48 protein-coding genes, 3 tRNA genes, 1 other RNA gene and 3 pseudogenes (2 of these 55 only partly in view) are annotated in these 57,671 nt (G+C 68.2%); 18 read left to right on the top strand and 37 right to left on the bottom strand.

The genetic code is table 11. The annotated features are described in order from the left end of the window. From Q9R22_RS05920 to Q9R22_RS05950, 7 genes and pseudogenes are all read right to left on the bottom strand, one after another. Positions 1–626 (bottom strand): annotated as a pseudogene (locus Q9R22_RS05920) (3-methyladenine DNA glycosylase) (its annotated part extends 271 nt beyond the left edge of the window); the annotation flags it as partial. Next, positions 619–1,140: a MarR family winged helix-turn-helix transcriptional regulator gene (locus Q9R22_RS05925; protein WP_082943329.1), complete on the bottom strand. Its 522-nt coding sequence runs from the start codon at positions 1,138–1,140 to the stop codon at positions 619–621. The gene Q9R22_RS05925 and the pseudogene Q9R22_RS05920, both read right to left, overlap by 8 nt. Before the next feature lie 14 nt (positions 1,141–1,154). After that, on the bottom strand, positions 1,155–2,441 hold the full coding sequence (locus Q9R22_RS05930; RefSeq protein WP_131332235.1) for an aspartate kinase: 1,287 nt from the start codon (positions 2,439–2,441) through the stop codon (positions 1,155–1,157). Between the two features lie 143 nt (positions 2,442–2,584). Next, positions 2,585–3,190: a recombination mediator RecR gene (recR, locus tag Q9R22_RS05935; RefSeq protein ID WP_064846538.1), complete on the bottom strand. Its 606-nt coding sequence runs from the start codon at positions 3,188–3,190 to the stop codon at positions 2,585–2,587. A gap of 48 nt (positions 3,191–3,238) precedes the next feature. Further along, positions 3,239–6,877, bottom strand: a complete 3,639-nt coding sequence (locus Q9R22_RS05940) for a DNA polymerase III subunit gamma and tau (protein WP_311254122.1) — start codon at positions 6,875–6,877, stop codon at positions 3,239–3,241. Between the two features lie 64 nt (positions 6,878–6,941). Then, an RNA gene (ffs, locus tag Q9R22_RS05945) (signal recognition particle sRNA small type) lies at positions 6,942–7,038 on the bottom strand. 12 nt (positions 7,039–7,050) lie between these two features. Further along, positions 7,051–8,115, bottom strand: a complete 1,065-nt coding sequence (locus tag Q9R22_RS05950; protein WP_131332237.1) for a LacI family DNA-binding transcriptional regulator — start codon at positions 8,113–8,115, stop codon at positions 7,051–7,053. A gap of 372 nt (positions 8,116–8,487) precedes the next feature. Here Q9R22_RS05950 and Q9R22_RS05955 point away from each other — a divergent pair, with 372 nt between their 5' ends. From Q9R22_RS05955 to Q9R22_RS05975, 5 genes are all read left to right on the top strand, one after another. Then, a complete protein-coding gene (locus tag Q9R22_RS05955; RefSeq protein WP_131332238.1) occupies positions 8,488–9,654 on the top strand; it encodes an ABC transporter ATP-binding protein in 1,167 nt (388 codons plus the stop codon). 62 nt (positions 9,655–9,716) lie between these two features. After that, positions 9,717–10,949 (top strand): maltose ABC transporter substrate-binding protein, encoded by a 1,233-nt coding sequence (locus Q9R22_RS05960; protein ID WP_035960781.1) that lies wholly within the window; start codon positions 9,717–9,719, stop codon positions 10,947–10,949. A 110-nt stretch (positions 10,950–11,059) separates the two neighbouring features. Continuing rightward, entirely contained in the window at positions 11,060–12,577 is a 1,518-nt protein-coding gene (locus Q9R22_RS05965) for an ABC transporter permease subunit (RefSeq protein WP_241180611.1), read from the top strand. A 100-nt stretch (positions 12,578–12,677) separates the two neighbouring features. Then, positions 12,678–13,493, top strand: coding sequence for an ABC transporter permease subunit (locus tag Q9R22_RS05970; protein WP_165489765.1), 816 nt, complete (start codon positions 12,678–12,680; stop codon positions 13,491–13,493). Positions 13,494–13,623: 130 nt separating this feature from the next. Continuing rightward, positions 13,624–13,708, top strand: a tRNA-Ser gene (locus Q9R22_RS05975). Between the two features lie 110 nt (positions 13,709–13,818). Here the strand turns inward: Q9R22_RS05975 and Q9R22_RS05980 are convergent. From Q9R22_RS05980 to Q9R22_RS05990, 3 genes are all read right to left on the bottom strand, one after another. After that, positions 13,819–14,490 carry a helix-turn-helix domain-containing protein gene (locus Q9R22_RS05980; RefSeq protein ID WP_131332239.1) on the bottom strand — a complete coding sequence of 224 codons (672 nt, stop codon included), beginning with the start codon at positions 14,488–14,490 and terminating at the stop codon, positions 13,819–13,821. Between the two features lie 310 nt (positions 14,491–14,800). Continuing rightward, entirely contained in the window at positions 14,801–15,193 is a 393-nt protein-coding gene (locus Q9R22_RS05985; RefSeq protein ID WP_131332240.1) for a hypothetical protein, read from the bottom strand. Positions 15,194–15,364: 171 nt separating this feature from the next. After that, positions 15,365–15,559: a hypothetical protein gene (locus tag Q9R22_RS05990; RefSeq protein ID WP_131332241.1), complete on the bottom strand. Its 195-nt coding sequence runs from the start codon at positions 15,557–15,559 to the stop codon at positions 15,365–15,367. A gap of 11 nt (positions 15,560–15,570) precedes the next feature. Between Q9R22_RS05990 and Q9R22_RS05995 the strand changes: the two genes are divergently transcribed. After that, the gene (locus Q9R22_RS05995) at positions 15,571–15,801 is read left to right on the top strand and encodes a hypothetical protein (RefSeq protein ID WP_131332242.1); all 231 of its coding nucleotides are present in this window, start codon (positions 15,571–15,573) and stop codon (positions 15,799–15,801) included. Between the two features lie 2 nt (positions 15,802–15,803). Here Q9R22_RS05995 and Q9R22_RS06000 read toward each other — a convergent pair whose 3' ends face one another. The 5 genes from Q9R22_RS06000 to Q9R22_RS06020 all read right to left on the bottom strand — a co-directional run bounded on the left by Q9R22_RS06000 (position 15,804) and on the right by Q9R22_RS06020 (position 21,400). After that, positions 15,804–17,765, bottom strand: coding sequence for an ExeM/NucH family extracellular endonuclease (locus Q9R22_RS06000; RefSeq protein ID WP_131332243.1), 1,962 nt, complete (start codon positions 17,763–17,765; stop codon positions 15,804–15,806). Between the two features lie 163 nt (positions 17,766–17,928). Beyond that, positions 17,929–19,182: an endonuclease/exonuclease/phosphatase family protein gene (locus tag Q9R22_RS06005; RefSeq protein ID WP_207387872.1), complete on the bottom strand. Its 1,254-nt coding sequence runs from the start codon at positions 19,180–19,182 to the stop codon at positions 17,929–17,931. Positions 19,183–19,308: 126 nt separating this feature from the next. Further along, entirely contained in the window at positions 19,309–19,602 is a 294-nt protein-coding gene (locus tag Q9R22_RS06010) for a type II toxin-antitoxin system VapB family antitoxin (RefSeq protein WP_131332244.1), read from the bottom strand. A 153-nt stretch (positions 19,603–19,755) separates the two neighbouring features. Continuing rightward, complete coding sequence (locus Q9R22_RS06015; RefSeq protein WP_064846550.1) at positions 19,756–20,421, bottom strand: TetR/AcrR family transcriptional regulator; 666 nt, start codon at positions 20,419–20,421, stop codon at positions 19,756–19,758. 151 nt (positions 20,422–20,572) lie between these two features. Continuing rightward, positions 20,573–21,400, bottom strand: a complete 828-nt coding sequence (locus Q9R22_RS06020) for a hydroxymethylpyrimidine/phosphomethylpyrimidine kinase (RefSeq protein ID WP_131332245.1) — start codon at positions 21,398–21,400, stop codon at positions 20,573–20,575. A gap of 121 nt (positions 21,401–21,521) precedes the next feature. Between Q9R22_RS06020 and Q9R22_RS06025 the strand changes: the two genes are divergently transcribed. After that, on the top strand, positions 21,522–22,268 hold the full coding sequence (locus Q9R22_RS06025; RefSeq protein WP_370520568.1) for a queuosine precursor transporter: 747 nt from the start codon (positions 21,522–21,524) through the stop codon (positions 22,266–22,268). A 64-nt stretch (positions 22,269–22,332) separates the two neighbouring features. On the opposite strand, the gene Q9R22_RS06030 is transcribed toward Q9R22_RS06025, so the two are convergent. Further along, positions 22,333–23,193 (bottom strand): MBL fold metallo-hydrolase, encoded by an 861-nt coding sequence (locus Q9R22_RS06030; protein WP_131332246.1) that lies wholly within the window; start codon positions 23,191–23,193, stop codon positions 22,333–22,335. Further along, a complete protein-coding gene (tgt, locus tag Q9R22_RS06035) occupies positions 23,190–24,500 on the bottom strand; it encodes a tRNA guanosine(34) transglycosylase Tgt (RefSeq protein ID WP_131332247.1) in 1,311 nt (436 codons plus the stop codon). Before tgt ends, Q9R22_RS06030 begins: the two co-directional genes overlap by 4 nt. 57 nt (positions 24,501–24,557) lie before the next feature. Here tgt and Q9R22_RS06040 point away from each other — a divergent pair, with 57 nt between their 5' ends. Next, positions 24,558–25,040 (top strand): hypothetical protein, encoded by a 483-nt coding sequence (locus Q9R22_RS06040; protein WP_131332248.1) that lies wholly within the window; start codon positions 24,558–24,560, stop codon positions 25,038–25,040. 26 nt (positions 25,041–25,066) lie between these two features. On the opposite strand, the gene Q9R22_RS06045 is transcribed toward Q9R22_RS06040, so the two are convergent. Together Q9R22_RS06045 and Q9R22_RS06050 are read right to left on the bottom strand one after the other, a co-directional pair. Beyond that, positions 25,067–25,609 carry an NUDIX hydrolase family protein gene (locus tag Q9R22_RS06045; RefSeq protein ID WP_131332249.1) on the bottom strand — a complete coding sequence of 181 codons (543 nt, stop codon included), beginning with the start codon at positions 25,607–25,609 and terminating at the stop codon, positions 25,067–25,069. Between the two features lie 62 nt (positions 25,610–25,671). After that, positions 25,672–26,850, bottom strand: a complete 1,179-nt coding sequence (locus Q9R22_RS06050) for a glycoside hydrolase family 76 protein (RefSeq protein ID WP_131332250.1) — start codon at positions 26,848–26,850, stop codon at positions 25,672–25,674. 192 nt (positions 26,851–27,042) lie between these two features. Between Q9R22_RS06050 and Q9R22_RS06055 the strand changes: the two genes are divergently transcribed. Both Q9R22_RS06055 and Q9R22_RS13310 read left to right on the top strand, forming a co-directional pair. Further along, a complete protein-coding gene (locus Q9R22_RS06055) occupies positions 27,043–27,360 on the top strand; it encodes a hypothetical protein (protein ID WP_131332251.1) in 318 nt (105 codons plus the stop codon). An 876-nt stretch (positions 27,361–28,236) separates the two neighbouring features. Next, positions 28,237–28,440, top strand: a pseudogene (locus Q9R22_RS13310) (HEPN domain-containing protein); the annotation flags it as partial. A 228-nt stretch (positions 28,441–28,668) separates the two neighbouring features. Here Q9R22_RS13310 and idi read toward each other — a convergent pair. After that, complete coding sequence (idi, locus tag Q9R22_RS06060) at positions 28,669–29,211, bottom strand: isopentenyl-diphosphate Delta-isomerase (RefSeq protein WP_311254123.1); 543 nt, start codon at positions 29,209–29,211, stop codon at positions 28,669–28,671. A 75-nt stretch (positions 29,212–29,286) separates the two neighbouring features. Between idi and Q9R22_RS06065 the strand changes: the two genes are divergently transcribed. Together Q9R22_RS06065 and Q9R22_RS06070 are read left to right on the top strand one after the other, a co-directional pair. Next, a complete protein-coding gene (locus tag Q9R22_RS06065; protein ID WP_242670567.1) occupies positions 29,287–30,273 on the top strand; it encodes a pseudouridine synthase in 987 nt (328 codons plus the stop codon). A 274-nt stretch (positions 30,274–30,547) separates the two neighbouring features. After that, positions 30,548–31,567 (top strand): CAP domain-containing protein, encoded by a 1,020-nt coding sequence (locus tag Q9R22_RS06070; RefSeq protein ID WP_131332252.1) that lies wholly within the window; start codon positions 30,548–30,550, stop codon positions 31,565–31,567. Positions 31,568–31,677: 110 nt separating this feature from the next. On the opposite strand, the gene Q9R22_RS06075 is transcribed toward Q9R22_RS06070, so the two are convergent. From Q9R22_RS06075 to Q9R22_RS06120, 10 genes and pseudogenes are all read right to left on the bottom strand, one after another. Further along, positions 31,678–32,784 (bottom strand): DNA-formamidopyrimidine glycosylase family protein, encoded by a 1,107-nt coding sequence (locus Q9R22_RS06075; protein WP_131332253.1) that lies wholly within the window; start codon positions 32,782–32,784, stop codon positions 31,678–31,680. Between the two features lie 220 nt (positions 32,785–33,004). Continuing rightward, on the bottom strand, positions 33,005–33,208 hold the full coding sequence (locus Q9R22_RS06080) for a hypothetical protein (RefSeq protein ID WP_064846562.1): 204 nt from the start codon (positions 33,206–33,208) through the stop codon (positions 33,005–33,007). 24 nt (positions 33,209–33,232) lie between these two features. Next, on the bottom strand, positions 33,233–38,233 hold the full coding sequence (locus Q9R22_RS06085) for a DEAD/DEAH box helicase (protein WP_311254124.1): 5,001 nt from the start codon (positions 38,231–38,233) through the stop codon (positions 33,233–33,235). Then, entirely contained in the window at positions 38,223–39,062 is an 840-nt protein-coding gene (locus Q9R22_RS06090; RefSeq protein WP_131332255.1) for a DUF4232 domain-containing protein, read from the bottom strand. The genes Q9R22_RS06085 and Q9R22_RS06090 overlap by 11 nt, the downstream gene beginning before the upstream one ends. 12 nt (positions 39,063–39,074) lie before the next feature. Continuing rightward, the gene (locus tag Q9R22_RS06095; RefSeq protein ID WP_131332256.1) at positions 39,075–41,951 is read right to left on the bottom strand and encodes an FAD-binding and (Fe-S)-binding domain-containing protein; all 2,877 of its coding nucleotides are present in this window, start codon (positions 41,949–41,951) and stop codon (positions 39,075–39,077) included. A 124-nt stretch (positions 41,952–42,075) separates the two neighbouring features. Next, positions 42,076–42,402 carry a 2Fe-2S iron-sulfur cluster-binding protein gene (locus Q9R22_RS06100; RefSeq protein WP_064845186.1) on the bottom strand — a complete coding sequence of 109 codons (327 nt, stop codon included), beginning with the start codon at positions 42,400–42,402 and terminating at the stop codon, positions 42,076–42,078. A 200-nt stretch (positions 42,403–42,602) separates the two neighbouring features. Continuing rightward, a complete protein-coding gene (locus Q9R22_RS06105; RefSeq protein WP_131332257.1) occupies positions 42,603–43,424 on the bottom strand; it encodes a thioesterase family protein in 822 nt (273 codons plus the stop codon). Positions 43,425–43,755: 331 nt separating this feature from the next. Next, complete coding sequence (locus Q9R22_RS06110; RefSeq protein ID WP_131332258.1) at positions 43,756–44,838, bottom strand: acyl-CoA desaturase; 1,083 nt, start codon at positions 44,836–44,838, stop codon at positions 43,756–43,758. A gap of 44 nt (positions 44,839–44,882) precedes the next feature. Beyond that, positions 44,883–45,017: pseudogene (locus Q9R22_RS06115) on the bottom strand (2Fe-2S iron-sulfur cluster-binding protein); the annotation flags it as partial. Continuing rightward, positions 45,014–45,619, bottom strand: coding sequence for a hypothetical protein (locus Q9R22_RS06120; RefSeq protein ID WP_242670568.1), 606 nt, complete (start codon positions 45,617–45,619; stop codon positions 45,014–45,016). The gene Q9R22_RS06120 and the pseudogene Q9R22_RS06115, both read right to left, overlap by 4 nt. A 512-nt stretch (positions 45,620–46,131) precedes the next feature. Here Q9R22_RS06120 and Q9R22_RS06125 point away from each other — a divergent pair. Further along, on the top strand, positions 46,132–47,736 hold the full coding sequence (locus Q9R22_RS06125) for a fatty acyl-CoA synthetase (RefSeq protein ID WP_131332259.1): 1,605 nt from the start codon (positions 46,132–46,134) through the stop codon (positions 47,734–47,736). Positions 47,737–47,750: 14 nt separating this feature from the next. After that, a complete protein-coding gene (locus tag Q9R22_RS06130) occupies positions 47,751–48,524 on the top strand; it encodes an enoyl-CoA hydratase/isomerase family protein (protein ID WP_305143007.1) in 774 nt (257 codons plus the stop codon). A gap of 67 nt (positions 48,525–48,591) precedes the next feature. On the opposite strand, the gene Q9R22_RS06135 is transcribed toward Q9R22_RS06130, so the two are convergent. From Q9R22_RS06135 to Q9R22_RS06155, 5 genes are all read right to left on the bottom strand, one after another. Then, positions 48,592–48,681, bottom strand: a tRNA-Ser gene (locus Q9R22_RS06135). 63 nt (positions 48,682–48,744) lie between these two features. Next, positions 48,745–49,227 carry a tRNA adenosine(34) deaminase TadA gene (gene tadA, locus Q9R22_RS06140; RefSeq protein ID WP_370520569.1) on the bottom strand — a complete coding sequence of 161 codons (483 nt, stop codon included), beginning with the start codon at positions 49,225–49,227 and terminating at the stop codon, positions 48,745–48,747. Between the two features lie 6 nt (positions 49,228–49,233). Continuing rightward, a complete protein-coding gene (locus Q9R22_RS06145; protein WP_131332260.1) occupies positions 49,234–49,902 on the bottom strand; it encodes a hypothetical protein in 669 nt (222 codons plus the stop codon). Between the two features lie 54 nt (positions 49,903–49,956). Further along, positions 49,957–51,240 (bottom strand): ABC transporter permease, encoded by a 1,284-nt coding sequence (locus Q9R22_RS06150; protein ID WP_098055112.1) that lies wholly within the window; start codon positions 51,238–51,240, stop codon positions 49,957–49,959. Next, positions 51,237–52,166 (bottom strand): ABC transporter ATP-binding protein, encoded by a 930-nt coding sequence (locus tag Q9R22_RS06155; protein ID WP_131332261.1) that lies wholly within the window; start codon positions 52,164–52,166, stop codon positions 51,237–51,239. Before Q9R22_RS06155 ends, Q9R22_RS06150 begins: the two co-directional genes overlap by 4 nt. A 156-nt stretch (positions 52,167–52,322) precedes the next feature. Here Q9R22_RS06155 and upp point away from each other — a divergent pair, with 156 nt between their 5' ends. The 3 genes from upp (at position 52,323) to Q9R22_RS06170 (ending at position 54,607) form a co-directional block, all read left to right on the top strand. Continuing rightward, positions 52,323–52,958 carry a uracil phosphoribosyltransferase gene (gene upp, locus Q9R22_RS06160; protein WP_064845136.1) on the top strand — a complete coding sequence of 212 codons (636 nt, stop codon included), beginning with the start codon at positions 52,323–52,325 and terminating at the stop codon, positions 52,956–52,958. 233 nt (positions 52,959–53,191) lie between these two features. Further along, positions 53,192–53,992, top strand: coding sequence for a winged helix-turn-helix domain-containing protein (locus tag Q9R22_RS06165; protein ID WP_085106103.1), 801 nt, complete (start codon positions 53,192–53,194; stop codon positions 53,990–53,992). A gap of 93 nt (positions 53,993–54,085) precedes the next feature. Continuing rightward, positions 54,086–54,607: a histidine phosphatase family protein gene (locus Q9R22_RS06170; protein WP_131332262.1), complete on the top strand. Its 522-nt coding sequence runs from the start codon at positions 54,086–54,088 to the stop codon at positions 54,605–54,607. Positions 54,608–54,687: 80 nt separating this feature from the next. Here the strand turns inward: Q9R22_RS06170 and Q9R22_RS06175 are convergent, their stop codons facing one another. Beyond that, complete coding sequence (locus Q9R22_RS06175; RefSeq protein WP_131332263.1) at positions 54,688–55,863, bottom strand: DUF1524 domain-containing protein; 1,176 nt, start codon at positions 55,861–55,863, stop codon at positions 54,688–54,690. Positions 55,864–55,959: 96 nt separating this feature from the next. Then, positions 55,960–56,032 (bottom strand) — tRNA-Arg (locus tag Q9R22_RS06180). 315 nt (positions 56,033–56,347) lie between these two features. Between Q9R22_RS06180 and Q9R22_RS06185 the strand changes: the two genes are divergently transcribed. Continuing rightward, positions 56,348–57,671 carry the 5' portion of a phosphoenolpyruvate carboxykinase (GTP) gene (locus Q9R22_RS06185; RefSeq protein ID WP_311254125.1) on the top strand. Its footprint extends 542 nt past the window's final position, so 1,324 of the gene's 1,866 nt are visible here — the first part of the coding sequence; its start codon is at positions 56,348–56,350; the stop codon falls past the right edge of the window.

The raw sequence follows: 57,671 nt of genomic DNA on the forward strand, positions 1-57,671 counted from the left end.
AGGCACCCCGGCTGTTCCATGCGGCGCTGTGACTCGCGCGTGGGCTGCAGCTCGTTGCGTTCCACGGCCTGGGGCTGGAAGAAACGGAACGCGTCGAAGTGCGAGCAGCGGATCCGGTGGGCCTCCACCACGTCGTCCGTCCCGGACGCCCCCAACCGCAACGGCGCGTCCTCGTGGCGCACACCGTTGCTCTGCGCGCGGTAGGCCATGGCCCACTCATGCAGCCCGAAGCAATCGAACGTCCCGCTCCTGGCCAAGGTGTTCGCGAGGATCTCGCGGGTGAACCGCACCGCGGTGCCCCGCTCGGCCACGAATTCCTCCACCGCGACGACGACGCCGCTCACGCCCTCCCCCACGCCCGCCGCCTCGAGCTCCGCGGTCGTCGCGGGACGGTAGTGCTTCCAGCCCTCGCGCTCCGAGGCCTCCAAGAGGATGATGCCGGGCCCAGGGTGCCACCGCGTGAACTGGGCCGGGGACAGCGTGTAGTACGTGAACAGGAAGTCCTCCACGGGATGCTTTTCCCCGCGGGATCGCCGGTCCAGGAACGGCCGGGTGTGGGGCGCCACCCGCTCCGCGTGCGAGTGCGCCCGGCGTGACCACTCCTCCCGGGTCAGCGCCTCATGCACTCTCGGCGTCCTGGGTGTTGTCGATCAACCGCTGCATTCCGCGGTTCAGCAACCGGACCTGTTGAGGGGACAACCGCAACCGGCGCATCATCTCCGGTTGCACGGCCTGCGCCCCGTCCTGCAGACGCGCGCCCTCCTCCGTGAGAGTCACGGCAAGGGCCCGCTCGTTGTGCGGATCGCGTTCCCGCGTGAGGTAACCGCGGGCCTCCAAGCGTTTGAGCAGGGGCGAGAGCGTTGCCGAATCTTGCATGAGCTGCTCGCCCAGGTCCTTCACCGTGCGCGGGTTGGCATCCCACAGCGCGAGCATCACGAGGTACTGGGGCAGCGTCAGTCCCAGGGGCTCCAGCACGGGGCGGTAGCTGTGCGCGACCCTGCGTGACGCCACGGACAACGAGAAGCACAGCTGGTCCGCCAGGGACAGCGGATCCTCGACGGCGGATTCGTCCGAACCACCCAGGAAGTCGATGATCTCGGCGAGCCGGGGATCCTCGGACGGGTCCGAATCAGAACTCATGGATGAAGCCGGGGTCAGCGTCCCGTACCCCCGTACACCGTGGCGGTCTCGTCCGAGTCCAGACCGAACGCCGTGTGCACGGCCCGGACGGCCTCGTCGAGCTTGGCGATGGACGTGATGATCGAGATCCGGACCTCGGACGTGGAGATCATGTCCACGTTGATGTCGCTCTCCGCGAGCGCCTCGAAGAACGTGAACGCCACGCCGGTGTTGGTCTTCATACCGGCGCCCACGAGGGAGAGCTTGCCCACCTCGTCGTCGTAGTCCAGGCTCGCATAGCCGATCTTCTCTTCGGCGGCACGCAGCAGGTTCATGGCCAGGTCACCCTGGGACTCGGCCAGGGTGAAGGACACATCGGTGAGCGGGTTCTCGCCGGTGGAGACGTTCTGGACGATCATGTCCACGTCCACCTTGGAGTCGGCCAGCAACCGGAAGATCCGCGCGGCGATCCCGGGGCGGTCGGGGACCCCCACGATGGTGATCTTGGCCTGGCTGCGATCATGAGCGATACCGGCGATCAGCGGCTGTTCCAAGGGGATCTCCTTCTGCGGCGTGAGGTTCTCGTGCGGGCTGGGGATGACCATGGTGCCCTCGTTGTGACTGAAAGACGAACGGACGTGCAACGGCACGTTGAAGCGGCGGGCGTACTCCACGCAGCGCAGGTGCAGGATCTTGGCGCCGTTGGCGGCGAGCTCGAGCATCTCCTCGGAGGAGACCCGGTCCAGTTTCTGGGCGGTGGGGACGATGCGGGGGTCCGCGGTGTAGACGCCGTCCACGTCCGAGTAGATTTCACACACGTCCGCGTCCAGGGCGGCGGCGAGCGCCACGGCGGTGGTGTCCGAACCGCCGCGGCCCAGCGTGGTGATGTCCCTGGAGGAGCGGTTGACGCCCTGGAACCCGGCAATGATCGCGACGTTGCCGTGGTCGAGCGCCTCACGTACTCGGAGGGGGCTGACCTCCACGAGCTTGGCCGCACCGTGGGCGCCGTCCGTGATCATTCCGGCCTGGGATCCGGTGAAGGACTGCGCGGGAACGCCGAGGTCGGAGATGGCCATGGCCAACAGGGCCATGGAGATGCGTTCCCCGGAGGTCAACAGCATGTCCAACTCGCGAGCCGGTGGTTTGCGGGCCACCTCACCGGCGAGGTCCAGGAGGTCGTCCGTGGTGTCACCCATCGCGGAGACGACCACGACCACCTGGTGGCCGGCGTTCCTGGTCTCGGCTACTCGCCGGGCGACCCGGCGGACACCGTCGGCATCGGCGACCGATGAACCGCCGAACTTCTGGACAATGAGGCTCATACATTCCTCTCACAGGCAGGCACCCGGCCCGAACGCACGGGCGGTCTCGCGGGATCAGTGATCCATGCTATCCGCTCACCCGCAGCCGCACGGAGTCGAGCGAGCATTCGTGGACACAAAGAGGGACGCGAATGTTACGGGCCTCAGCGGGCCTCGGAGACCACCGTGCGTCCCTCGAAGGCCCTGCCCAGCGTGACTTCGTCGGCGTATTCGAGGTCACCGCCCACGGGCAGCCCCGAGGCCAGCCGGGTGACCCGGATACCCAGCGTTTTCAACATCCTGGTGAGGTACGTGGAGGTGGCCTCGCCCTCCAGGTTGGGGTCCATGGCCAGCACGATCTCCTGAACTGTCTCGTCCGACAACCGGGTCATCAGCTCGCGGATGCGCAGCTGATCCGGTCCCACACCCTGCAGCGGCGAGATCGCGCCGCCCAGCACGTGGTACAACCCCCGGTAGCTGCGGGTGCGTTCGATGGCCATGACGTCCTTTGACTCCTCCACCACGCAGATCACGCTGCGGTCCCGGCGGGCGTCCCGGCAGATCGCACACTCCTCCTGCTCTGTGACGTTGCCGCAGATCACGCAGAACGACACCGAGGTCTTCACCGTGGTGATGGCCTCCACGAGCTGCTGGACCTCGTCCTTGTCCGCGTCCAACAGGTGGAAGGCGATGCGCTGCGCGGACTTGGGGCCGATACCCGGCAACCTCCCCAGCTCATCGATGAGGTCCTGGACCGGTCCTTCGTACACCGTGCTCCTTCATTGTCGTGTTCGTGATCAGCTGGGCGATGGGCCCGGTCACAGATCCGTTCCGTGGGCGTGCTCGTCGATGAGTATGCCGCCCAGGATGCGCTCGATGGCCGCCCGCCCGTACAGGGACGAGTCCTCGAGGGATTCGTCGTCCGCGCCCGGGACGAAGTTCTCGTCCTCCATGCCGGGGCTGCGCGAGGTCGGGGGCGCGATGTCGGTGGAGCGCCGTTCCGCCGCGGCAATCGCTTCCGCGTGGCGCTCTCGCCAGCTCGGGCGGTTCCCACCGGGGCGGGTGTCGCCGTTCTCGCGAGGGACGACGCCGCCGGGGCGGGTGTTCCCGCGCCCGTCGTGGTCGGGACCGGGGCCCGCCGGGTTGTCGCCGCCGGGGCCGTTCCCGCCCTGGGCCCTACGATCCCTCGCGGGCGACGGCGCTCGGGGCACGGGTTCGTCGTACATGTCCGCCGGGGGGTCATCCTCCGGTGGGGGCGGCGGTTCCTCTGGGCTCCAGTACTCCGGGCCGCGATCTCGCGGCTGCGGGGCACGGAAGGAAGGAGCACCGGATGCGGGGTCCTCGGGCACGGAGCCGTCGCGCACGGAACCATCCCGCATGGAACCGTCACGCATGGACAGATCGGGCCCGCCGGAAGCGGCCCCGGGATCGTGGGACTCGAACGCCGCGGAGTCATCGGAAGCGGGAACATCAGACCCGGGGCCATCCGACGCGGGGACACCAGGGGTCCACGAGGTCGCGCCGACGTCCGCGGAGTCACTGGCACTGCCCAAGCCCTCACGAGACGGAACCGAGGTGGAATCGCCGGTGCCAGCGCGGTCGTCCGCCGGGGAATCCGTCGCTCGGTGGGCATCGTCCCTGGAGGAGTCGCCCACGGAGCTATCGGACGTGTCCGGATTCTGGTCCGAATCATCACGCGTGGGCGCCGCATCGGCGGTTTTCGACGTGGAATCCCCGCCGCTCGGTGCGGCGAAACCCGGTTGGGGAATGGAGGCCACGGACCACGAGGTGACGGGTTCGTCGTCGTCCGGGGCGGATGCGGGCGCCGAGTGCGACGAGGAAGCGGGCACGGAGGACCGGTCAGTGCCGGACGTGGAACGAGAGGCGGAATCGGGCATGGACCGCGACTCGCGTTCCGGTGTCGGTTCACGGTCGGGCGCGGGAGGATTGCCCCGACGACGATTGACCCCGAAGCCCTCCGGCTCGCGGAAATAGTCCGGTTGGTCGGAGGATCCGGCCCGGCTCGAGGCGTTCAGCCTGGTATCCCGCCCGGTGGGTCCGTCGCCGCGAGATGCACCGGTGTCTCGCCGTGAGCCGGGTCCGTACCCGGCATCAGCGCCGTCATGCGAGTCCGAGCCCTGACGGGGTCCGGGGCCGTACTGTTGGCCGTGCTCCGAGGAGGAATCGTCGCGTTGATAACTCCGGTCCTGCTGCGATCCGCGATCCTGTCGGGATCCCTGAGCATTCTGGGGCCCGCCGCCCCGGGGCGCGGGGCGATCTCCCCGGTAACCCTGTCCACCGCCGGCGTCCCGCCCGGGACCGGGCCCGGTGCCACGGCCCGCGTTCGACGGCGGACCACCCGCACCCGGGGTGTCCTGCCGGCCGCGCGTGTCACCGGGGCGCACTGCTTCCACTGCACAATCCAGCCCCACCACGCTCTGGATGGCATTACGGACGTCCGCCTCGAAGCGGGGGAAGTTCAGGAGGTCGCCGTCGTTCTCGAACGCGATCCGTAGAGTGCGGTTCTCGAACGAGATGGGCGTTCCTCGCACGGTGATGGCCCAGGCCACGCGGCGGATCTCCGCGAGCGCGGACACGATCTCGGGCCACGAGGAACGCAGCAGTTCCAGTTCACCGCTGGTGACATCGCTCGGGGCGGCCTGCTCCTCGGACGCCTGCGGGGCTTGCGGCTGGTGGTCATCGTGTGGCGCGACGTCACGGCGAGGCTCCCCCTGCGCGTACTGGCGGGATGCGGCGTCGTCAGGCCGCTGGGACCCGTACTGGTTCGACGTCTCCCGTTGCTGCATGCGTGCCGAGACATCGGCCCCCGCGTCCTGTGCCGCGGGGGAGCGGGTGTCGGTCGTGCCGTCCGCGGGCGGGTGCTGGGCATCGGGGCCGCGCTCGTCTTCCGGAACGGGGTCCGCAGCGGCGGGGTGGCTGCTGCCCTCGGGCTGTTCGGAATAGTCCTGCGGGTCCGTGGGTTCCTGGACGTCCGGGGTCTCCTCTGCGGGGCGACCCGTTGCGGAACCGTCCGCGCCGTCCGCGGCAGACCCGTCCGGGCGCACGGGCTGCGACGGGGCAACGGAGTCCGTTGCGGCGTCGTCGAGCGCGGGGGGCATCGGGGAAGGTACCCCGGCGGATTCCGGTGCGGGGGCGTCGTGCGACGCGGGTGCCGGCGCGGCGGTGCCGGATTGTTCCGGAGATCTGGGCTCCTGGCTTCCGCGTGCGGTCGGTTCCACCGCGGGGGACGACGACGCGGCGTCGTGCGCCGTCGTACGAATTCCGGTGCCCCGAGGAATGCTCAGGCGGCGTTCCAAACGGTCCACCCGGGACGTGATGCCCCGCGTTGTGTGGTCCGCCGAGGGCAGTAGGATGCGGGCGCACAGCAGTTCCAGGTGCAACTGCGGGGAGGTGGCCCCGGTCATCTCGTTGAGGGCCTCGTTGGTGATGTCCGCGGAGCGGGAGAGCTCGGCCGCGCCCAGCTGGGTGGCCTGGTTCCGCAACCGGTTGATCTGGTCCGTGGGCATCCCGTGCAGGATGTTCGCGGCGGAATCGGGGACCGCGTTGACCACCACCAGGTCGCGGAAGCGTTCGAGCAGGTCCTCCACGAAACGGCGGGGGTCCTGCCCGGTTTGGATGACGCGGTCCACGGACGCGAAGACCGTGGCGGCGTCGCCGGCGGCGAAGGCGTCCACGACGTCGTCGAGCAGGGCCGCGTGCGTGTAGCCCAGCAGGGCGACCGCGAGATCGTAGGTGATGCCGCCGTCGTCGGAGCCGGCCATGAGCTGATCCAGGACGGAGAGCGAATCACGCACCGAGCCGCCGCCGGCGCGCACCACGAGGGACAGGACGCCCGGTTCGGTGGTGACGCCCTCCTCCTGGCACAGCTGCTCGAGGTAGCGCATGAGCGGTTCCGGGGGAACGAGGCGGAAGGGGTAGTGGTGCGTGCGGGAGCGGATGGTGGTGAGCACCTTGGAGGGCTCGGTGGTGGCGAAGATGAACTTCACGTGCTCCGGCGGTTCCTCCACGATCTTCAGCAGGGCGTTGAAGCCCTCCCGCGTGACCATGTGGGCCTCGTCGATGATGAAGATCTTGTAGCGGTCCCGGACGGGGGCGAACGTGGCGCGTTCCCGCAGGTCACGGGCATGATCCACGCCGCCGTGGGAGGCCGCGTCCATCTCGATGACGTCCAGTGAGCCGGCACCGTCCCGGGCCAGATCCTGGCAGGACTCGCAGTGACCGCACGGTGTGGCCGTGGGCCCTTCCGCGCAGTTGAGGCAGCGGGCCAGGATGCGCGCGGACGTGGTCTTACCGCAGCCGCGCGGACCGGAGAAGAGATAGGCGTGATTGACCCTGTTCTTGCGCAGCGCGGTCATCAGGGGCTCGGTCACGTGTTCCTGACCGATGACATCCTGAAAGGTCTCCGGGCGATAGCGACGGTACAGGGCGGTAGTCACGTATGAAACCTTAGCCGGGGACTCGGACGCGCACAGCGCACTCGCGGAGGTGGGGAGCCGGGTACGAAAAGACCCCCCGTGCACCCGCCAGAGCCCATATACCCTTGCTACCTTCCGGTCCTGGGGGAGTTTTACGAGATGGCGCCACACGAGGGGCTGCCCCATACTTTAGCTCAAGCCGGCGAGGAGTTCGAACCGAGCGGTGCCGTCGAGGATCGTGCGATGAAGTGGGCCCGATGCAGTTCGTGGCCGGCGGTGACCGGTTCCCCGGCTAACTGGCGCAGGAGCAGCTGCGCGGCGCGGGTGCCCTGATGGTGGGCTTGCTGGTCGATGGTGGTCAGCCCGAAGGCCTCACCAAGGGGATGGGCGTCGATGCCGATCACGGACAGATCCCGGGGGATCTCGAGGCCCAGGTCCCTCGCTGCGAGAATGGCACCGGCCGCCATTTCGTCCGTCGCGGCGAATACGGCGGTGGGCCGTTGCTCTGGCTCGGCGAGCAGATTCTTAACCTGCTGATAGGCGCCCAGGAACGTGAAGTCCGAGACGAGTTGGTCCCTCTCGTGGATCGGCAGTCCCGCAGTTGACATCGCTTGTTCGAAACCGCGGCGTCGATCACTGGACATGGGGAAGGAACGGCCGGCCTCGGGGGGCCCTCCGATGAAGGCGATACGGCAATGTCCCAACTGGATCAGGTGATTGGTCGCGCGCAGTCCCGCATTCAGATCGTCCACGCTGATCGTGGGGGCACCCTCGAGGGAGCCCCCGATTCCTACCAGCGGAATGCCGGCGGAGAACAACTGTTCGGTCTCTCCGGGTGTCAATCGCAGCGAGACCACGGCGGCCGCGTCCAGCCGTTTGCGGAGCAGGAAATCGGTGAGCACGCTCTCGCGGAAGTTCTCGCCCTGCAAGTTGTACAGGGCGGCGTCGTACCCGGCTGCTGTCAGTGTGCTCGCGATGCCGTCGAGGACCGTGGCGAAGAACCAGCGATCCACGTAGGGCAGGACGACGCCGATGTTCCGGCTGCGCCCGCTCGCGAGACTCGATGCGTGGTAGGACGCCACGAACCCGAGTTCTTTGGCTGCGGCCTCGATGCGGCGTTTCGTCCCCGGGGAGACGGGCCCCCGGCCCGTGAGCGCGCGTGAGACGGTGGCCGTGGACATCCCCACCTTGGAGGCCACGTCCTTCAAGCGGGGTGGCCCCTGCGGCCGACGCGTTGCCGACAGTTCTCGGGCGATCATGGGCGTGCCTCCGCATCAAGGGGTGGGTACCAGCGTGATCCCGCACAGAACACGTGGCGGGGCGGTGGATGAGCTGCGATGCGGGCCGCCACCGCCGCATGCGCCAATTATGGCCCGAAACCTTCCACGGCGGACCGGCCTCCGGCCAACTCGTGCTCCCTCTCCTCTGCGGGTCTCACCCCATTTCTGGAAACGCTTGCTCCTTCCTTCCGACATGTCAACGCCACAAAGTGCCGATCCTGCCTCCCACTGATGGAATCGCTTACATTAGTAAGGTCCATCACTATCGCATGGTGGTGGTGGCGCCCGGCAGTCTCCTCGTGACATGTCGGAATTTCCCCGTGACGGGGACTCTGAAAGGAAGCTCAGCCCATGGCCGCCGTGACCTTCGACCACATCACCTGTCAGTACCCGGGAGCCGAGCGCCCCTCCGTGACCGATCTGAACCTCGACATCGCCGACGGGGAGTTCCTGGTCCTGGTCGGCCCTTCCGGGTGTGGCAAATCGACGACCCTGCGAATGCTGGCCGGACTCGAGGAGGTCACGGACGGCACGATCCTGATCGGCGACCGTGATGTCACGGATGTCCCGTCCCGTGATCGGGACATCGCCATGGTCTTCCAGAACTACGCCCTCTATCCACACATGACGGTGGCGGAGAACATGGGCTTCGCGCTCAAGATCGCCAAGGTCAATCCCGAGGAACGGCGTCGGCGGGTCGAAGAGGCCGCGAAGATCTTGGACCTGACGCAGTATCTCGATCGCAAACCGAAAGCCCTCTCCGGCGGCCAGCGGCAGCGCGTCGCCATGGGACGCGCGATCGTCCGTTCACCGCAGGTGTTTCTCATGGACGAGCCACTGTCCAACTTGGATGCCAAGCTGCGTGTCCAGACGCGGACCCAGATCGCGTCCCTGACCCGTCGGCTGGGTGTGACCACGGTGTACGTGACCCACGATCAGGTGGAGGCCATGACCATGGGTGACCGGGTGGCTGTGCTCAAGGACGGGGTGCTCATGCAAGTGGACACCCCTCGCAACCTGTACGACCGACCGAACAGCGAATTCGTGGCGGGCTTCATCGGGTCCCCGGCCATGAACCTGTTCCGAGCCCCGGTTTCCGCCGGTCATGTGGAGTTGGGCACGCTTTCTCTGCAGTTGTCCTCCGCCCAGCAGGAGGCGGTGACCGATCATCAGGTCACCGTCGGAATCCGCCCGGAGGACCTGTCACCCGCAGCGGAAGGGACGGGGGTCCCGATCACGGTGGAGGTCGTTGAGGAACTCGGCGCCGATGCATACGTGTACGGCCAACTCGCCCCGCTGACAGCCGCCACGTCGGTGGTACGGGTGGATCCGTCCGCACACGCCGCGGACCACTCCATCGATTCCGAGGAGGAAGGGGCCGATGGGGGCGCCAGCCCCATCGTGGTTCGGACGGACGGCCGCACGCCGCCGAGCGCCGGGAGCACCCTGTGGGTCGCTCCCGATCCCGAGCGCATCCACCTTTTCGATGCCGCGACCGGAAACCGGTTGCCCTCGTGAGCCCCGTGCGACCCGGTGGGCGTGCCGGACGACGGACCCGAACGAGAGATGAGGACAAGCCCATGAGACGCACGCGGTGGGCAGCCGCTCTGGCTGGTTGCGCTCTGCTACTGGCCGGGTGTTCGAGCGTACCCACAACAGGGGTGGCGGGGCTGGGCGGAGGGCCGGGGGAGGTCACCATCCAGGCCGGTGACGACGAGATCCCCGCGCTGCGTGAGATCGCGCAGGAATACACGGCCGACACGGGTGTGAACGTCCGGTTCATCGAGCGCGAGATCAACGCCCAGGCCATCTCGAACTTCATCTCCCAGAGCCCCACGGGTCAAGCTCCGGACATCATCGTGTCACCGCACGACAACCTCGGACAGTTGGCGGCCAACGGGGTGGTCGCCCCCGTGGAGCTGGGGGACCGGGGTGAGGAATTCACGAAGAACGCGCGGGACGCCGTCGTCTACAACGGAGTCAGCTACGGGGTGCCCTACGCCGTGGAAAGCGTGGCCCTGGTGCGCAACAATGCCTTGACCACTGATGATCCCGCGACCTTCGACGAACTGCGCGCCGAGGGCCATCGGCTCATGGACGAACGCGGCATCAAATACCCCTTCACGGTGAGCCAGTCACCCGATGCCGGGGATCCCTATCACCTCTACCCCCTTCAGACCTCGTTCGGTGTGGAAGTGTTCCAGCGGGGCGCGGACGGTGAGTACTCGAACGAGCTGGCCATGGGTGGACAAAATGGTCACGAGTTCGCCCGCTACCTGGCGGAGCTGGGGCGCAGCGGTGACCTCAGGACGTCCATGACACCGGACATCGCAAAAGAATCCTTCATCTCCGGGCAATCCGCCTTCCACATCGCGGGCCCGTGGGAGCTCGGCGACATCGAAGCCGCGGGTATGGACGTGACCGTTCTTCCCGTCCCGTCCGCGGGTGGGAAGGAAGCACGCCCGTTCGCCGGAGTCCAGGCGTTCTTCGTCAATGCGAACGCGGCGAATCCCGTGGCCGCGCAGGACTTCGCGACCAACTACCTGACACGCTCGGAATCACAGACTGCGCTCTACAAGAGCACGGGGCGGCCACCGGCCAGCAAAGTGGCCATTGACGGTATGCAGGGTGACCCGCTGCGTTCCGCCTACGCAGAGAACGCCACCAAGGCACTGCCCATGCCCGCCATCCCCGCGATGGGCGCAGTGTGGTCCTTCTGGGGAACCACCGAGAACGGAATCGTCAACGGCAACGGGGACCCGATCGAGCTGTGGGATCGCATGATCGCCAATATCGAAGGACAGATCCAATGAGCACGACCCCCGCCCGTCCAGTGATCTCTCCGACGGAGAGGGACTCAGCAGGTGACGGCCGGCCGGAGTCACCTCCGAGCATCCGGCATTCCCACTCGCGCGGCTTCGGCATGGGGTTCGTGATCAAGCTCGTGCTCATGGCCCTGATCAACGCCTTCGGGCTGTTCGGCATCCTGTCCGCATGGGCGGCCGAGAGCTGGGGCATCCTGGTGTTCCTGCTCCTGGCCCTGATCGCGGCGGACCTCGTGTACTTCCTACCGACCCGCAGGATGCTCCCGGCTAAGTACCTCTATCCCGGGCTGATCTTCCTACTGGTCTTCCAGATCTTCGTGGTCCTCTATACCGCGGCCACCGCGTTCACCAATTACGGTGATGGTCACAATTCCACGAAACAAGCGGCCGTCAATCAGCTGACCCGTACGTACGAACAGCGGGTGGCGGGTGGTCAGGAATATCCGGTCTCGGTGCTCAATGCGGACGGTGACCTGGCTTTGGCGACCGTGCAGGACGGCCGGGTTCTCGTCGGCTCCGCACACCAGGCGCTCAGCCCGGTCGAGGGTGCGACCGTGACGAACGGTGCCATCGATGCGGTCCCCGGTTACGACATCCTCGATTACGGGCAGGTCACCGCGGCGCACGAAGCGGTCATGGACCTGCGAGTCCCGGTCTCCGATGATCCGGCCGACGGTGCGCTGCGCACCGATGACGGCCGCACTGCCTATCCCTACACGCCCACGCTGGTCTACGACGAGCAGGCCAATGCCATGGTCTCGGACGACGGGACCGTGTACGCGGATAACGGGCAGGGGGCCTTCGTCGGCCCGGCGGGAGAAGAGCTGCGTCCCGGGTGGCGGGTTTTCGTGGGGCTGGACAACTTCGCGGCCATTTTCGATCCCGGGATCCTCGGTGGGCCGTTCGTCTCCGTCACCCTCTGGACCTTCGCTTTCGCGATCCTCTCGGTGGCCCTGACGTTTTTCCTCGGTCTGCTTCTGGCCATGCTGTTCAACGACAAGAACCTCAAGTTCCGTAACGTCTACCGGGCCATCATCTTCCTGCCTTACGCGTTTCCCGCATTCCTCTCCATCCTGATCTGGGCGGGGTTACTAAACGCTGATTTCGGTTACATCAACCAGGTGCTGCTGGGCGGGACGAACATCCCTTGGTTGGACAATCCGTGGCTGGCCAAGGTCTCGCTGTTGCTGGTGAACCTGTGGTTGGGGTTCCCCTACATGTTTTTGGTAACTACCGGCGCGCTCCAGTCCATCCCGTCGGAACTCTATGAATCCGCGGACATGGACGGTGCGGGAGCCGTCCAGAAGTTCCGCTCGATCACTCTGCCGATGCTCATGGTGGCTGTGGGGCCCCTTCTGATCGCTTCCTTCGCCATGAACTTCAACAATTTCAACGTCATCTATCTGCTCACCGGCGGCGGGCCCCAGGACTTAGAATCCACGACGGGAGTGGGGGCCACGGACATCCTGATCTCGTTCGTCTACAAGATCGCCTTCGCCGGCGGTGCCAACGACTACGGAGTTGCCTCCGCGCTGTCGATCCTCATCTTCATCATGGTGGCGGTGGTCTCGGCACTGACCTTCCGCCGCAGCAGGGCACTCGAGGAGATCAACTGACATGTCCACATCACGAGTCTCGAACGTCGCCTCCAGGAAGCCAGGGTCCCGGTCACGGCTCAGTGTCGGACAACGGTTCGCCCGTGGGGGATGGAAACACGTGGCCGCAGTCATCGCGTGCGTCTTCGCCCTGTTCCCCCTGGTCTACGCGCTATCGGCCTCGTTGTCGCCCACGGGGTCCTTGTTGGGATCCAATGACCTCTTCGCGGAGATCACCGGCGCCAACTACCGAAACCTTCTTAACGATCCACAGAACCCGTTCTTGACATGGTTCGGAAACTCCATGTTGATCTCGTCCATCACGGCTGTGGGCACGGTTCTCATGGGCGCGGCAGCTGCATACGCCTTCTCCCGGTTCAGGTTTAGGTTCCGCACGGGCGGTCTGATGTCCCTGTTGATCATTCAGATGTTCCCGCAGTTGCTGGCCTTCGTGGCAATCTTCTTGTTGCTCTTCAGTATTTCCGAGGTGTATCCGTTCCTGGGGCTCAATTCCCGCATGGGTCTGGTCGCGGTCTACCTGGGGGGCGCGTTGGGGGCGAACACCTTCTTGATGTACGGCTTCTTCAACACCATTCCACGTGACCTGGACGAAGCTGCGACACTGGACGGCGCATCACACTCCCAGATCTACTGGACGATCATCCTTCCCCTGGTCACACCCATCCTCGTGGTCGTGGGCATGCTGTCGTTCATCGCGTCCTTCTCGGACTTCCTGTTGGCTCAAATCGTGTTGCAGGACCCGCAGAAGTACACCTTGGCCGTGGGCTTGTACCAATTCGTCTCCGTACAGTTCGGTGAGAACTGGGGAGTGTTCACCGCAGGCGCCATCCTGTCGGCGATCCCCGTGGTGCTGCTGTTCCTTTTCCTGCAGCGCTACATCGTCTCCGGTCTCACCGGAGGGGCCGTGAAGGGGTAGTTCGGGGGCTCACGACGTCGCTGGGCCCGCCGCGGGCGGCTCACTTATTTCCTCGATTCGCGTCCGCCCGCCCAGTTCCGTTATGCTGATGGCCGCACGTTACCCACGTATGTGGTGCTCGTGCTTGCTTGGAGGATTCGCCTAGCGGCCTATGGCGCACGCCTGGAACGCGTGTTGGGTTAACGCCCTCGGGGGTTCAAATCCCCCATCCTCCGCGCTTATCCTGAGTCGGGTCATCGTTGACAGATGAGTCGGTAGATGGATGACAGAAGGGTCTTGGAACTTTGTGGTTCCAGGGCCCTTTTGTCGTGTCTGGGGTGTGGGTTCAGGTGCGGGGGTTGGGGGCGTTGATAGTTGGTGGTGGGGTTGATGGTGTGTTCATCTGTCCGGTGGTGGCGTTGCTGGTGATGACGTGGTTGTCGTGGATGAGCATCAGCACGGGTTCACCGATGTGGGCGCGTCCGACGCCGAGGTGTCGTAGTTTTCCGGCGTAGCGCAGGCTGACTTTTCCCCAGGGGTCGATCACATCGGCGCGGGTGCGCCATTCGGTGGTGGTCGTGGTCGGGGTGGCTTTGGGTGTGGCGGTGGAGGCGGTAGCCGGGGTGGTGCGTGCGAGGGCTCGGTGGGGACGGGCGATGTTGTACCAGGTGCGGAAACGGTCCAAGAGGTCTTGGAGTTCGGTAGTGGTGGCCGGTAAGGGCGGGCGGTGAGCCAGCGCTTGAGGGTTTGGTGAAGCGCCCTCAGCGGTAAGTTCTCGGCGCAGGTTGATGATCTGGTCCACCAGGGCTTGACGTAAGGCCCCCGGGGTGGCGTGGGGGGCTTTCGAGCGTGGAGTGAGCACGTCCACCCCGTGGGTGTTGTAACGGGTGAGCAGGGTGTAGACCCATTGTCGGGAGACCCCGTAATGGGTAGCAGCTTGGGCCACAGTGAGGTGTTGATCGCGCACGGATCGGACGATGACGAGGTGCCGTGAGGTTTTCCCATCCGTTATCGTCACCGGGCGGTGGTGTCATCAATAACGCGACTCCCCTGTCAACAATCACCCAGTGGGTCCCACAGCGACACTGTCAACGATCTCCTGACGCTAGACACCCCATCCTCCGCGCTGTGATCGACGAAATGCGCCCCGTGTCAGCACGGGGCGCATTTCTCATTCGTGAACGCCGGCGCGTGGGCGCGGGCCCTGCGTCGAACCTCGTGTCGAATTCCTCGTGGAGTAAAAGCAGCCTCACGTGCGCCAGGCTGCTTTTACTCCACTTAATTTTCACCAGCGGAAGGGGTGGGAAGGTGGCCCCCCACCCGAGGCGTCAGCGCTTCGGCGTGAACGACGTGGAGCACTTCCACGTGGTCTTGCCCGAGGTGGCGACGACGTCCACAACTACCTTGCGGTCCAGGGTGGCCCGGCCGATCGAGTAGGTCGTCACGGCGGTGCCCTTGGTCGAGGCGGTGGCGTACTTCTTGGTCGTGGTGGTCTTGTACTTGGCCGTGGTGGTGACGTTGGCGCGTGCGCCCACCTGGGAGACCTTCACGGAGGTCTTGGTGTACTGGCGGGGCTGCGTCACGGACATGCTGGCCTTGCACGGCTTGACCACGGCGGCCTCGGCCGGTGCGGAGGAGCCCACGGCAACGGTGCCGGAGGCGAGGAACAATGCGATGAGCCCGGTCGTGACCGAGCGGCGGATGGAGGTTGCGGCGGACATGCGCGGATCCTTCGTTAAGGGTGAGGAAGCCCGTGGCGGGCGTGTGATGACAGCTCCGCCGGCCTGTGCGGTACTCACCGATCAAGGGGGGTGAGCACATCATAGGAACAGGAATGACCCCTGAGTAATATCTGCCGAATAATTACGATCGCACATGTCTGCGCGGATCCGTCACCGGTTCGCGAGGCCCCGGCAATGGTTGGTCAGCCCGGTCATCTTGCCCTCGACCGCTTGTATGGGGTTGTTGCCGTTCTCGAAGTTGTACAGCACCTGCTTCATGCCGCGCAGGTTACCGCTGAGCTCCTGCGGTGCCGCCGAGCGCGGCCGCGCCACGGCCTCGCGGGCACCCGCGGGATCGTTGCTCACGTTGCCCCGGCATGTTGGTCCGGAACGCGTCGATGTGCTCGCACGTCTCGGCCGCCGTGAGCGAGCCGGTCACCGCGGCCATCCCGCCGATGGGGTCGCTGCTGTCCGCGGAGTTCCCCGATCCACCCGTGGCGGCCGGGGAGTCCCGCGCCTCCGAGGTCGCGGGGGCTGGCAGCATGACGCCGCCCGGCCGCGTTCGTGCGCAACGGGCCGGGCGGCGTCGTCGTCGTACCGGAGGGTAGGGCTACTTCTTGCCCGCCCGGAACCCGGCGATGAACGGGTCGTGGTCGGAGGAGGCGACCTCGTTCGGGACGTAGTAGTCCAGGGCCGTGGTGCGGTACTGGGCGTACTGCAGCAAGGGCGACTGGCCCGAGTTGAGGTTCCACGCGGCCGCGCCGGTCATGCGCTTGGCGAGCGACGGCGAGATCAGCATGTGGTCGAGCGAACCCACCTGGCCCCCGAACACGTACGTGTAGTCGTCCTCGGCGGCCCGTGCGTACCCGGCGCGGTAGAACTCCTGCAGGGGGTCCTCCTGCGCGTACGAGTTGAAGTCGCCGAGCACGGCCACGTCCTGGGAGCCCGCGGCGGCCGTGAGTTCGGGGATCCAGTCGACGACGGCGCTCGCCTGCGCCACGCGCGACGCGTTCCAGGCACCCTGGCCGTCACCGGTGTCCCGGTTGGGACCGGTGCGGGGAGCGGAGCCCTTGGACTTGAAGTGGTTGACCACCACCGTGGTGGGTGCTGCGCCGTGCTTGCCGCTGCCCTTGGTCGCGGTGAACGTGGCCGCGATCGGGGTGCGCGCGTTCTCGAAGGCGCCGCCGGCCACGGCCTCGGAGCCGAGGGCCCGGGCCTGACCCACCTGCTTGACCTCGCGGGGCTGGTAGATGATCGCGTTGGTGATGAAGTCCTGCTCTGCGACCGGCTGCAGCTCGGAATCCGCCACTGGGACGTAGGCCCACTTGGTGTAGCCGGCCGCCTTGTTCAGCGCCTTGACCAGGGAGGCGAGCGCCTCGTCCTTGGGCTCGCCGAGCTTCGCGGAGTTCTCGACCTCCATGAGCCCGACCACGGAGGCATCCACCTTGTTGATCGCCGAGACCGTCTTGGCCTGCTGGCGCTCGAAGTCCGCGCGGTCGTAGGCCCCGCGCGCGTCACAGCCCTGCGCCACGTTGTACGTGCCGTCCGTGGAGTAGTTCCCGCCGCGGCAGCCCTTGTCCTGCCCCACGGTGGTGAAGTAGTTCAGCACGTTGAAGGACGCGATCCGCACCTGTCCACCCACCCCCGGCTTGGGGTCCGCCGAGCCGGAGAACCGGGCCGGTTCCTTGCCCGGGACCACCGGGGCGGTGGGCTGCAGGCGCCACTTGTCGAAGCGGTAGTCCACGATCACCGGGGCGGTGATCCGCGCGGTGTCGCCCACGGCCACGGGGTTCTCGGGGGTCAGGTACGGGACCTGGCGGGGTTCCTGGGTGGGCGAGGCCGCGAAGCCCCGGTTGGTGCCGTCGTCCAACGTGACCGAGATGGCGTCATTGCGCTGTGCCTGGGCGCGCGCCTCGGGGCTGTTCGGGCGTGCCACCTGAGTGGGTTGGGCGGGCAGCTCCTTGCCCGCGGACAGGCCCAGCTCACCGTAGCGGCCCACGCCGTAGGTGTCCGAGACCCGGAACTTCTCCATGGGCAGGTAGAGCATGGACTCGAGGTTCTCGCGGTTCGCGGCGGTGGACGCCCAGTTGTTCGTCACGGGCTTCACTGCGGGGAGCTTGTCGCGCACCGGAGTGACCTCCACGTTGCCCGCGAGCTGGGTCAGGCCCTTGAACTCCCCGGCCACACCCGTGACTTGTACCCGGTCACCCACGGCGACCGTGGACTGGGTCGCGCCCGTGTACACGAACACGGCGTTCGAGGCCCGGGAGGTGTCCACGTGCCCACCGGTTCCGGGGGTCTGGATCACGAATCCGCCCAGGGTCCCCGGATCACCCGGGTACACGGCGGTGACGACGGAGGGCTCGGTGGTGACCGTCTGGCCCTTCAGGGGCGTCTCGTCCCCGGTGCCCTGGATCTGAGCGATCGACACGGTCCCGGTGGAACCGGAAGGCGCGGGGGTGGGCGCGGCCACCGCGGGTGCTGCGGCCAGGCCGGCGCACAGCAGGAGCGCGCCGGAGGACATGGCCGCAATGCGGGTCCGCAGGCTGAACAGGGGTGATGTCACGGGCATGAGGGGTCTCCAGTCGAGGGTTTGTCGGGTGGGGGATCGGGATCGCACGCTCCGGGGCGGGGTTACGCAAACAGAGGCTGCGAAAACAGGGGGTGCGTGACAGGCGGTGACGGAAGCGGGCGGCGCTTCACACGAAGACCCGGGACGCGCCGTCGTGCGGGGATCAGCGCCTGCCCGGGACCTTGACGTCCACCCACACGAGGCGGTGGTCGGAAGTCGGGAACGGGTACTCACCGGTCAGCTCGGAACCGGGCCGGCCCGGAGCGGGCCAGAAGACACGGGCGTCGAGCAGGGGCAGGTTCTTGGACGGCAACGCGTAGTCCACCCGCAGGTTCCCGGGGGCGGGATCGTCCGAGAAGTCCGCGGTGTCGAGTGCCGGGCGCGTCACGTGCGTCCGGTTGGCGCCGCCCTGGCGCGCGCTCGCCACCACGGCGCCCGTGGACGTGGGCTGCGGATCGCGCACCCGGGAGTTGTCGAGCAGTTGCCGCGCGGCACCCGGGAAGGAATCGCCGTCGTTCGGGTCCGAGTTGTAGTCGCCCACGATCACGAAGCGTTCGCCGCGGGGCAGGCCGCCGCGCCGCCCGGCGTCGTCGTAGATGTAGCGTGCCGACTTGTTGCCCGTGACGTAATCGGCCCAGAACCGGATCTCGTCGTTGTTCCGGCGCCCGTTACGGTCCTCGGGGCCGTCGAAGCTGGGCGGCGTGGGGTGCGCGGCCAGCACGTGCACGGTCTTGTGGCCCACTCGCACGGGGACGTCCCAGTGGGACTTGGAGGACAGCCGCAGCTGCGCGGCCTGCTCCGGCGTGTAGTAGTCGGTGGGCAGGCGGTTGCCGGGCATGTCCTGCCACCGGAAGTGCTGGAACGTGCGGACCCGATCCCGGGCGATCGGGTATTTGGAGTAGATCACCATGCCGTACTGGCCCGGGAACAGCCCGAAGCCCCAGGCGTCGTCCGGTCCGTCCACCGTGCCGTCCTGGTTGAGGTCCAGACCGGACGGCACGCCCGTGTTCACCGGCGCCACGTAGTGGTAGGGGTAGTCCACGGGCGCGTGGCCGTTCTGGCTCACCGCCAGGTAGTTGTCGCGGAACGCCCGCGCGGCGCGTCCGCCCGGGACGTAGTCGAACTCGTTGAGCAGCACGATGTCCGGGTCGTTGATCTGGATGATCTCGGCGATGTTCCGGGCCTGCTGGTTGTCCTGTGTGGACAGGTCCCGCAGCAATTGCCCCTGCTCGCCCCGGTTCAGGGACGCGTTGTACGTGGCCACGCGCAGTCCGTGCTTGTCCCGGCTTTCGTGTCCTTTGGACGACGACGCCGCTCGCGGGCCTTCCCCCGCCGCGGCCGGTGCCACGGTGGTCACGGCGAGGACTCCGGCCAGTGCCGCGGCCGAGACAACAGCGGTACGAGAACGCAGACGCATGGCAAACCTCCAGGTCAGAACGAGATGACCCGAGGGTAGGGAGGCCGAACGACCAGGTCGTGGCGGGAAAGTGAAGATTTGGTGATCCGTGCTACTTACGCCGGGAAGGCTCGTGCGGCGGCGCGGTCAGAGCTCCAGGACCCGCGCGTGGATCACGGAACGATGGTGGAGGGCCGTGCGCAGGGCCCGGTGCACACCGTCCTCGAGGTAAAAGGTTCCCCGCCAGGACACCACGTGGGGGAAGAGGTCCCCGTAGAAGGTGCAGTCCGAGTCCAGGAGGGTGGCCAGGTTCAGGGTGGAGGTCGTGGTCACCAGATCCCCCAGGCGGACCTGCTGCGGGGCCACCTTGGACCAGTCGGAGGGCGTGACCAGACCGTGGTCCGGATAGGGGCGATCGTCTCCCACGGCCTTGAAAATCATGGATTCACCCTAAAGCCGTACGCCCCGGTCCGCAGAACCGGGGCGTACGTGGCGAGTAGGTGTCGTCGGCCGGGCTGAAGGCTCCCCGTGCTGCAGCAGGCGGCAGGCGTCTGGACAAGTCGACCGGACCCGACGGAGGGGCCGGGCTCGGGATCAGGAGACCGCGCTCAGCGCGGGCGGCTGCGAGGGCAGGCGCACGGGGCGGGAGTCGGCGTCGAACTGGGCGCCCAGACCCCGCTGGATGAACCGGACCGTGGCCAGGGTGCGTTCGCGCTGGGCGCGCTCGCTCTGCACCGACTTGCTGCGATCCGCGGTGGAGGTGAGGGAGCCGTGGACCAGGTCGGACAGCTCGTCGGTGTCGCCCTCCGGGAGGTAGCCCTCGTCCATGGCGCGCTGCAGGATGGACGCGAGGAGGGACTGCAGTTGCTGCACGTGCTCGCCGAGCTTGGCGAAGTCCTCCGGGGACAACACGGTGCGCATGGCCTGGCCGGGGGGCAGGTGCCGGCGGCTGAGGTCCTCGATCTGGAACCGCACGTACACGCCCAACTGGTCTACGGGGTTTTCCACCGCGGCGAGTTCTCGATGCAGGTCCGAGACGAAGCGCTCGGTCTTGTCCAGGGCGTAGGCCACGAGCAGTTCGCCCATGTCCGCGAAGTAGTTGTACACCGCGGTGCGCCCCACCCCGGCGGTCTTGGCCACCTGGGTCATGGTCAGATCGGTGAGCCCGTTGCTGTACAGCAGGTCCCCGAAAGCGTCGAGAACGGCACGCTGCGTGCGTTCGCGCTGGGCGGCATTACTGGAAGCGGTGATGCGGGGCATGACGACACCTTACCTGATTCTGTCAGCAAAAGGACGGGGCGCTGACGGGCCGTGTGTGTTCTTGCCCCATTCCACCGCATGACCGCGGGGAATGCCCCTTACTTCAGGGCATTCCCCGCGGGCTTTCAGGAACTTCGTCGCCGGTGTTCGGTCAGGCCTCGGCAGCGAGCCCGCCCTGCCACAGGGAGTCGAACGGCAGGTGGGATCCCAGCCGGTGCCGGATGCCGGCGGAGACGAAACTCTTGGCGGTGCGGGCGGCGTCGAGCGGGGAGGCGCCCTTGGCCAGCTCTGCGGTGACGGCCGCGGCCAACGAGCAGCCGGCGCCCGAGACCGGGACCTCGCCCACCTTGGGTTCGGACAGCACCTCAAGCGTGGAGCCGTCGTAGAACACGTCCACGGCGTCCGGGCCGGAGAGCCGCACGCCACCCTTCGCGAGCACGGTGGCCCCGCAGGAGTCGTGGATGCGCTGGGCCGCCTCCTTGAGGTCCTCCACGTCGTTGATCTCCTCCATCCCGGATAGGGACAGGGACTCGAAGTGGTTGGGGGTCACGAACGTGGCCAGGGGCAGCATCTGTGCCTTGAGCGCCTGATCGGTGTCCAGCGCGGCGCCCGGTTCCTGGCCCTTGCAGATCAGCACGGGGTCCAGCACCAGGTGGCGGGGCGCGAGGTCCTTCATGGCCGTGGCGACCGTGTGGATCGTGTCCGGGGAACCCAGCATGCCGATCTTCACGGCGTCCAGGTCGTACGCCGCGGAAATGGTCTGCAGCTGGTTCGCCAGGGTCTGCTGGTCCACGGGCGTGAGGCGGTGGCCCCAGTCGTTCTCGGGATCGAACGCCACGATGCACGTCAGCGCGAGCGATCCGAAGACCCCCAGGGACGTGAAGGTCTTGATGTCCGCGAGCGCCCCGGCACCGCCGGTGGCCTCGGAGCCCGCGATGGTCATGGCAACGGGCGGTTGGTTACGTGTGGTTTCGCTCATGCACGCTATTGTGCTCCCGCGCGGGACGTGCCCGCGACTCGGCGCACCACCCCGTTACACTGGGCTCGACGCCGGGTGGCAGACGACGTCCCTGACCCTTCCGTACATCCCAAGGACACCCGTGTCTGACGCCACCCCGCCCCACACTTCCTCCTCCCGCACCGCCGCGCTCGCGCAGGGCGAACGGCAGTCCCTCTTCGCGCGCCGCCCCCGGACGTACTTCGACGTGATCCTGGCCGCGTACTGCGTGATCCTGGTGCTCTCCAACATCGGCGCGACCAAGGGCGTGCAGTTCGGCCCCATCATCACGGACGGCGGGTTCTTCCTGTTCCCACTGGCCTACGTGTTGGGGGACGTGGTCTCCGAGGTCTACGGTTTCCGGGCCGCACGCAAGGCGATCATCACGTCCTTCTTCTTCGGGGCGTTCTCCTCCCTGGTGTTCTGGATCGTGATCATCCTGCCGCCGGCGCCCTTCTACGAGAACCAGAGCGCGTTCGAGACGGTGCTGGGCCCGGTCCCGCTGATCGTGGCGGGTTCCCTGCTGGGTTACCTGGTGGGTCAGCTGCTCAACGCATACGTGATGGTCAAGGTCAAGGAACGCACCAAGGAGAAGCACCTGTGGGCGCGGCTGATCTCCTCCACCATGGTGGGCGAACTCGTGGACACCGTGATCTTCTGCTCGATCGCCGCTCCCATCATCGGGATCGACTCGTGGTCCGCGTTCTTCAACTACGTCCTGGTGGGCTATGTCTACAAGGTCCTCGTGGAGGTCGTGATCATGCCGGTCACGTACGCGGTGATCGGCTGGATCAAGCGCCGCGAACCCGGCTACGACACGCGCGCCCTCGAGGAGGCGAACGCGCGGTAGGAGGGCGCGAGCGGCGTCGTCGTGCCCCCGGCTCGGGAGCCCACGTAGGCGAGGTGCCCCCGGGTCAGTACCCCAGGTAGGCGAGCTGCGCGGCGATGGAGCGCTCCGCGGCGCGCCGTACCCCGGCGGGGACGTCGGCGTAGACGGCGTCCGTGATCGCCTCGACGCTCGCGTCGCGGCCGAGTCCGGCGACGATCTCCCGCACCTGATCCAGGCGTTCGAGCCGGTGCTCCGTGAGTTCCTCGCACACCTCCTGCAGATCCGGCAGGGGTGCGCCGTGAGCGGGTAGCACCATGGCGCCCGAGCGTTGACCGAGCAGTTCGAGGGAGCGCAGATAGTCGCCCAGGGAACCGTCCGGGTGGTCGATCATGGTGGAACCGCGCCCCAGCACGGTGTCCCCGGTAATGACCGTCTCCGGCTCGTCGTGGGGCAACCGGAAGCACACGGAGTCGGAGGTGTGCCCGGGGGTGGCCAGCACGCGGATGCTCACGCCCGCGGCCAGGATGCAGTCGCCGTCCCGCAGGGGCTCGCCGCTGTCCCGGCAGAACTCGGGCAGGGCCGCACGCACGGGCGCACCGGTGATCTCGTGGAGCCGGTCGATGCCGTCCGTGTGATCCCCGTGGCGGTGCGTCACGAGGATCAGCACCACGGTCCCGGTCGCCGCGACCGCCTGCAGGTGCGCCTCGTCCAGGGGCCCGGGATCCACGACGACGACGTCCGGTCCGGGCCACTCGCCCCGGCCCTGGGCGGACGGGTGGTGGCCGTAGTTCGGGTGCTCCGGGCCGTCCCCCGGGGCGGAGAGGATCCACGTGTTGGTGCCGTCGAGGGTCATGGGCCCGGGATTGGGCGCGAGCACCACGCCGGCGCACGCGCTCACGCGGCGCAGGACACCTGGGGTGGCGTGCACGGGCTTGGGGTCGCTCATCGCGGGCCTCCCGTTTCGGAAGGAACAGTGGAGGTCGACGGCGCGCCGTAGTACCTCGCCAGGAAATCGTCACGGTAGTCGAAGTACGTCCCCGCGTCGATGGCGTCCCGCGCGCCGGAGACGAGGTCCAGGATGAAGCGCTCGTTGTGGATGGACGCGAGTGTTGCGGCGTTGCGCTCCTTGGCCTTGAACAGGTGACGCAGGTACGCGCGGGTGTAGTGGGCGCACGTGTAGCACGGGCACGTGTCCGAGATGGGCGTGAAGTCGCGCTTGAAGCGGATGTTCGTGAGGTTGAACCGGCCATCGGGGGAGTAGACGGCCGACGAGCGGGCCACGCGAGTGGGGGAGACGCAGTCGAAGGTGTCCACGCCATTGTCGATCGCGGTGAAGATGTCGTCCGGTTCGGAGATGCCCAGCAGGTGCTTGGGGGTCTCCTCGGGCAGTTCTTCCGTGCACCACCGCACAATGGTCCCCAGCTGGCGTTTCTCCAGGGCACCCCCGATCCCGAACCCGTCGAAGCCCATCTCGGCCAGGTCCCGGCAGGCCATGCGCCGTAGGTCCTCGTACTGGGCGCCCTGGATCACCCCGAACAGCGCCTGGTAGGGCTTGTCCGCACGGGCCTCGGTGAGCCGGCAGTGTTCGGCCACGCAGCGCAGGGCCCACTTGCGGGTGCGTTCCAGGGCGTCCTCCTGGTACTCGCGGGAATCGTGGAGCGTAGTGAGCTCGTCGAACGCGAACATGATGTCCGCACCGATGTTGTGCTGCACCCGCATGGAGACCTCCGGCGTGAACCGGTGCAGGTCCCCGTTGAGGTAGGAACGGAACCACACGCCGTCGTCGTCCACGCGCGCCATGCGCTTGTGCCCGGGGGCGGGCTGTGCGCCCCCAGGGGACGGTGTGAACGCGGACATGTCGATGACCTTGCCGAGCCCCGAACCCAGGGACATTACCTGGAACCCGCCCGAATCGGTGAACGTGGGGCCGGGCCAGTTCATGAAGGTGCCCAGCCCGCCGGCGGCCTCCAGGATGTCGTCGCCCGGCTCGAGGAACAGGTGGTACGCGTTGGCCAGCATCGCCTGGGCGCCCTCCGCCGCCATGGACTCCGGGAGCACGGCCTTCACGGCGGCCTGCGTGGCCACCGGGATGAACGCCGGGGTACGGATCGGGCCGTGCGGCGTGGTGATGGTGCCCGTGCGGGCCTGGAACTGGCCGCCATTGTCCCGGATGCGCTGCTGCGGAACGGGAGAATCACGCAGGCGCGTGTGGAGCCGGAAGGTGAACGGGGAGGGGGATTCGGTGCTGGACACCACACCATTGTGCCGGTTGCGCGAAAGCGAGAGACAATGTGGTGTCCCCTGCACCCGATGCCGAAAGAACGAGCGCAATCCGGTGAGTCAGGTCACAGAATTCTTCAGGGTCCCACCGCCCCAGCGCAACCACGTCCCGGCCGCATCGCCCTGCCCCTGTTGTTCCTGCTGGTCGTCGGGCGGACGGATCTGGCGATCTACGCGGCATTCGGTGCCTTCACCTCCATCTACGCGCGCAACGAGCCCATCCGCGCGCGGTTCACGCACCAGACCCAGGCGGGGGTTCTCATCACAGCATGCGTGATGCTCGGTGTGTTGCTGTCCAACCTGGGGGCGTCGGAACCGGTGGTGCCCGTCCCGGAGCATCATGGGCTGACCACGGGACAGCCGCGGGCCCACGGCGGTCGGTTTTTCCTGGCCACGGGTGTGGCCGGCATCCTGGGCAGCCTCAGCGGGCTGTCCCACAGCTACTGGGCCATGGTCGCGGCGGACACCCAGGCGATCCCGCTCATGCGGCAAGCGGCCAACGGGGGCACGTGACGCCCTCCGGGCAGATCATCCGCTGTTCAGCGGCCCCATCCCGCGTGGGCGACCGCCTGGCGGATGAGGTCCTCGCGCCCGCCCTCGAACTCGTCCTGGACATCCGTGGACAGCGCCTCGTCCGGGGTCATCCACGACAACTGCAGGGCGTCCTGACGGGGCTCGCACTCACCGCGCACGGGGACGATGTAGCTCAGCGCCACCGCGTGCTGCCGGTCGTCGGTCAGCCCGGTCTCGGACGGGGACGGGAAGAACTCGGACACCGCGAACGGGACCGTGGTGGACGGCATCTGCGGCATGGCGAGCGGTCCCAGGTCCTTCTCGAGGTGACGCAGCAGCGCCGCGCGCACCGTCTCGCGGTACATCACGCGTCCCGAGACGAACGTGCGCACCATGCGGCCCTCGTCGTTGGGCGTGAGCAACAACCCGATCTCGGACAGGCAACCGAGCGGGTCCAGGCGCACGGGGATGGCCTGTACGTACACGATCGGCAGGGACGCGCGGGCACGATTGAGGTCGTCCTCGCTGAGCCAGCCAGGGTTGGGGTCCGGGGTGCGTACTGAACTCATGGTTCGTTTCTACCGTCGTGACGCCCCCGCAGGCCAGGAATCCGCGGCGTCAGCGGCCGAGTTCAGCGATCAGCCGAACGCGCGGCGGCTTCCAGTACGGTCCACGCCTGCACCTGCGTGCTGAGTTCCACCGGGGCGCCGGCCCGCTGCGCCTGGTTCGCGTGCTGCGCCGGTTCGGGGGAGAACACCGCGACCGTCTCGCCCACCGCTCGCACCGCGGCGGGCACCGTGAAGTCCTCGTTCGGATCGAATTCCCGACGCCCGTCCCACAAGGCGTCCGCGGTGTCGGTGACGAGCGCGCGGGCGGTGGCCCGAGCGTCGTCGTCCAGCAACGACGACGACGCGGCTTCGCCCAGGTAGCGCACCAGGATGCCCGTGAACAGCCCGGCGTCACCGCCGCCCTGGCCGCGCAACACGGGTGCACCGTGGGGGCCGAGGACCGTGAACTCCCGGGCCGCGCCGTGGACGAGCCGTGCCGCCCGGTCGAGCCACAGCGCGCGCTCGGCGGGGTCCGCGGTGACCTCCGCGAGCTCGAGGGCCGCACCGAGGGCCGGGCCGCTGTTGTAGGTGTAGACGTGCGGGTCCACGGACGTGATCTCCTTCCCGGAGCCCGCCGCGGCCATGCGGATGCCGTCCAGGAACACGCCGCGCTCGGCGTCGAAGAGGGTGTCGAACAACCACGTGAGCAGTGCGCGAGCCTCGGCAGTGCGGTGCATGCGTAGGAATGTCAGCGCCACCGGGGCGGTGGACGCCGTGTTCTTGTAGTCCCGCGTGGTGTTCCACCACGCACCGCCGCCCATGGTGTCGTCGCAACCGGAGGCGAGGCGCGTGGCCAGAGCGGCGCCGTCGTCCTGCACCGCGCGCGATGTGCGGCCCGTGGCGGCGAGGTCCTCGTCACGCAGGCGCCCCAGGGCGAGGGTCAGCCAGGCCATGTCGTCGAAGAACACGTTGTTGGTCACCCGCCCGCCGCTGTGCACGGCGATGCCCCGCAGCAACCGGTGCGCGCGGGAGCGGGCCAGCTCAGCGGTGTCCTGGTTGCCGGCGTGGCGCTCGCGGGCCGCGGCGTCCACGAACGCGTCCAGCAAATGGGCCTGCCACCAGTAGTGCCACGGCCCCCGCCACGGGCGCGGGAACGCGACAGCCCCCAGGTACGTGCCCGGCACGCGCAGCGCCCGCGCACCGAACAGGTGGTCCACGGAGTGCGCGGCCTTCGCGGCGCGGTGGGCGGGGGATTCGGACATCGCGGGGCTCCTGGGAGGACGGGTGGGGTGTGTGAGGAGTTTATCGCCCGGTGCTGCTGCGGCTCGCCCGGTGCCCCCGCTGCCTTTTCTGAGTTATCGCAGCTTTTCCCCGTGGTGGGGTGCTTTTACTCCACCAGGAATTCGCGTCGGGGCGTGCGCGGATCCCTGAGCACCTCCCCATACACTCGCTTCATGGGCCCCATCGATTCCCCGACATCTCGCTCCCAACGCCGCCTGCCCCGTTGGTTGGTGGTGCTGATGTCCTTGGGTGTGGTCCTGGTTCTCGGCGGAGCCCTGCTGGTGGTGTCCAACCCGCCCACCCTGACGTTCGGGTGGTTCGCATGCGCCCCCTTGAGCGAGGAAACGTATGCTCCCCTCGGCGAGAATCCCTGGTCGTCGCTCTTCCCGCCGGCGGCCATCGCGGGGTGGGTCAGTCTCCTGGTCGGCCTACTTCTCTGGGCGTTCTGCGCCGGCTGGCTCGTCGGTCGACGACGCCGCCCCGCCGACTAGCTCTCAGTGCGGCCATCGCCGGCAGGCAGGGACGACCGTCGGGGCCGAGTGCTCGGCATGGCCCCAGTAAATGCACGAGGAGTGATCACTTGCGGGTGGAATAGGCGCGTGGTGCGCGAGCTCGTGTATGGCATCGACCCAGATCACCCCACTTTGTCTGTTTGTGCATCTGAGCGGATTGGAGGCCTGGGCGCAAGCTCCGATCGCGTCCCTGGAGAGCACTTCTGACCAAGCTGAGGAACGGCAGGGGTTCGACAACTTGGTCGCGCCGGTGGCCGGACCGCTGCCCGGAACAGTGCGACTCACCTTTCCTGGTGAGCGACGATTCGAAGCTCACCAAAAATTTTTGGTCAGGCGGACACAGCTGGAGTGGACGGGCCGTGAACCGATGCCGCTACAAGAAGTGACTCAATGCTTTGCTGTCCACCTGTAGGAGTTCTTCTCCTTGCTGCGCATGAACCGGGCTGTGGTCGACCGGTACCGAGTGAGGATCGCAGGAGGGCCCGAGCGGCCGTTGGAGGTCGACGGTTGGATGGTTGAAAATCCCCTAGACGATCAACGTCATGACGGCATGGCCGCTCGGAGGGGCGAGTCTGACGTCGAGCTCATTGCTGCCTGGCTGGAACGACGTCCAGAACTGGGGCGGGCTCCTGAACTGACAGCGAATGTTCTAGCTCGTGGCACGCATGGCGAACGGTTCGTGGACGCAGACTTCTCCACGATGGTCATGTCGCTGGAGGGGGCTACACCGCAAGCTTCACTCTGGGAAAACCGGTGCCCTGACAAAAGCTCAAGAAAAAGGCCCGTCGCGCCATCGGGGACATCATCGCGAGGGCCAAGGATGAAGGGGAAATAGACGATCTCATAGCCTCCACCCTGAAAAATCGTGTCCTCAATAGCCAGTTGGGAGAGCCCACACTTGAGCAGCGTGTCCAGGACATCTTGGACGATGTACAGCCACTGGTGCCGATAATCTGTGGGACGGCTGCCGGGGCACACGACCTGTGGAAGAGAGAAGTGAAGAGCCTGCGGAACAACTACGCCCATGGCCTGGAGAAGCAGACCCAGCTCAGGAAAAACCTTGTGCTTTCTACCTCGCTGATCGTCTTGGTGGCCTCCCGTTGCCTCGTGTATGTCGGGTGCTCCCCGGAGAAGCTGGTGGAGTCGATCCCACTCACCGAGCGTGGAGGTAATTTGGTGCACTGGAGAAGAACACTGATGCCAGATTTCTACGCCCCGAATGACCCGAGGGACGATCAACACACAACGGCCAAAGGTGACCCGATCCAGGGTGGTGAACCTGGGCCCTCAGCCCAGCGCCTCCCGCAGCACGGGTTCGCGGATCTGGTCCGCGAGCCACGGGCTGAACGCGAACGGGGCGCTCTCCACCGCGGCCACGAGGTCGTGGGGGGCGGCCCACGAGTACTCGGCGACCTCGGACTCGGCGGGACGGGGATCGTCGTCGGCGACGGCAATGAACACCGGGCAGAACTCATTCTCAACGACCCCGGAGGCGTCCGTGGCGCGATAGCGGAACTCGGGCAGCACCACGGTGAGGTTGCGGATCTCCAGGCCGAGTTCCTGCTGGGCACGGCGGGCGACGGCGTCCTCGAAGGACTCGTCCGGGCCCGGGTGACCGCAGAAACTGTTGGACCATACGCCGGGCCACGTGCGCTTGCCGAGCGCGCGGCGGGTCACCAGGACCCGGCCGCGGGAGTTGAGCACGTGGCACGAGAACGCCAGGTGCAGGGGGGTGTCCTCGGTGTGAACCGTGGATTTCAGGGCCGTTCCGGTGGGTTGGTGTTGATCGTCCAGGAGCACCACGCGCTCCGGGCTGGTGTGCTCGCTCACGTAGGCCGCCTCACGGTCATGTGTTAGGTTCCAGGCCATGGTAACCGCCGGATCGGACACGCAGTGAGACGACGCGTGAACCCTCCGCTACCCACGGCGCGCGGCGTGGGGCCCGCGCGGGTCCGGATGCCCGGCCCGGGTTCCCCGGACCCGGTCTTGCGGGCTCTGGACGGTCTCCCGACCACGGCCGCGGACTACGTCCAGCAGCGTTTCCCGGACGACGCCGCGTGGTTCGCCCACGAGGTCGCCGCCGGTCGTGTCCGCGGGGACGACGGCGCCGTCGTCACCCCGGCCACCCCTTACGAAGCGGGGGCCTCGGTATGGTTCCACCGCCCGGTCCCGGACGACGACGCCGCGCCCATCACCCTCGACGTGCTGTACGAGGACGAATGGATCCTGGCGGTGGACAAACCGCACGGGCTGTGCAGCACTCCGAAGGGCGAGAACGTCCGCCGCTCCGTGGTGGTGGCTGCGCGGTGCCAGTTCCACAACGACGAGATCTCCGCCGTGCACCGGCTGGACCGCTCCACGGGCGGGGTGCTGCTGCTGAGCAAGCACGCGGCGGACCGCGGGGTGTTCCACCGCATGTTCCAGGAGCGCACGGTGACCAAGACCTATTGGGCCGTGGCCCGCGTCAATGATCGGGTGGGGAAGGAGCCGGTGCGCGTGGAGTCCCGGATCCGCAAGATCCAGGGAGTCGTGCAGGCCTTCGAGGAACCGGGTGACGTCAACGCCGTCACGGACATCCGCCTGCTCGAACGCTTCACCGATGACGCGGGGCAGTGGGGTTGCTACGAGATCGCTCCGCTGACCGGGCGCACCCATCAGATCCGGGTGCACATGAACTCGTTGGGCCTCCCATTACGCGGGGACAAGTTGTACCCGGTACCGCTGGACGATTTCGACGTGGAGGATCCGGACAACCCTATGCAGTTGATCGCCCGCTCCTTGACCTTCACCCATCCCATGACGGGTGAGATGATCACCGTGAACTCACGTCTGTCACCCAGCGCCCACACGGCTCGTCGATCCGGGGCGCCCAGCGAACTTCTGACACATTGACCTGCAAGGGCAAAGTTGACCATCCGTCGAAGGATGCCGAAACGTTCCGACCGAGTGTGATGTCACACACCAAAACCCGGCTACCCCGGGGTACCCTTATCAGCGGGTCTTCCCCCCTCATTGGGCCCGTACAGGGGTTGTCGTACACGCAGCCCCGAGTCGGTTGGCACATGCCACCACGAGCTGTCCCCCCACAGCGCGTACGTCTGTCACACCCTCGTGGTGTCATGCCACGGAGGTGCGGGCGCGTGCGCCCAACGACGAAATGGTCCCCATGTCACATCACCGCATTCCTGCCATCGACGGGTACTCCCCGACCCGACGAGCCTTCTCGAACCTGGCCGCGACCATCACTGCGGCTCTCATGATCCTGAGCGGGGGCCTGTTCACCGGCACCCCCGCGCAGGCCGCACCCTCCGACATCGTGTCCGTGTCCAGCAGCACGCGGGCGGCGGACGCCCAGAAGCTCCTGAACCTGATCAACCAACACCGGGCATCCAAGGGCTTGGCCCCGGTGAAGTACTCCAAGTCGCTGTCCGGCATTGCCCAGAGCCAGTCCGACCGACTGGTCAAGGAAGAGGTCATCGACCACAGCAACCTGTTCCTCACGGACCGCCGGGCCGCCGGGTACAACGCGGCGGGGGAGATCCACGCGCTGTCGTGGCAGAACTCGGTTCCCGACCTCATGAACTGGTGGAAGGGCTCCCACGCGCACAACAAGGTCCTCACGGACCCCCGGATGCAGGTCGTGGGGATCGGACTGACCTACGTGGACGGCCGGTTGTCCGGCACGGGCGAGGGCTGGCGCCTGGTGGGCACCGTGGATTCCTACGGCTACCCGGCCGGCAGCGGTCCCTCGGACGTCACCCGCACGGTCACTGCGGCAGCGCCGCGCCCGCAGGCCGACACCGTGGCCGCGAAGCCCGTGGCACCCCCGGCCTACACGGTCAAGGGCGGCATCAAGAGCCGGTACCAAGCACTGGGTGGCGCGGCCAAGTTCGGCTATCCGACCATGAACGAACGCGGCGGCCTGGTCAACGGCGGCGTGTACCAGAACTTCAGGGCCGCGGGCGGTGCCCAGTACAAGTTCATGTGGTCCCCGTCCTCCGGCGCGCACGTGATCAAGGAGACCGGCGTGATCGGCAAGCGCTGGAAGGCCGCCGGCTTCGAGCGAGGGTGGGGCTACCCCGTCACCGAGGAGTACCGCGTGGGCTCCGAGATGCGCCAACGCTTCTCCAAGGGCTACACCGTCCATTGGTCCTCGGTCACGGGCAAGACCTGGGTCACCCGCTGACGCACCACGAACCGGAACGTCCGGATTCGCCGACGGCGCGCGCACGGGGTGCGTTCCGGTCCTGACAGGCCCGGGCGCACCCCGCAGCCGATTCCCTTTTCGTCAGCCCGTCACTCGCTCTGGCAGCGCGGGCACCACACGATCTTGCGCGGGTGCTGCACTGCGGTGCCCGGCGCCGTCGTGGTGCCGTCCGGCGCGGGGACGGTGAGCAGAGCGTCGTCGATCTCTCCGCGCCGCAGCACCGCGCCGCACCGGGGACACGGTTGGCCGTCCTTGCCGTACGCCCAGAACAGGGGGCGCCCCTGCGGTGCCTGCCCCACGGTCGAGCGCATCGAGCGGTCCTTGTTCAGGTGCAGCAGCTTGTGCGCGAGCGTCACGATCTCGCGCAGCTTGCCCTCCGGCAGGGAGCCGACCGTGACCCATGGATGGGTGCGCGACATGAACAGCACCTCCACGCGGTACACGTTGCCGATCCCCGCGAGGTTGCGCTGATCCATGAGCGCGGTGCCGATCGCCCGGTCCGGTTGCGCACCCAGCCGCTCGAGGGCCTTCTCCAGGTCCCAGTCCGGTCCGAGGATGTCCGGGCCCAGGTACCCCACGAGTTGCTCGTCCTCCAGGCGGGTAGGCACCAATCGGACGTCCTTGACGTCGAAACCCACGGCCTCCACGTCCTCGGTGCGCAGGATCGCACGGATGGTGTGCGAGCCCTGCCCGATCGCCACGTCCGCGCTGAGCCGGGTCCTCGCCTCCGCACGCGATCGCACGCTGCCGCCCCGCCGGGCCTGCCCCCGCGGTCGGTAGGGACTCGCCCCGGGTCGGCTCGTGCGCATTCCGTTCCTTGCTCGTGACGACGACGCCGCTCGCCCGCTTCCGGCCGGAGCATCACCTTTGCTGCGTGCCGCTCGTGGTTCCCCGCCGGAGCCGGTTGTGGCGCCCCCCGCCGGTTCCCGGTCGAAGACTCGCCACGTGCCGTCCATCATGAGGTGGGAATGTAGGGTGAGGGGCTCGGCCCCGGATCTCAGCTCGGCCGCATCGGGGGCCTGGGAGAGTCGGATGAGGATGTGCTTCCCCCGCGGCACCACGGCCACGACCGTGCGCCCGGACACGTCCGATGTGGCGAGTGAGGGCACCCGGAAGTCCGAGCTCACGATCACGGACCCCTCCAGCGCCTCGCGCAGCATCTTGCACTGGCGGTAGACGGAATCACCTTCAGGCACCTGGGCCTCCTAGGTAGGGTGGGGTGTTCAGTGTCGAACGGGAGTGGGCTCGGCGGCAGTTCGCAGCTGTGGCGTCAGTGCCACCGTCGCAGCATTGCGGCGACATCATGGAGATCGGCTCGGCCACTCGCCGTGGCCTCCAGCAACCCCACATCGCGCAATGGGCCGACTCCGAGATCGTTGATCACCACGAGTAGGTCCTCGGTCGTGAGGTACCGCGTCACCGCCCGAGCCGGTCCAACACATCGGCATAGCGTGCACGTGCACGCGCCGACGCTTCGGTCACCTGCCGCTCGTGACCTCTCCGGGCCGCAACTTCGTGGATGGCTCGGATCGTGGCTTCCTGACGGCTGATGCCGTCCGCTTCGGCCAGGGCGGCGAGAGCGAGTTCGTCGTCCTCGGTCAGCCGCAAAGTCATCGCCATGCCCCTCAAGGTATCAAAGTGGTATCAGCCGGACCTGCCCCCGCCCACGGGAGCCCGCATCCGCACGCTGCGCGGGGTCTGGTAGAAGCCGCCCGCCAGCAGACCGTCCCGGACCGCGGTCACGAGGTCCTCGGAGGAGAGCACCGAGTCGCCGTTGACCTTCTCGACCACGAGCGAGTCCATGGCCCTGCGCTGCACGAGCTCGGCCACGGCCTCCGCCGCGAGGCGCAGCAGGGCCGGGTCTGACACGAACGCGAGCGCGGTCTTCCCGCCACGTTCCAGGTAGAGGATCAGCGCCCCGTCCACGAGCACCACCACGGCACCGGCCTTGCGCCCCGGGCGGTGCTTGGTGCTGGATTCGAGAGCCACCGCTTCCGGCCAGTCCAGCGCGGCACCGTAGGGGTTGGCGGGGTCCGTGGCCGCGAGGGCGAGGACGCGGGGTTCGGCCTTGCGAGCGGCGTCGTCGTCCGTGAAACTGCGCAGCACGTCAACCGTCGCGGGTTGCGTGAACTGGGCGGCGCCGAGGCCCTCGATGAAGTACCCGCGCCGCGCGCGGCCCGCGTCCTCGAGTGCGCGCAGGACCTTGTAGACGGTGGAGAACCCGCCGGGGACGTCCTCCACCGCCACGGGACCGCGCGTGAGGATGCCGTAGCGGTCCAGCAACAGCTCCGCTTGGGCCTGCGCCCGCACGGTGGGGTTGAGCGGTTCGGGGCGCAGCACGGACCAGCGCCCGGCCGTGACACGGTCCTCACCGCCCCCCGCGGCGCGAACGACGCGAGCGCCGTCGCCGGACGCGGACGCCGCCGGATCCACACCGCCGGGGCCGCGGGACGCGGCCCGCAACCGCGCGGCGCCGCGCCGCCCGGCCGTACGGGAACGGCCCGGGCGCTTGGGCGTCTTGTGCGCGGAGTGCCCGCCCGAGACGAGTGCGCGCACCGGGGCGTAGGTGTCATTGGTGATGAGCCCCGCCCACAGCAGGTTCCACAGCGCAGTGCGCAGCTGGGCCATGTCCACGGACACGCCCGCCTCGGCGAGCGGCTGGATGAGCTGCCACGCGAAGTACGCCCCACCGGCCCGCAGCACGGCGAGCAGTTCACGTTCCAGTGTGGAGTCCAGGGCCTCGGCGGCGGCCTCAAGCTGCGGCACGGGCGGCAGGGACAGCTCCGCGGACTCGGCCAGGTGGAACGCGACCCACCCGTCCTCACCGCCCAGGGACCCCGCGCCCGAGAAGAGCACCTCGCCCGCGGCCATGAGCTCGTCCAGCATCGCGGGCCGGTAGTCCACCACGCGCTGCGCGAGCACGAGCGGTTCCCACGCGGACGCGGGCACGGGCACCCCGGCCAACTGGTCGATCACCGTGAGCACCCCGTCCAACCCGCGCAACTGGTGCCCCGGGACGGCGTGCTGCCACGCGGGCAGGAAGGTGGCGTATACCTGCGGGTCCACGGGTTCCACGTCCGCGCGCAGGGCGGCCAGGGAACGGCGGCGCAGGGTCCGCAGCACCTCCACGTCGCACCATTCCGACTCCGACGCCGCGGGGTCCCCGCTCGGGCGGAACGCCCCCTCGCTCACGCGCCGCTGCTTAGCGAGCGAGCGCAGCGCGGTCTCGACCACGGCGGGCCCCAGGCTCAGGGCCTGCGCGGCCTCCGCCACGCTGAACGGACCGTGGGTGCGCGCGTACCGGGACACGAGGTCCCCCACGGGATCCGCGACCGGTTCCAGGAACGCCAGGGGCACACCCATGGGCAAGGGCTGGCCCAGGGCGTCCCGCATCCGCGCGGCGTCCTCCACCGCGCAGTAGACCTCGCGCCCACCCACGCGCAGGACGATCGCCCGGTTCGTGGACACCAGGGTGTCCAGCAGCTCGCGGGCGGCGTCCGCGCTGATGGGTTGGTACTCGGGGGCCACGTCCTCGGCCGCGTCGACATCCTCGGTGTCGTCGGTTTCCGGGGCATCGGGGGTCTCCGGCGCGCTCTGCGCGGGGGGCGACGCCGCTGCGGTGGCTTCCGCGCGCAAGCGCAGTGCGGCGTCGTCGGCCGTCATGGGACCGAGCAGGCGCAGGAGGTCCGCCGCGCCCTCCACGCCGCGCAACCGACGGTCCGGCGCGAGGCGCTGCAACTGCAGGACCGTGGTCTCGATGACCTCGAGATCCAGCAGCTCGCGCAGCTCGGCGCGACCGAGCAGCTCGTTGAGCAGGGAGGGGTCCAGGGACAGGGCCGCGGCCTTGCGCTCGGCCAGGGGCGAATCGCCCTCATACAGGAACTGGGCCACGTACCCGAACAGCAGGGTGCGCGCGAAGGGGGAGGGGGTGTCCGTGGTGGTCTCGACCATGCGCAGTTTGCGCCCGGCCAGATCGCGCTGCAATTGCAGCAGCGCGGGGACGTCGTACACGTCCTGCAGGCATTCGCGCACGGTCTCGAGGATCACCGGGAACTGCGGGTACTTGCGGGCTACGTCCAGCAACTGGGCGGAGCGCTGACGCTGCTGCCACAGGGGCGTGCGCTTACCGGGATCCGCCCGCGGCAGCAGCAGGGCACGCGCGGCGTTCTCCCGGAACCGGGACGCGAACAGCGCCGAGCCGCCCACCTCCTCGGTCACGGTGCGCTCGAGCTCGTCCGGGTCGAAAAGGAACAGCTCCGCCCCGGGCGGTTCCTCGTCCGTGGCGGGGACGCGCAGCACGATGCCGTCGTCCGCGGCCTGGGCACTGGCATCCAGACCCCAGCGCTCGTCCAACCGGGCGCGCACCGCGAGCGCCCACGGGCCGTGCACGGGGGTGCCGAACGGGCTGTGCAACACCACGCGCCAGTCCCCGAGTTCGTCCCGGAACCGCTCGACCACGAGCGTGCGATCGTCCGGGACGTGTTCCGTGGCCTCCCGCTGTTCGGAGAGGTAGGCCATGAGGTTGTCCCGGGCCCATTCGTCCAAGCCGGAGGCGGCCAGGCGCTCGCGGGCCTCGGTGTCCTGGGCACCGGCGAGTTCACGGGTGAACCGACCCGTGGCACGACCCAGTTCCACGGGCCGGCCCAGACCGTCCCCGTGCCAGAACGGGAGCTTGCCGGGCACGCCCGGGGCCGGGGCCACGACCACCCGGTTGTGCGTGATCTCCTCGATGCGCCAACTCGAGGCACCCAGGGCGATGATGTCCCCCACGCGGGACTCGTAGACCATCTCCTCGTCCAGCTCACCCACGCGCTTGGGGGACTTGCTGTCCTGCTCGCCCACGAGGAACACGGGGAACAGGCCGCGGTCCGGGATGGTGCCACCGCTCGTGACTGCGAGCCGCAGGGCACCGGGGCGGGCCTGCAGGGTCCCGGTCTCGCGGTCCCACACCAGCCGGGGCCGCAACTGGGCGAACTCGTCGGACGGGTACCGCCCGGCGAGCAGGTCCAGCACGGCGTCGTACGCGGAGCGCGGCAGCGAACGGAACGGGGCGCTGCGGCGCAGGGTGTCGTACCAGCTCTCCACGTCCACGTCCTCCGCGGCAACCGCCGAGACCGTCTGCTGGGCCAGGATGTCCAGGGGGTTGGTGGGCACGGACAGCGGTTCCAGGTGCCCCGCGAGCATCTGCTCAGCGATCACCGCCGCGTCCCGCACGTCCCCGCGGTGCTTGGGGTAGATCCGCCCGATCGAGACCTCGCCCACCTGGTGGCCCGCGCGGCCCACGCGCTGCAAACCGGACGCCGCCGAAGGCGGGGACTCGATCTGGATCACCAGGTCCACGTGGCCCATGTCGATCCCGAGCTCCAGGGAGGAGGTGGCCACCACGCACCGCAACCGCCCGGTCTTCAGGTCCTCCTCGATCAGACCGCGCTGGTCCTTGGACACCGAGCCGTGGTGGGCGCGCGCGAGCACCGGGGACGCGCCCTCGTGGCGGTTGTGCTGGCGGGGGATGTCCGCGGGGGCGGAGTCGCGGGCCCGAGAAGCGCTGACCGCGCCCTCGCTGCGCGCGGCGTCGTCGGCCTGCGCGGCGGCGCCGTCCAGGAGGTCGGAGAGCGCATCACCCAGCGCCACGGGATCGCCACCGTCCAAATCTGCGGGGCTCTCTTCCGCGGCGTTGGCGAGCCGGAACTCGTGGATCTCGTTGAGTCGCGCAGTGAGTTTCTCCGAGAGGCCACGCGAGTTCGCGAACACGATTGTGGAACGGTGCGCCTCCACGAGGTCCACGATCCGTTCCTCCACGTGGGGCCAGATGGACGCGGTGGCCTGGTAGTCGGACGCCTCCAGGTTGCCGTCCAGGTCCCCGGACGACGGCGACGCCGCCGCCCCGCCCAACACGGTCATGTCCGGGATGGGCACGGACACCGTGAGGTCCCAGTCCTTCTCGGAGGGCGGGCGCACCACGTCCACGGGCTGGGAGCCGCCCAGGAATCCGGCCACGGTGTCCACGGGTTCCACGGTCGCGGAGAGCCCAATCCGTTGGGCGGGACGTTCCATGAGGTCGTCGAGGCGTTCGAGGCTCACCGCCAGGTGCGCCCCGCGTTTGGTCCCGGCCACCGCGTGCACCTCGTCGATGATCACGGTGTTCACGTGGCGCAGGGTCTCCCGCGCCTTGGAGGTGAGCATGAGGTACAGCGATTCCGGGGTCGTGATGAGCACGTCCGGGGGATGCGCCAACAGGGCGCGGCGGATCGCCTGCGGGGTGTCACCTGAGCGCACACCCACCGAGATCTCCGGGGGCTCCCCGCCGGCGGCCTTGGCGGCCTGGGTGATCCCGATCAGCGGTGCGCGCAGGTTGCGTTCCACGTCCATGCCCAGGGCCTTGAGCGGGGAGATGTAGAGCACCGAGGTGCGGTCCTCCGCGTCGTCGGACCCGTCCGCCTTCTTGTTGGTCAGCAAGCGGTCGATCGACCACAGGAACGCCGCGAGCGTCTTACCGGAACCGGTGGGGGCCACCACGAGAGCGTGGCGGCCCGCCGAGATGGCTTCCCACGCGCCGCGCTGGGCCGCCGTGGGCCCGCTGAACGCGGCGTCGAACCACTGCGCGGTCGCGGGGGAGAAAAGGTTCAGGACGGGGTCAGGACCCAAAACCCTTGACCTGCAACTGGGAGACCTTGGGGTTGCCGCACGCCTGACCCGAGTAGGGCACCACGAGCGACTCGTAGCTGTCCGGCGGGTACACGCGTACGCCCGCGGCCTGGTGCGGGTTGCACACCTGACCGATCACACCGGGCTGGGTGATCCGCACCCCGGCGCTCGCGGACGCGCCGGGCTGTAGGGTCACGGTGCCCGCACCCGAGGCGTCCCGGGAGGCCGGCGCACCCACGGGAGCACCGTTCGCGTCCACGAAGGACATACCCGGGTAGCCGCTCAGGGTGCACGGTGCGGAGCCGTTGTTGGTGAGCGTGAGGGACGCAATGACCGAACCCGCCGCGCCCTGCTGCGGCGTGAGCGATCCGGAGAGCTGCCCGGCACTGCACGTGCCGCCGGCGCGCTGGGCATCCGCCTTCGCCTGGTCGAACGGGCTCGCAGTGGGCATGCCCAGCTCGGGAGCGGACGCGAGGCGATCGGGCTCGGCGGACGGCTGCGCCGACTCCGCGGCCTGCCCCTCCTGTCCACCGGACGCCGCGGCGTCTGTGGCTTCCGTGGCCTCGGTGGCCTCGGTGGCCTCGGGGCTCGCGGACGGGCTCGCGGACCGGCTGGCCGACGGGCTCGGGGACATGGACGAGGCGCTCGGGGACGCCGTGGCGCTCGCGGAGACGGAGGCGCCGGCGGGTGCGGTGTTCTGCTCCTCGGACGAGGCGCCGTCCGAGGAACCGCAGGCCGAGAGGACCATGAGAGCGCTCAGCGCGGTGGCCGCGAGCAACGGACGGGTGACGGTGTGGGTGCCCCGGGGGACGGGCAAGTGACTCCTCATGGCAACAGTGTGCTACTTTTCCGCGCGTAATGCGGCATACATCACCTGTGCCAGGTGAACTCCTTCCGCGTCGGTGCCCTGGGCGATCTGCGTGCGGCACGAGAAACCGTCCGCGAGCACGATCGAACCGGGCCCCGCGGCACGGATCGCGGGGAACAGGTTGCGTTCCCCGAGGGTCTGGGAGATCTCGTGGTGACCTGGTTCGAAGCCCCAGTTGCCGGCGAGACCGCAGCAGCCACCGCCCACCACGGCGGTGTCCACCCCGAGCTTCTCGAGCACGCGTAGTTCCGGCGTGAAGTCGCCCTGGGCCTTCTCGTGGCAGTGCACCTGGCACACCGCGGTGCCCGGTCCCGCGTGGGTCTCGAGCGTGTCGAACGGCCAGTCCCCGCCGTCCTCGGCGTGGCGCGCACTGAACTCACCGAGCGTGACCGTGAGGGCCCGGACCTTGTGGGCGCGCGGGTCATCCGGGAGCAGCTCGGTGATGTCGTGCTGGAGCATCACCGTGCAGGACGGTTCCAGCCCGATGATCGGGTAGCCAGCCTCGAGCAGCGGCTCCATCACGTCCAGGGTCTGCAGCAGGGTCCGGCGGGTCATGTCCAACTGCCCGGTGGAATGCCACGTGAGTCCGCAGCACACGTTTCCCATGGGCATGAGCACGCGGTAGCCCATGGCCTCTAGCACCGCCACGGCGGCCTTGCCGGGCCCGTCTGCGGAGAAGTTCGTGAACGTGTCCGGCCACAGCACCACGGACGGTTTCTCCGCCGACGACGCCGCGCGGCCGCCTCCGCGCGCCACCGCGCCCTGTGGGGTGCGGGTCTTGAACCACGACGTGAGCGGGGTGTCGTTGAAGCGGATCATCCGCCGCTTCGGTTCGATGCCGCCGAGCTTCTTGGTCAGTTCCTCGATGGGACGGAAGCGTTCCAGGAAGTTCACCGCGCGCAGCGAACCGGGGACCCTGGTCACGAGCTTCATGAGCCACGGCATCCACCCCATGGTCAGGTGCGCCATGGGCCGGCGGTCCTTGCCGACGAACGAGCCCAGGCCCTGGCGGAAGTGGTGGTGCAGGAACTCGGCCTTGTAGGTGGCCATGTCCACGTTCACGGGGCACTCCGTGGCGCACGCCTTGCACGAGAGGCACAGGTCCAGGGCCTCGTAGGTCTCCTTGGACTTCCACCCGTCTGTGATGTGCTCGCCGCGCAGCATCTCGGCGAGGGACCGCATGCGCCCGCGGGTCGAGTGCACCTCGTCGTGGGTCGCGTGGAAGGACGGGCACATGGCCCCCGAGTCCGAGCGGCATGCGCCCACGCCCACGCAGCGGTTGATGGCCTGGCCGAACGAGCCGTCGTCCGCGGAGAACGCGTGGACCGGGGTCAGCTCGAACGTGCGCGCGCCGGGACCCGGGCGGATGCCCCGGTCGAGGGGTTCGGGATCCACCACGACCCCGGGGTTGAAGAAATTGTCGGGATCGAAGATCCGTTTGAATCGGGCGAAGGCGCCGCGTGCCTCGTCGGAGTAGATGGTACTGAGCAGCTCCGAGCGGGCACGGCCGTCCCCGTGCTCCCCGGAGACCGAGCCGCCGTAGCGGTGCACGAGTTCCGCGGCCCGCTCGATGAACCGGCGGTAGTGGGCCACGCTCTCGTCCGTGTTGAAATCGAAGGAGATCCGAATGTGCACACAGCCCTCGCCGAAGTGGCCGAACGGGATACCGCGCAGGTCCATCTCGTCCAGCAGCGCGTAGAGGTCCTTGAGGTAGGCGCCCAGGTGCTGCGGGGGCACAGCGGAGTCCTCCCACCCGGGCCACGCCTCGCCGCCGTCCGGCAAGCGGGTCACGATCCCCGCACCGGCCTCGCGGATGCGCCACAGGGCGCGGGCTTCGGCGGGATCGCCCACGACCACGGAATCCACCACGGTCTCCTCGACGAGTCCCGGCAGCGCCCGGGCGGCCTCGAACGCGGCCTCCTGGGTGTCCGCGCCCACCTCGCAGTAGAGCCAGCCGCCGCCCTCGGGGAGCTCACGGCCCGCGTTCTCCTGACCGGGGCGGGTGCGCAGGGCGTCCAGCAGGTCCGAGCCCATGCCCTCGATCGTGGTGACTCCCCGGATGCGGAACTTCGGGGCCGCGGTGGCCGCCGCGATCGCGTCCGTGAAACCCAGTACCGCGAGCGCTGTGAAGCGCGGCTTGGCCACGAGTTTCACGGTGAGTCGGGTGATGATCCCGCACGTGCCCTCGGTCCCGGCGAACGCCTTGGCCACGTCGAAACCGTTCTCGCTCAAAAGGTAGTGCAGTCCGTACCCGGAGACCTGGCGGGGGAACTGGCCCAGTTCGGTGCGCAGCATGGCCAGGTGCCGGTCCCGCAACTGGGTGAGCTGGGAATCCAGTGCGGCGTCCGAGGTGCCGCCCGCGTCCAGGGTGACCTCGCGCCCGTCGGCGAGCATGACCGTGAGCGAGACGAGGTTCTGCGCACTCGTACCCCACGCGACCGAGTGGGAACCGCACGCGTTGTTGGCGACCATCCCGCCCACGGTGGCCCGCGAATGCGTGGAGGGGTCCGGTCCGTAGGTCAGGCCGAACTCGCTCGCGGCGTCCCGCAACTGATCGCAGATCACACCGGGTTCGATCGTGGCGGTGCGGGCGTGCGGATCGATCTCCAGGATGCGGTTGAAGTACCGGGAGGTGTCGATGACCAACCCGTCACCGATCGCGTTGCCCGCCACGGAGGTGCCACCACCGCGGGAGATCACAGGCCAGCCGTTCGCCCGGGCCGTGGACAACAGCTCACGGATCTCCTCGACCGAGCGCGGTTCCGCGACCGCCGCCGGCAGCCGGCGATAGATCGAGGCGTCCGAGACGTAAGCGGCGCGTGTGGTGAGGTCATCCCGGAGAGCAGTCATGCTCCAACTTTCACCCACGCGGCGCCGCGTTACCAACTCGTGTCACCGGTCACGAGGCCGCCGGTGACGACACCGCCGGGCCGGGGCGGCGGTGTCGTGCTGCCACCGCGTCAGCGGCGGACGATCACCACTCGGGGGCGATCGTGATCTCCGCGCCCGCGAGGTCCTCGGACCACTCCACCTGGCACGTGAGCCGGGAGTTGTCGTGGCGGGTGTCGTCCAGCATCTCCAGGAGGTCTTCCTCCTCCTCGTTGGTCCCGCCCGTCTTCACGAACGTGTCCTGGTCCAGGTACGAGTGGCACGTGGAGCACGAGGCGTTGCCGCCGCACGTGGCGAGGATCGGGAACTTGTGGCGGGTGAGGCACTCCATGAGCGTCTCGTGGTCCTTCCACTCGACGCCCTCGGTGCGTTCGCCCTCGCGGTTGGTCACATTGATCAGGATGCTGCTCACGCGGCTGGACCTCCTGGGGTTCTACCCCGTCCGGATGTTGCGGATTACTGGGAACTAGCGGCCATTCTATGATCGGGCGTCAACTCCGGGGACATCGCGTGGCGAAGTGTGATGAGACCCGCACCCGCCCGGCCCCTGCTCAACCCCCGGTGGAGCCGGGCGGTTCCGGCCCGCCCAAGTCCTGGCGGGCCACCGGCTTCTCAGCTCGTCCGGCGCAGGGTCAGCGCCTGGGCCACCCGGCCGATCGGACCGTGCTCGTCGAACAGCTCCGAATGAGTCAGGCCCGCGCCGTCCCCGCCGAACTCCACCCGGGTGTCGAGTCCCACCCACGAGGACACCGGGGCGCGGAACATGTGGATGCTCAGGTCCACATTGGGGAACGCCCACGGTCCGATCTCCGCGCGCGGAGCGATCCCGTTGGCGGCGTCGACCGAGCTGATGAACCGGGCGGTGGGGGAGGACTCCTCGCCCTCGACCACCGACTTGGTGATCCGCAGCCAGCCCGCGCCGTTGCCGGGTCGGGGCCGCCGGGCGATACGTGCCTCGACGGAGCCGATGAACCCGCCGCCCCACGCCTCGGACATATTGACCGGCTCGCACTGCTCCACGGGGGTCAGCGGCTCGATCTCCCCGCCGGCCACGTCCTGGGTGTCCGAGGTCTTCAGCCGCCACAGGCTCAACCGGATGCAGTCCCGCCCGCCGGCGCTCATGGTCGCCTCGACCAACTCGATGGTCCTGCCCGGGCGCAGCACGCGCGTGTGCACCTCGATCTCACCACCGGGGATGACCCCCAGAATGTCGAAGGAGAAACGCACCGGCAGCACGTCCTCGCGCGGGTGGTTGCGTTCGATCTCGTGTACCAGCAGGCCGGACGACGCCGCCATGTGCTGTTCCAGGGGGCTCCACGCTCCCTGCGTGTACACCGTGGTGCGGAAACCGTGATCGCTCGTGCGCACGTAGTGGGCGTCCGGGACGTCCTCGCCGTTGGCGCCCAGGTGCCCGGGGGCTTCTTCGGTACTCATGCATGCTCCTGCCTGTCCTGACCGCGGGCGGGGCCGCGTCCGGTTCCTGGAACATGGCCGCCCGCGATGCGAGTGTGTGCCGGAATACACCCTAGGGGAGCGTCGCGGGAACACCTATCGGACTTGCGACGCGTGCCGGGCAGGACGAGTTGCCCGCCTACCCGCGGGCTCACGACCCGCGCACCCGCCCGGCAACTACCCGCCCGGCCCTCCCAGCGGGCGGCTGCTCCAGTGGAGTAAAAGCAGAATCCGGGTACCCCGAGCTGCTTCTACTCCACTGGGAATTCGGAGCCGGTAGATGCGAGCGCCGGGGCCGAGAGTGGCGGCGTCGTCAGGGCAGCGCGAGCCGGCACACCTTGCGCCACGCCTGGAAGACCTGCCGGGGCAGGGGGCCGGAGGTGTAGCGGATGCCGTACTTACGGCAGATCTCCCGCACGCGGGGTGCGATGCGCGCCAGGTGGTTGGACGGCATGTCCGGAAAGAGGTGGTGTTCGATCTGGAAGGAGAGGTGCCCGCTCATGAAGTGCATGAGGCGTGAACCGTCGATGTTCGCCGAGCCCATGGCCTGGCGGCGGTACCAGTGCCCCCGAGTCTCGTCGCGCACGTCCTCCTCCGTGAAGGTCTCCGCGCCGTCCGGGAAGTGGCCGCAGAAGATGACCGTGTGCGCCCAGACGTTGCGGATCACGTTTGCCGCCAGGAACCCCTTAAGCGACGCCTTCCCCGAACCTGTGAGGGACGCCAGCAGCGGAGAGAACACGAAGTCCTTGGCGGACTGGCGGCCCAGCTTCTTCATCACGCGCTTGAAGTCCTCGAACGTGGCCCGCCCGGACTTCTTGCCGGCCAGGAACTGGTCCAGTTCGATGTCGTAGATCGCGATGCCCCACTCGAATGCCGGTGCCAGGCCCAGGTTGATCACCGGGTTCAGCAGGTTCACGGGCTTCCATGGCTGATCGGGGTCCATGCGCAGCACGTTGTACCCCACGTCCCGATCCTTGCCGAGCACGTTGGTCCACGTGTGGTGCGTCTCGTTGTGGGTGCGCTGCCAGCCCGCCGACGGCGCCACGAAGTCCCACTCCCACGTGGTCGAGTGGATCTCCTTGTCGTTCATCCAGTCCCACTGCCCGTGGAGCACGTTGTGGCCGATCTCCATGTTATTCAGGATCTTGCCCACACTCAGGCACCCCACACCGGCCCACCACAGGGGTTTGTGACGGGAGAAGAGCAGACAGGCCCGCCCCGTCATCTCCAGGCTACGCTGCAGTACCACCACGCGGCGGATGTACTGGGCGTCGGACTGGCCGCGGCGGGAGAAGACCTCGTCCCGCACGGCGTCGAAATCGGCCGCGAGTTCCGCGAGCTCGGCCTCCGTGAGGCGCAGCGGATCGCGGCGTGGGGAGCGGGTCGGGTCACGCACGTCTGGACGGGACCGGGTTCACGGTGCAGCTCACCGGTGCGGATGTTGGTCACGGCCCCGTCCGTCAAGGGAACCAGACAACTGTGGCAGATGCCCATACGGCATCCGTGGGGCAGCTGGTGCTGCGCGCGTTCGGCGGCCTCCAGGACGGTTTCGTCCGGGCCCACTCCCAGGGTCATCTCGGAACGGGTGAACCAAACTTCCCCGCGTTGGCCGCCGCTGAACTGCCTGGTGACATCGAAGCGTTCCACCACGGGGGGCCGCCGTGGCTGCGCGAGAGGTCCTCCACGGCGCTGACGAACGAGTCGGGGCCGCTCGCGTACGTCACCCGGTCCGCGTGATCGGGACACAGCTCGGCCAGGGCATCGGCGTCGGAGGCGTCGAGGCAGCCGCGTTCCTCGGTGAACCAGAAGACCGGCCGCAGACCCGGGAACTGGTCCGCGAGTTCCAGGATCTCGTCGTGGAAGATGCACGACTCCCGGCTCCGGGACACGTAGACCAGCACGACGTCGTGGTCCGGCCTGCGCGGCATGAGGGTCCGCAGCATGGACATCACCGGGGTGATCCCGGAACCGGCCACCATGAACAGCAATTCTGTGGGGGTGTCCGGGAGCAGGAACTGTCCTTCGGGGCGTTCCAGGTAGAGCACGTTGCCCGGGGCGGCGCGCTCAACGATGTGTTCGGACACCAGGCCCTGCGCTTTGACGGTGATCGACGGGTCACCGTGTTCGGGGGCGCTGATGGAGTACGGACGCCAGATCCGCTTCCCGTCCACTTCCACGCTGATCCGCGCCCACTGCCCCGCCCGGTGCGGGATCCACCCTCACCCGCGGTGAAGAACAGGGTCACGGTGTCGGGGGTCTCGCGCCGCACGTGCGTGATGCGGCCTCGTGTGTAATGTGCGCTCGTCAGGGAGCCGAAGACCTGCGCGAAGGACCGCGGGTCCTGGGGGTAGCTCAGAATTCCAGCGGCTGCACGAAAGAATCCCTTGATCCGGGGGTGGCCCATACCCCAGTTCTACCTATTAGTAAGTAAACGTGCAGTATGCGTCCAGCATGTGGGCACCCCCTGCACCCCTCTGCTTTTACTGAGTAGAAGCAGCATCCGAGCACCCCCGAGCTGCTTTTGCTCCACTAGATATTCGAGGAGGGCGGATGTGGCGCGGAGCCGACGTGATCTGGACAACACCCCCGCACTTAGGCACTGTGGCTACTACGCGCGCGGGCCCGGGGAGCGCCGTCGTCCCTGGATCCGCGCCGACTCCGAGGACCCGACCATGAGGGGAACCCCGCCATGACCGATCCCGCACCGCATACGCCGCCATCCACCGAGGACGAACCGCAGGGCGAGGCCCGCGCCGACACCGTGGGGGCTCTGCTGCAACGGGCCGTGTCGCGCAACGGCGGTGCCACCGCGTTGCTCTTCCAGGACCGGTGCTGGTCGTACCGGGAGCTGGGGGACGCGGTCCGGCGGGACACCCGCCGCCTGGCCGATGCGGGCCTGACCCCGGAGACGCGCGTCGCGGCGTTCGGCGTGAACTCGGACGTCTACGCGATCCTGTACCTCGCGTGCGCCCAAGCGGGGCTCGTGCACGTCCCCGTCAACTTCGCGCTGAAAGGGGACGAGCTCGCGTACGTTCTCGAGGACTCCGGGGCCACCACGGTGATTGCCGATCCCGAACTGTTGCCGCTCGTGGCGCAGGTCCGGGACTCCGGGAGAGCACGCGCCGTCGAACGCGTCCTGCCCATGCTGCCCGGCGGCGAGGACGACGACACCTCGCTTCAGGAGACCGCGCTCGATCCCCGGGCCGACGACGCTGCCGTCCGGGTGACAGTGCGCGGCCACGATCTGTTGCAGCTGCTTTACACCTCCGGCACCACGTCCGCGCCCAAGGGCGCCATGATGACGCACGCCGCTCTGTTGGCCGAGTACACGTCCGCGATCATCGCGCTGGACCTGACCGCGGAGGACCGTCCGCTCGTGGCCATGCCGCTCTACCACTCGGCGGGCATGCACGTGTTCCTGCTGCCCTACCTCGCTCTGGGGGCGGCGGTGCGATTGACCCGGGAACCGGATATCGCCGAGATCCTGCAGCTGGTCGAGGAGGAGCACGTGGGTTCGCTGTTCCTGGCGCCCACCGTATGGGTGCCGCTGAGCAATCACCCCGACCTCGAGACTCGGGACCTGTCGTCATTGCGCAAGGCGCAGTACGGCGCGTCCATCATGCCCGTCACGGTGCTGCAACGGTTGCGCTCCCGCTATCCGGGCATCGGGTTCTACAACTGCTTCGGGCAGTCGGAACTCGGGCCCCTGTGCACCGTCCTGACACCCGCCGAGCACGACGCCCGTCCGGCGTCGTGTGGGCGTCCCGTGTTCAACGTGGAGGCGCGGGTGGTCACGTCCGAGGCCCGGGTCGCTCAACCCGGGGAGCCAGGGGAGATCCAGTACCGCTCCCCGCAGCTGCTGACCGGCTACTGGAACAAGCCGGCGGCCACGGCGGACGCGTTCGTGAACGGCTGGTTCCGTTCCGGGGACCAGGTGGTGCAGGACGAACAGGGGTACATTCAGGTGGTGGACCGGATCAAGGACGTGATCAACACCGGGGGTGTCCTGGTGGCTCCTCGCGAGATCGAGGACTGCATCTACGAGCTGCCCGACGTCGCCGAGGTCGCGGTGGTGGGGCTCCCGGACGAACGGTGGATCGAGGCCGTCACGGCGGTGATCGTCCCCAAGGAGGGATCGGAGCTCACCGCGGAGTCGGTGCGCTCCCATGTGAAGGCCCGCCTGGCCGATTACAAGGTGCCCAAGCGTGTGGACTTCGTCGCGGAGCTGCCCCGCAACCAGTCCGGCAAGTTGCTCAAGCGCGAACTGCGGGCGGAACGGACGAACCCGGTATGAGGCAGGAGGACACCGTGGAACACCCCGATGCCGTCCGGGTGGAGCACAGAGCCGGCGTGGTGCGGATCGTGTGGGACCGCGCGGCCACCGGCAACGCCGTGGACCTGGGCCTCGCGCGCGAGACACTGTCCGCCCTGCGACGGGCGGAAGCCGATCCCACCGTCCACGTGCTGACCCTCACGGGTTCCGGGCGGTTCTTCAGCGCGGGCGGTGACGTCAAGGGCATGGCCGGTCGTCCGGCCACCGAGCGTCCCGGGTTCCTGCGGGAACTCGCCTCCGCGGCCCGGGATCTGGCCCTGGCCATGGTGCGCTCGCGGCTGCTCATCATCGCCGGGGTCAATGGCACGGCGGCCGGGGCCGGACTGGGGGTGATCCTCAACTCCGACTGGGCGCTCATCCGGGAGGACGCCACCGTGCTCGCCGCCTACGCCGCGATCGGCCTGACGCCGGACACCGGTGTGTCCTATCTGCTGCCCCGCGCAGTGGGGCATCAACGTTCGGTGGAACTGACCCTCGGGGGTCGCCGGCTCACCGGGACGGAAGCGGTCGAGTGGGGGATTGCTGCTGAATCCGTTTCGGCGGAGGAGTTCGCTGAGCGATTGACGGAGGTGGAGGACCGTTTCGTCGCGGGAACCGCCGGTTCCTACGGGTCCACGAAGCGCTTGCTGCGCCGCGGCGTCGTCGCGGAGTACGAGACCCACCTGGCGGAGGAGATCAGCGTGATCGCCGAGCGCTCCGGGACTCCGGAGTCCGTGGCCCTCGTGGACGGCTTCGCGGGCCGGGGGTGAACCGGCTCCGGTCATGAACGAGGCCCCTGCTTCCCCGGAAATTCGGGGAGGCAGGGGCCTCGAAATTTGGCGGTGACGGTGGGATTTGAACCCACGTTGGCTTTGACACCAAACATCATTTCGAGTGATGCACCTTCGGCCGCTCGGACACGTCACCAACTCCCAGCACTTTACAGCCCGGGGCGCAACCCCTCCAAACCAGGGCTGGGCGCGGCCCGGCTCAGGGGTTGCGGTGGCCCCGGAAGAACTCGTGCAGCAAGGCGGCGCACTCGGCCTCGCGAACCCCGCCCGTGACCTCCACCCAGTGGTTCAGGCGCGGATCACGCACGATGTCGAACACCGATCCGCACGCCCCCGCCTTGGGGTCCCATGCCCCGAACACCACGGTGGGCACCCGAGCCAGCACGATCGCCCCGGCGCACATGGCGCACGGTTCGAGCGTCACCACCAGGGTGCAGCCTTCCAGCCGCCAGGACCCCAGCGCGCGGGAAGCCTTTCGCAGGGCCAGGACCTCGGCGTGGGCGGTGGGATCGCCGTCGGCCTCGCGGCGGTTGTACCCGCGCCCGATGACCCGGCCGTCCGGGTCCAGGACGACGGCGCCGATCGGCACGTCCCCCGTGCCTTCCGTGGCGCGGGCCTCTGACAGAGCCAGGTCCATCCAGCCCGAGAGCTGGATGGACCTGGCGGTGTGCGGTAATGCCACGCTGTGTCAGCGCTGGACGCGGTTCTGGTTGAACCACGCGGAGGTAGGGGCGCGGAACGCGGTCACGATCCACAGGATGTCCACCACGACCTTCACGATCATCAGGATGGCCATGATGATGTTCCACGGCGCGGGGTAGATGAAGACACCGAACAGGCCGAAGATTCCGCTCAGGATGGCGATGGCCGCGAGGACGGTGCCCAGGATGCGAGCCCAGTTCTTGCCCTTCTTCAGGCCGTTGTAGACCAGGAAGTACAGCGCGAGTCCGATGATCAGGCTGATGATGCTGGCGACGGGACCGGTGGTCATGGCCATCTGGCTCGCGCTCTGATCCGCCATTTCCGTGCTCAGGCCCATGTCGCGGTACATCTGGGTGTAGTCCACGCTGCTCGCCGCGATCAGGCCGATGATGCCGTTGAGGACGTAGAGCCCCAGGGACGCCAGGGTCAGCTTGAGCAGCTTGTCCACCGTGGAGGGGCGGTCCATGGTGCCGGTGTACTGGTTGGGGTTGTACTCCGAGGTGCCGTACTTGCCGCCGGTCATGCCGTACTGCTGGCCCTGGGGCGCGCCGTTGACTGCGCCCTGCCCGCGGGGCTGGGGCGGCACGGGCTGGGTCGCGCCCGGGTCACCGTACGGAGGGTTGTGCGGGTTGTTGTTGGGGGTGTCGTTGCTCATGAGGACTGTCCTTCCTGTGCATCGTGCGAGTGATACTGCGTGAGTGTGGGGGGATTACTCGTATCGAAGGGCATTGATGGGATCCTGCCGGGCCGCCCGCATGGCGGGGATGGTCCCGGCGAGGAACGCGATGAACATCACCGCGAGGATGATGATCACGATCTTGAGCGGGTCGAACAAGAACAGACTCAGCCCGGGCAGCGACGAAAGCAACCCGTTGGAGAGGACCCCGCTGAGGATGCTGCCGGTGGCCACGCCCACGGCGGCTCCGATCGCGGAGCCCAGGAAACCGATGAAGATGGCCTCGAGGGAGAACAGGCCGAAGACCTTGCCCCCGCTCATTCCCATGGCCTTCATGAGCCCGATCTCGCGGGTGCGTTCCTGGACGGACATGAGCAGCGTGTTCACGATGCCGAATCCGGCCGCGAGCAGCGCGATGATCGCGAAGGAGTTGAGGATCCACACGATCCCGTTGATCACGGCCCGGAACATCCCGAGCTGGTCCTCGACCGTCACGCCCAGCATGTCGTCGTCCGCGAGCTGGGACTTGATGGGGCCTACCTCGGTGTTGTCGCTCAAGTTGGCCGTGGCGGTGAAGTACGTGTTGGGCATCTCCCGGGGTGAGCCCGAGGTCTGGTACTCGTACAGCTTCTTGTTCAGCTCCGATGAGGGAATGGGGCTGGTGGACGCGCCCGCGAGGGAGGCCTGGCTGATGCCGGAGACCCGGACGTCGAAGGCTCGGGTCTCGCCGGCGGCGTTGCGCATGGCGATCGTCACGGTTTTGCCCACGGCGTCCTCGTTGGAGTCGAAGCCCAGGGGCGCCACCCAGGAGGCGGGCAGCAGGATCTCGTCCGCGGACCGGTCCGGGGCCTCACCGGCCTCCAGCTGCAGCCCTTCCGCTTCCGCCGGGGAGCCCAGGCTCAGCTGGAACTTCTTGCCGTCGGGGGCCTCCAGGTAGGTGGGCGTGACCATGTACATGGGGTCCACGGACTCCACGCCGTCGATATCCCTGATCTTGTCGATGTCGGCGTCCGTGAGCCCTGCGATCGAACCGAACCCCGTCTGCACATTGGCCCGCTCGGGGTCGTACTCGGTGGGCCCGTCCTCCTGGTCGGAGCCGGGGGTGGAGCGCTCGGACACCTTCTGGACGTACAGGGCGTTCTGGTTACCGAACGCGGCCACGGTCTTGTCGATGTAGTCGTTGACGCCGGTGCCGATGCCCGAGGTCAGCGTGAGCGTGAAGGAACCGATGAAGATGGCAATCACGGTCAGGATGGTGCGGGCCTTGGACCGGAACGTGTTGGCGATCGCCGTGCGCAGCAGATCGAGGAATTTCACGCGGTGGCTCCTGGCTGGTCGGTCGGGCGGTGTGGGGTGTTGGTGGCCCAAGGGGCGGCGTGCTTGCCCGGCCGCACGGGTTCCTGGGTGGCGCGGGTGAGCTCGGCGGCGTCGGCCTCGCTGAGGGTGATCATCTCGCCGGTCGTGGGCTCGGTGATCCGGACGGTCCCGGTGGCGTCGTCGGCGCCCGCCGGGTGCGCGGCGCGGCGCGGCTGCCGATCGACGACGTCGTTCGTGGCCGCCTCCGGGGTCGGTACGATCTGCCCGTCCACGAGGTAGATCTGCCGGGAGCACTGCTGCGCGAGGTCCAGATCGTGGGTCACGACCACCAGGGTGATGCCCTTGTCCCGGTTGAGCCCGAAGAGGATATCCTCCACAACCCGGGACGTTGCCGAGTCCAGGTTCCCGGTGGGCTCGTCCGCGAAGATCACGGAGGGTTCGTTGATCAGGGCTCGCGCGATTACCACGCGCTGTTTCTGACCACCCGAAAGATCGGTGGCCTTGTTCTCGGCCTTGTCCGCCATGTCCAGTTGGTCGAGGACTTCCATGCCGCGGCGTTTGCGCTCACCGGCCGGAACACCCGCGATCTTCAGGGGGAGCGTGACGTTTTCCAACACGCTCTGATTGGGAGTCAGGAAGAACTGCTGGAACACGAAACCGAACGCGGAATTGCGCAGTTCGTTGATTTCTTTGGCATTCAGATCCCCGGTGGGCTTGCCCTCCAGGGCCACGACGCCGTGCGTGGGGGCGTCCAGCAACGCCAGCAGGTGCATGAGAGTGGATTTGCCCGAACCGGATTTTCCCACCACCGCAACGGACTCGCCTTTGTCGATCTCCAGGTTGATGCCCTTGAGGGCGTCGAAGCGGGTTTCTCCTCTGCCGTAGATCTTGACCAAATTCTCCGTTTCGAGAACCGGAGCCGTCATATTCAGGTGTCCCTTCCGAGGATTGCCGTGCGCAGAACCATGTCGAGTCTCCCGTATGACCCTATGGCACGTCCTCGTCCCCTCGGCTGATCTTCCCCGGCGTGTGATGAATCCGTGACGTCCGCGGGCCCTGCGGCGGCTGCTAGATTCTGAGGTATGCGAGTCACTGTCTTGGATCACCCCCTGGTCGCCCACAAACTGAGTGTGCTGCGCGACAAGGACACCTCCTCCCCGGTGTTCCGGTTGTTGGTGGAGGAACTGGTCACACTGCTGGCGTACGAGGCGACCCGGGACGTGCGCGTGGAGCCGGTCACGGTACGGACCCCGGTGGCCGAGACCCAGGGGATCGCGCTCGCGTACCCGCGGCCGCTCGTGGTGCCCATCCTGCGCGCGGGGCTGGGCATGCTCGAGGGGATGACCCGGTTGATCCCCACCGCGGAGGTCGGGTTCCTGGGGATGGCGCGTGACGACACCACGCTGGACATCATCACGTACGCCGAACGGCTGCCGGACGATCTCACGGGCCGTCAGGTGTACGTGCTCGATCCCATGCTCGCCACGGGTGGCACGCTGAGCGAGGCCATCAAGTTCCTCTACCGCCGCGGTGCCGAACAGATCACGTGCGTGTGCTTGCTGGCGGCGCCCGAGGGCCTCGACCGGTTGACCCGGGAACTGGACGACAGCGAGGTCAATGTGGTGCTGGCGTCCGTGGACGAACGACTGGACGAGAACGCGTACATCGTTCCCGGCCTCGGGGATGCGGGCGACCGCCTGTACGGCGTCGCGCACTGAGGCCCCCGCTCGTCGGCTCTCGGAAAGCATCTCGAGCGGGGAAGTAGCCCCCCATCTCGGCGAGAATGCAATCCATTTCGCCATGGGATCGCGTGAATCAAGAGTAGGTCTCACTATGTGAGAAAAAAACCCATATATTACTTGCCAGTCCAGCCGCGCGTCGCAGAACATGATGACAATGCCGTTTTCCAGGGAATTCATGGGAACGGGGGCATCACGAGGCAGGGGTTCGAATGTCAGGCGCACCGGGTTACGTCCACATCTCGCAGCGACACCGACTGGGTGGAGCCCAGTCCACGGCCCGACCCCGCGGGGCGCATCGCATGGTGGGGACCGCTGAGGATTTCCGACACCTGCGTTCCGTCGCCGCCGAACACGGTGCCGATTCACGCCTGGAACGTCAACCGGGCGCGGGGCAGCAGCCCACCGAGGCCCGCGGCTTCGTGATCTACGTGGGCGTGGACGAGCAAGCCGCCGCCGACCGCGGGATCAACCTCGTGCAGCTCGTGCAGGACGTCCGCCAGTTCATCAGCTCCGCGGTCCCCGAGTCCGATTCCTACGCCGCCGTGGCCCTCGCCCCGGTGCACGCGGAAGGTACGGACCTCGAAGTCGTGCGCAGCGCGTTGGGTGACCCCACGTTCTCGGACCCGGTGATCGAACCCATTGCGCCGCTGCCCGCGGCCGGTGCCGGGAGCGCGATTGACCGTCAGCGGGTGGGCGTGTTGATCGACCTCTCCCGCCGCGAAGTGTTCCTGGACGGGGAGCTGCTGAACCTGACCCACCGCGAGTTCGAACTGCTCAACTACCTCGTGGAGAACGGCACCCGCACCGTGGGCCGCACCGAGCTGCTCGACAGCCTGTGGGGCGACGCCGAGGAGGTCCCCTCCGAGCGCACGATCGACGTGCACGTGCGGCGGTTGCGTTCCAAGCTGGGTCGCTTGGCCAACACCGTGCGCACCGTTCGCGGTCAGGGGTACCGGTTCTACGACCACCCCGAGGTCGTCGTGTGGGCCGCGCCCGAGTACTCCATCTGATCCTCCTCAGTCGCGAGACCGCGCTCACCCGGGAGCGCGCCGTCGCGTTGCTTCCGTGACCGGGCTGCACCCCGCCGTGACACACTGGGGCCCATGGCACCCCACGACCTCAAGCACCTGGTGATCATGCGGCACGGGGAAGCGGACTTCCCGCGGGACGTCCCGGACCACGACCGCCCCCTGCTGACGCGCGGTGCCCGTGAGGCCGCGGACGTGGGACGGTGGCTGGCCGAACATGCCGCGCCGGACATGATCCTGGTGTCCCCGGCGCTGCGCACCCGCCAGACCATCACGTGGGTGTGCCATGAACTCGGGGAGAAGGCCCCCACTCCGCAGTTGTGGGACGGGCTCTACGACGCCACGGACGCGCAGATCATCGCCGCCGTGAACCACGCCCCGGAAACCGTGCGCACCCTCATGGTGGTCGCCCACATGCCCGGGGTGCTGGACACCGTCCTGCGCCTGGCCTCTCGTGACTCGGACCAGGACGCCATGATGGAGGCCGCCACGGGTTTCCCGACCGGGGGCACCGCGGTGCTCGAGGTCCCCGGGGACTGGGCCGTGCTCGACGGCGCCGACGCCCGCCTCACGCGCTTCCACACCCCGGGGGTCTAGAACCCGCACGGTTCCATGCGCCGCAGGCATGGAGCTCATGCGGAGCCCCCTCGGGTGTGGAGTTCACCCCGAGCCGGTGCTCAGCTCCTGGACTCGCAGGCCACGCCGTCGCCGTCGCCGTCCAAGCCGGGACGGTACCCCGGCGTGCCGGCGTAGAGCGGGGCCATCCCCGCCGTGCGCGCCTCGGCGCACCGCGAGAAGTAGACGTCCGCACCCGGAACGCCCGGAACTCCCGCACCGGGCGCCTCGGCCTCCGCGACGGCAGCGTCCGCAGGATCGGATCCCGCGCCCGCACCGGGTGCGGCCGGAGCGGGTGCCACAGGGGCCGGTGCCTCCGCCTCCGGAGTCGAGGGCGCCTCGGCCGCTGCCGCTTGCGCAGCCGGCGCCTCGGTCACGGGAGCCGCGGGTGAGTCCGCGGGATCCGGGATGGGACGCGCTTCGGGCAGCGGCTGCTCGGGGCACGTGTCGAGCACGCGCACCATGGCGTTCTTCTCGGCGTCGGTGACCCACAGCTCGTAGCGCTGCTTGACCGCGATCTGGGTGGCCACGTACTCGCAGCGCTCGCCGGTGCGCGGCGGCAGCCACGTGGCGGCGTCCGCGTCCGACTTGGTGTTGTTGCTCGAACCGTCCACGGCGAGCAGGTTGAGCGGGTCGTTCGCGAGTTCGGTGCGCCGCGCGGCGTCGAGCTGCTGCGCGCCCTTCTGCCACGCGTCCGACAGTGCGACCACGTGATCGATCTGCACCTGTGAGCTCGTGGCCTGCCCGGCCACGAAGTCGATCGTCTCTCCGGTGTACGGGCTCTCGAGCGCCCCGGAGCTCACGTTGCACCCGTGCGTCCCCGGCTTGACGGCGATCCCCGTGAGGTCCCGGCGCAGGATGTCGTTGCGAGTGTCGCAGCCGTTGTGATCGGTGTCCGCCCAGCGCGGGCCGAACTGGTCCCGCGAGTAGTCGGTCTTGGGCGCGCGCCCCTTCACGGGCAGGTCCCCGAGCGCGGCCAGCGCGGTCCCGGCCGCCGCGTGATCGGTGGCGTCCTGCGGGGACGCCGCCGCCGCGGGGGACGTCGCGTCTTCCGCGCTCCGGGTGGGGGACGGTGACTGCGCGGCGGGCGCCGTCGTCGGGGCCGCAGCGCCCGTGGTCGCGGAGGCGGACGGGGAGGGTGCCGCCGAATCGGTGGGAGCCGCGCACCCCGTGAGGGCCAGCGCGAGCGCCGCGGCGCCTAGGGCGAGACGACGAACGGGGGTCGTGAGAGGGGACACGGCGGTACCTCGATCCTGGAGCCGATCCTGATACCGAGGCGCGGCGGTGAATGAGAAGGACCCCGCATCCTGGGGGATGCGGGGTCCGACAAGAAGTGCGCCCGATAGGATTCGAACCTACAACCTTCTGATCCGTAGTCAGATGCTCTATCCGTTGAGCTACAGGCGCTCCTGAAGCAACGACCGAGGCCCTTGCAACGGGTAATAACTTACACCCGCCGGTGCCCGGCGACAAATCGCGCCGGAGCGATGCCCTCGCGGTGCCGGGGCGGCTGGGCGGTGCGAGCCGTGTGGTCGGGGCCGCGATGTGGTGTAACTCGCGTTCCGGAAGGCCCCCCCCGCGATAGACTCCAGGCACACCCGCGCGCAACCCCTTGCGAGGTCGGCCCCCGGAACCGTTCCACAGTGACGTGGCAAGTATGAACGGGCGGCGCACCTCGGCGGGAAGCGGCACGTACGACGGCCTCAACGAGGAGACATGTCAATGGCTGACAACGGCACAGCAACCACCGGGACCACCGCCCTGAACCGCGAGGTCCAGCAGTCCCTGGACAATCCCCCCACGGATTACCGGGAGCTCGTGGACTGGGTGCGTGGGATCGCCGAGCTGGCCCAGCCGGATCACATCCACTGGGCAGACGGTTCGGAAGCCGAGTGGACCCGGCTCACCGACCTCATGGTGGAGGCGGGCACCCTGGTCCGGCTCTCGGACGAGAAGCTCCCCAATTCCTTCGCGGCGTTCTCGGACCCCGAGGACGTGGCCCGCGTGGAGGAGCGCACGTTCATCTGCACCAAGACCGAGAAGGGTGCCGGTCCCACCAACAACTGGGAAGACCCCACGGCCATGAAGGAGACGCTGACCAAGCGTTTTAACGGGGCCATGCGCGGTCGCACCATGTACGTGATCCCGTTCGTGATGGGCTCACTGGACGCTCAGAAGCCCCAGTACGGCGTGGAGATCACGGACTCGCCCTATGTAGTGTGCTCCATGCGGATCATGGCCACGATCGGCACGCCCGTCCTCGAGAAGATGTCCCGCGACAAGGCGGAGTTCGTGGAGTGCGTCCACTCCCTGGGTGCCCCGCTGCAGCCCGGCGAGCAGGACGTGCCGTGGCCGTGCAACCCCGCCAAGTACATCGTGCAGTTCCCCGAGGACCGGGCCATCTGGTCCTTCGGCTCCGGTTACGGCGGCAACGCGCTGCTGGGCAAGAAGTGCTACGCGCTGCGCATCGCCTCGGCGATCGCCCATGACGAGGGCTGGCTGGCTGAGCACATGCTCATCCTCAAGATCACCGACCCGCAGGGGGAGTCCCACTACATCGCGGGGGCGTTCCCGTCCGCGTGCGGCAAGACCAACTTCGCGATGCTCGAGCCCACCATCGAGGGTTGGAAGGCCGAGATGGTCGGGGACGACATCGCCTGGATCCGCTTCGGCAAGGACCACACCCCGCGCGTGGTCAACCCGGAGGCCGGCCTGTTCGGTGTGGCACCCGGCACCGGGTGGTCCACCAACCCCAACGCCATGCGGGCGATCGAACGCGGCAACACCATCTTCACCAACGTGGCGCTGACCGACGACGGCGGCGTGTGGTGGGAGGGTATGACCGACGACATCCCCGAGCACCTCACGGACTGGAAGGGCAACGACTGGACCCCCGAGTCCGGCCGCCCCGCCGCGCACCCCAACTCCCGGTTCTGCACCCCCATCAAGCAGGTCGAGATCCTGGCCCCCGAGTACGACGACCCCGAAGGTGTGCCGCTGTCCGCGATCATCTTCGGTGGCCGCCGCAAGACGACCGTGCCTCTGG

Origin of the sequence: Kocuria sp. PD6 (genome assembly GCF_031844145.1) — a bacterium.
GTDB classification, from domain to species: domain Bacteria; phylum Actinomycetota; class Actinomycetes; order Actinomycetales; family Micrococcaceae; genus Kocuria; species Kocuria marina.

Excerpts from the sequence above, each read along its gene's own strand:
- Q9R22_RS06145 (WP_131332260.1), bottom strand. The coding sequence starts at position 49,902 with ATGAGCAACGACACCCCCAACAACAACCCGCACAACCCTCCGTACGGT.
- Q9R22_RS05965 (WP_241180611.1), top strand. The coding sequence starts at position 11,060 with ATGGGGTTCGTGATCAAGCTCGTGCTCATGGCCCTGATCAACGCCTTC.
- Q9R22_RS06045 (WP_131332249.1), bottom strand. The coding sequence starts at position 25,609 with ATGAGTTCAGTACGCACCCCGGACCCCAACCCTGGCTGGCTCAGCGAG.
- Q9R22_RS06070 (WP_131332252.1), top strand. The coding sequence starts at position 30,548 with ATGTCACATCACCGCATTCCTGCCATCGACGGGTACTCCCCGACCCGA.
- Q9R22_RS05995 (WP_131332242.1), top strand. The coding sequence starts at position 15,571 with ATGTTGGTCCGGAACGCGTCGATGTGCTCGCACGTCTCGGCCGCCGTG.
- Q9R22_RS06080 (WP_064846562.1), bottom strand. The coding sequence starts at position 33,208 with ATGGCGATGACTTTGCGGCTGACCGAGGACGACGAACTCGCTCTCGCC.
- Q9R22_RS05950 (WP_131332237.1), bottom strand. The coding sequence starts at position 8,115 with ATGATCGCCCGAGAACTGTCGGCAACGCGTCGGCCGCAGGGGCCACCC.
- Q9R22_RS06050 (WP_131332250.1), bottom strand. The coding sequence starts at position 26,850 with ATGTCCGAATCCCCCGCCCACCGCGCCGCGAAGGCCGCGCACTCCGTG.
- Q9R22_RS06125 (WP_131332259.1), top strand. The coding sequence starts at position 46,132 with ATGACCGATCCCGCACCGCATACGCCGCCATCCACCGAGGACGAACCG.
- Q9R22_RS05960 (WP_035960781.1), top strand. The coding sequence starts at position 9,717 with ATGAGACGCACGCGGTGGGCAGCCGCTCTGGCTGGTTGCGCTCTGCTA.
- Q9R22_RS06090 (WP_131332255.1), bottom strand. The coding sequence starts at position 39,062 with ATGAGGAGTCACTTGCCCGTCCCCCGGGGCACCCACACCGTCACCCGT.
- Q9R22_RS06030 (WP_131332246.1), bottom strand. The coding sequence starts at position 23,193 with ATGAGCGACCCCAAGCCCGTGCACGCCACCCCAGGTGTCCTGCGCCGC.
- Q9R22_RS06155 (WP_131332261.1), bottom strand. The coding sequence starts at position 52,166 with ATGACGGCTCCGGTTCTCGAAACGGAGAATTTGGTCAAGATCTACGGC.
- Q9R22_RS06000 (WP_131332243.1), bottom strand. The coding sequence starts at position 17,765 with ATGCCCGTGACATCACCCCTGTTCAGCCTGCGGACCCGCATTGCGGCC.
- Q9R22_RS06165 (WP_085106103.1), top strand. The coding sequence starts at position 53,192 with ATGTCAGGCGCACCGGGTTACGTCCACATCTCGCAGCGACACCGACTG.
- Q9R22_RS06105 (WP_131332257.1), bottom strand. The coding sequence starts at position 43,424 with ATGAGTACCGAAGAAGCCCCCGGGCACCTGGGCGCCAACGGCGAGGAC.
- Q9R22_RS06020 (WP_131332245.1), bottom strand. The coding sequence starts at position 21,400 with ATGAGCGAAACCACACGTAACCAACCGCCCGTTGCCATGACCATCGCG.
- Q9R22_RS06095 (WP_131332256.1), bottom strand. The coding sequence starts at position 41,951 with ATGACTGCTCTCCGGGATGACCTCACCACACGCGCCGCTTACGTCTCG.
- Q9R22_RS06055 (WP_131332251.1), top strand. The coding sequence starts at position 27,043 with ATGGGCCCCATCGATTCCCCGACATCTCGCTCCCAACGCCGCCTGCCC.
- upp (WP_064845136.1), top strand. The coding sequence starts at position 52,323 with ATGCGAGTCACTGTCTTGGATCACCCCCTGGTCGCCCACAAACTGAGT.
- Q9R22_RS06010 (WP_131332244.1), bottom strand. The coding sequence starts at position 19,602 with ATGATTTTCAAGGCCGTGGGAGACGATCGCCCCTATCCGGACCACGGT.
- Q9R22_RS05985 (WP_131332240.1), bottom strand. The coding sequence starts at position 15,193 with ATGTCCGCCGCAACCTCCATCCGCCGCTCGGTCACGACCGGGCTCATC.
- Q9R22_RS05925 (WP_082943329.1), bottom strand. The coding sequence starts at position 1,140 with ATGAGTTCTGATTCGGACCCGTCCGAGGATCCCCGGCTCGCCGAGATC.
- Q9R22_RS06005 (WP_207387872.1), bottom strand. The coding sequence starts at position 19,182 with ATGCGTCTGCGTTCTCGTACCGCTGTTGTCTCGGCCGCGGCACTGGCC.
- Q9R22_RS05930 (WP_131332235.1), bottom strand. The coding sequence starts at position 2,441 with ATGAGCCTCATTGTCCAGAAGTTCGGCGGTTCATCGGTCGCCGATGCC.
- Q9R22_RS06015 (WP_064846550.1), bottom strand. The coding sequence starts at position 20,421 with ATGCCCCGCATCACCGCTTCCAGTAATGCCGCCCAGCGCGAACGCACG.
- Q9R22_RS06040 (WP_131332248.1), top strand. The coding sequence starts at position 24,558 with ATGCCGAAAGAACGAGCGCAATCCGGTGAGTCAGGTCACAGAATTCTT.
- Q9R22_RS05955 (WP_131332238.1), top strand. The coding sequence starts at position 8,488 with ATGGCCGCCGTGACCTTCGACCACATCACCTGTCAGTACCCGGGAGCC.
- Q9R22_RS06170 (WP_131332262.1), top strand. The coding sequence starts at position 54,086 with ATGGCACCCCACGACCTCAAGCACCTGGTGATCATGCGGCACGGGGAA.